This window comes from Thalassospira tepidiphila MCCC 1A03514, from assembly GCF_001662875.1.
GTDB classification, from domain to species: domain Bacteria; phylum Pseudomonadota; class Alphaproteobacteria; order Rhodospirillales; family Thalassospiraceae; genus Thalassospira; species Thalassospira tepidiphila.
This window is the reverse complement of record NZ_JPVZ01000002.1, coordinates 114,881-172,551: the sequence shown is the minus strand read 5'-3', so window position 1 is coordinate 172,551 and position 57,671 is coordinate 114,881. Positions and strand designations below refer to the sequence as shown.

Here is a 57,671-nt window from a genome sequence, read left to right as displayed (position 1 = left end):
AAGCTGTTCATTGACGGCAAACTGACCCCGGATTCAGAAATTGCCCAGGGTACCGCGCCGCATACGGTTGGCTTCGTTGAAGGTGCCGACAGTGTCGAATTTGCATCTGCACCGACCCAGTGGATGACCCTGATCCCGACCATTTATAACGCAGATACCCTTGGTATTCGCCCCGACCTGATTGATCGCGAAATCACCAGCTGGGCCGATCTGCTTGATCCGGCATTCAAGGGCAAGGCATCGATCCTGAACATTCCGTCGATCGGTATCATGGATGCGGCGATGGTGTGCGAAGCCATGGGCGAAGTCACCTATGGCGATAAGGGCAACATGACCCAGGAAGAAATCGACAAGACCATCGCGGTCATGATCGATGCCAAGAAAGCCGGCCAGTTCCGCGCCTTCTGGAAGAGCTTCGATGAGTCGGTCAACCTGATGGCATCTGGCGAAGTTGTCATTCAGTCCATGTGGTCGCCGGCCGTTGCCGCAGTTCGTTCCAAAGGCATCGCCTGCAAATACCAGCCGCTTAAGGAAGGGTATCGTGCATGGGGTGGCGGCATCGGTCTTGCCAAGCACCTTTCGGGTCTCGAGCTTGAAGCAGCGTACGAATATATCGACTGGTACCTGTCGGGCTGGGTTGGTGCGTATCTTAACCGTCAGGGTTACTACAGCGCAGCACCGGAAACCGCGAAGAAGTTCATGTCCGAAGACGAGTGGGGCTTCTGGATGGAAGGCAAAGCCGCCGAAGGCGACATCCTTTCCCCGGATGGCAAGGTCATGGAAAAAGCAGGTGCTGTTCGCGATGGCGGTTCCTACGAAGAGCGTATGGGCTCGGTCGCGTGCTGGAACTCCGTCATGGACGAGAACAAGCACATGGTCCGCAAGTGGAACGAATTCATCGCAGCATAATCTGCGACAGATATCTGGTGGGCGCGGCTTTGGTCGCGCCCGTCACCCCGACTTTCTGATTTTACATTTTCAATTTTCCGACAGCATGTCGGGCCCATTTATTCGTTTTTACTTTTTGGTTTTCTGGCAGGGTTTCAAGGACAGAGCATGGCTTCTGATACGTCAAAAAGATCGTCCTATTTCCTGATCTCGCCGATGGCGCTGATCTTTGCGGTGTTTCTTGTCATCCCGCTTCTGACCATTGTTGTGGTCAGTTTCTGGGACTATGACGAATATCGTATCCTGCCGGACTTCATTTTAGAGAACTACAAGTACCTGCTGGGCTCCTCGGTAACCTGGAGCATCTATCTCAATACCCTGAAATATGCCGTTCTGACCTGGGTCTTTACCCTGCTGATCGGGTTTACCGTCGCATATTTCCTGGCGTTTCATGTGCGCAGCCTGACCTGGCAGATCGTTTTGTTCATGCTGTGCACCATTCCGTTCTGGACCTCGAACATCATTCGCATGATTTCGTGGATCCCGTTTCTTGGGCGTAACGGGCTTTTGAATTCTGCCCTGATCAATCTGGGGATTGTCGATCAGCCGCTTGAATTCCTTCTGTTTTCCGATTTCGCAGTCGTTTTGGCAGATGTCCACCTTTACACCCTGTTCATGGTGGTGCCGATCTTCAATTCCATGATGCGCATTGACCGGTCCTTGATCGAGGCGGCGCGCGATGCCGGGGCCAGCGGGTTCGAAACCTTGAAATCCGTCATTGTCCCGCTGTCCAAGCCCGGCATTGCCATCGGGTCGATCTTTGTCATCACGGTGGTGATGGGTGATTTCATCACGGTCCGTCTGATGAGTGGCGGGCAAAGTGCCTCGGTCGGTTTGCAGATTTCCAATGAAATCGGACTTCTGCAATATCCGGCCGCAGCCGCCAGTGCGGTGGTTTTGCTGATCACGGTTTTGCTGATCGTGACCGCGTTGTTGCGTCTTGTTGATATCCGCAAGGAGCTGTGATCATGGCATTACTCACCAAAACCCGTGAACGCCGCCCGACCAGCTTCTATTTCCTTGCGGCCTTCTTTGCGCTGTTCGTGCTGTTTCTGTATGGCCCGATGCTGACGATTTTCATTCTGTCCTTTCAGGGGGAAAATGGCGGTCTGACCTTCCCGATGAACGGGTTCTCGTTCCACTGGTTTGGCAATCTGTTTGAACAACAGGCCGTTGGTGACTTTGGTGGATCGTTCAGCAGATCGCTTAAACTTGGCCTGATTGTCATGGTGGTGACGGTTGTCGTGTCCTTCATGGCCGGTCTTGCGTTCCGCAAGCGGTTCCGGGGCGACAGCGTGATTTTTTATCTTGCGATTGCCAGCCTGATTGTACCGTCGATCCTGATTTCGCTGGGCATCGGTTTGCTGTTCAATATCGTTGAATGGCAGCCACAATGGTTTACCTCGGCCCTTGGTGCGCATCTGACATGGACGTTCCCGTTCGGTCTTCTGATCATGTTTGCGGTGTTTAACCGGTTTGATCCGTCTTATGAGGAAGCTGCGCGCGATTTGGGCGCAAGCAACTGGCAAACCATTCAATATGTTGTTTTGCCGATGGTGGGGCCAAGCCTGATCGGGGTTGCGATGTTCTCGTTCACCCTGTCCTACGATGAATTTGCCCGCACCCTGATGACGGCTGGCGCGCTCAATACCCTGCCGCTTGAGATCTATGGCATGACGACCAACGTCACCACACCGGTGCTTTATGCGCTGGGCACGGTAACCACCGGGTTCTCGTTCCTGGTGATCGCACTGGCATTGGGCGCGGTTGCCATCATGCGCCGCCGCAAAGGACAAAAAGCATGAGCCGCATTGCCGTTATCAATCCCAATATGTCGACCGGCTTCACCAAAAAGGTGGGTGAACAGGCACAAAGGATTGTTGGGCCAACAACGCAGGTTTTGGCACTCAACCCGACTTTCGGGCCGGATAGTATTGAGGGTTATTATGACGAGGCCTTTGCCAGTGTCGGATTGCTCTCGGTCATTCGCGAACTCGAAGCCGCACCCGAACAGGAATCTGATCCAATCGGCGGCTATGTGGTTGCGTGCTTTGATGATACCGGGGTTGATGCTGCGCGCTGTCTGACCGGTGCGCCGGTGCTGGGGCTGTGCGAGGCGGCCCTGCGTATGGCGGCGGCCGTGTCATCGCGCTTTGCGATTGTCACCCCGATGCCGGTTTCGGTCCGGCCGCTTGAGCATCTGGTTTCGAAATACGGGGCGTCATCGCAATGTGTCGTCCGGGCCGCCGGTGTGCGGACGCTGGACTTCGAAGGGGCCAATGCCAAGGCGGCATATACTGCGCTTAAAAAGCAGGCGGAGATTTGCCTTGCTGATGATTATGCCGAGGCGATTGTTCTGGGCTGTGCGGGAATGACCGATATTGCCGATCGCCTGACCGAGGAGCTTGGCGTACCGGTGATTGACGGGGTCAGTGCGGCGGTCAAGATGATCGAGGCCATGGCGTTTCTGGGACTTCGCACAAGCAAGGCAGGTGCCTATGCCAAGCCGCCGTTTAAGGCCTATCACGGGATGTTTGCGGACTTTGCCCCGCAGGGCTAACGGCAGGAGATCGTGATCCGATCAGGTTTGTTTGAGTGCGTGTTCCACCTCGGACAGGTGGCGGCGCATGGCGTCTTCGGCGCGCTTGGGGTCACGTTGCTCAATCGCGTTGATGATGTCGCGATGCTGATTGCTTAATTCTTCGATCAATGTGTCTGAATGGCTGCTTTCGCGCAGGCGTGCCCATGCCGCTTCGCGGCGGACCGCATTGACCGCCTCAAACACCGCCAGAAACAGCGTGTTCTTGACCGATTCGGCCAGGCGCTGATGAAACGCGGCATCCCATTTTTCGTATTCGGCCTGTGTTGTTGCGCGGGCGGCCTTTTCGACCATGCTGCGCATGGCGTCAATATCGCCTTGTGATGCGCGAAGGGCTGCGAACCGGGCCATCGATGGTTCGATTTCCTGACGGACTTCCATGATTTCAAACGGGCTGGTTTTGGTGGCCAGTCCTTCAAGTTTGCGCAGGCGCGGGGTTGGCGGGGTGCCAACAAAGGTGCCCTGACCCTGGCGCCGCCAGATCAGGCCTTCGGATTCAAGCTGATCAAGCGCCTTGCGAAGCGCCCGGCGACCGACATCAAGCTGTTCGGCAAGGGTGCGTTCGGCGATCACGCGCCCGTCCTTGACAAAGTCCCCCTGTGCAAAGCCGGTCTTGAGCTTTTCTGCCAGCGCCTGGGTCGCGAATTCAGTCATGGTCTTTGGTCATTTTTTATGGCGTTTCTATCGACGTTTCCAAATGCGTTTCTATTGGCGAACCAATGCGCACCTATCATTGTAAGCCAGTGGTTTATCTAAGAACAAGCATATACAATTCCTGTTTGTTCCCAGATGTTTGCAAGGATGCCTAGCTCAGAAGGTCATAGAACATCCGCGCAGACGTGATCGCCAGAAACAGGCCAAAGCACATGCGCAATGCCCGGCGTGGAATGGTGTGGGCAATACGTGCCCCGATTGGTGCACACAGTACCGTCATCGGAATAAGCAGGGCCGCCGCCAGAACATTGACATAGCCGATTGAAAATGGCGGGCGACCATCGACACCAATGCCGGACATCGCATAGCCGATGGTACCGGGAAGAGCGATGATAAGGCCAATCGCGGCCGAAGTGCCAACTGCGCGGCGGATGTCGTAGCCAAGGAAATTCAGGACCGGCACGCAAATGGTGCCGCCGCCGATTCCCATCATGGCCGAAAGGCTTCCGGCAATCACCCCAAGTACCGCCCAGACGGATTTTGGCGGGTTTTTGGTTTCGTTGGTTTCGCGGTCTTTCACAAGGATCATGTTGCCAGCCACGATCAGGGCGACAACGGCAAACACGATGGTCAGAACCCGGCCATCGGCCAGTCCGCCAATCGCAGTACCAAGGATCACGCCGACGATGATCGCCGGGCCCCAATGTTTGAGAAGCGCAATATCGACCGAGCCCTTTTTATAGTGGCTGCGCGTTGATGAGATTGCCGTGGCAATGATTGTGGTCAGCGATGTGGCAACAGCGACCTGCATGCGAAGGCTTTCATCGACACCCATGGTGGTCAGAAAATGATAAAGCACCGGGACAATCACAATCCCGCCGCCAACACCGAGAAGCCCGGCCATGATCCCGCCAAGGACGCCAGCAAACAGCATGGCCGCGCCCCAGACGAGATAGAGGCTCATGGCGCCATCCATTTCAAACATTCGAACCAATCCGTACCAATTATGATATCAATTAATAAGTGGTACTATCCATCTTTGGTAAAAATCTGCAAGATAATCCTTGTTTAAAGCCAAATATTATTTTTGCGCTTGCGAAATTGGTTTGTTGCTGCCAACAATGTCCTGACAAAGAGATTGAACCAAAGTAGTAATGGTTCACGCATTTCAGGCGAGATATCAGGAGGCAAGATACATGTTCCGCAAGATTGCAGTCGCTGCCGGTTTGTTGGCCGCAGCCATCGCAGGTCCGGCGCAGGCGCAGGACTATCCAGAAAAACCGATCGAATTCATCGTGCCTTGGGGCCCGGGTGGCGGCAGTGACACACTGATGCGCATCGTCGCCATGGGTCTGTCGGAAGTCACCGGTCAGGCCGTGCCGATCGTCAATATGCCAGGTGTCGGTGGCACCGTTGGTCTGGCCGAATTCGCCAAACGTCCGGCTGATGGCTATACCATTTCGCAGATCCACGAAGGCCTTTACACCGCCAACAAGCTTGGCATCACCGAGCTCAGCTACAAAAACTTCATTCCGGTGGCTCTGGTGACGTCGTCGCCGCAGTATCTGGTGCTGTCGAAGAATGACAACTTCTCCAACCTAGAAGAGCTCAAGGCATATGCCGCAGCAAACCCGGGTGCCGTACGCGCCGGTGTGACCCTTGGTGGTGTTCCGCATCTTCACATGGCAATGATCGAAGAAGCTCTTGGCGTTCAGTTCAGCTATGTCGGTTTCCGCGACACTGGCGAGCGTATCCGTGCGGCTGTTGGCGGCAATGTTGACATCGTGATCGGTGACGTTGCATCGGCCAGCGAGTTTGTGAAAAACGGCGACCTGATCTTTGCCGGTGTCGGCACCGAAGAACGTACTTCCGAAGAGCCGGATGTCCCGACCATGGCCGAACAGGGTTATGATCTTTCGATGGCGGTGACCCGTGGTGTTGTTCTTCCGGCCGGCACCCCGGACGAGATCGTCGAGGCTCTTGATGCTGCGCTTGAAAAGGCAATGTCCCTGCCTGATATCCGCGAAAAGATGACCAATGCCGGTTCGGCTGACATCTATCTCGGTCACGAGGCATACAAAGCCTATCTCGATAAACTTGACGGTGAAGTCGACAAAGTTGTCGGCAAACTTCAGGGATGAGTCAGACGACTGCGAAAGCAGCAGCAGCGGACGCAGGTGCGTCCGCTGCTCTTCGTGCAAGAACTGAAGTCGCACGGCTGATTTCCTATATCGTTATCGGTTTGGGTGCTGCGTTTCTGAGCCTGCGGGCCAGCACGTTGCCGACCTCGCGCTGGGAGCCGCTTGGGGCGGGTTCCTTCCCGGAGCTGGTTTTCGGGGTGCTTGCGGTTTTATGCCTGATCGCAGCGGTGCGTGCGGTGATTGATATCCGCAAGGCCGGCGGTGCAAACCGTCTTGGGGCATCATTGGGTGCATGGCTTGTTGCCCGGCGCTATTCCTTTGCGCTGTTCGGGCTTCTGGTGGTCTATCTGCTGTTGCTGCCGCTTGGTGGCTTTTCGCTGACCACCTTTGTGTTTCTGCTGATCGCGCAATTGATGATCGCAGGTATTTCCAAAAAGACCCTCTTCCAGTCGCTGATCGCCGCCGTGATTTTCTCGGTCGGCTTGAACATGCTGTTTGCAGAAGTCTTTAACGTGTTCCTCCCGCGCGGCGTGCTGTTTGCGGGCTAGATAAAGTTTTACGATGATGTTGGATGCATTTCTTGCCGGTGCACATCAGGTTTTCGCATTCGATACCCTGATTTACATGCTGATCGGTTCCGTTGCCGGGATCGTCGCAGCCGCAATTCCGGGCTTCACCGTGACCATGGCGATCATTCTGACCTTGCCGCTGACCTTTACGATGGGTCCGTTGCAGGGCGTTTCGGTGATGCTGTCGGTTTATGTCGGTGGTTACACCGGTGGCCTGATCAGTGCCGCCCTTCTGGGGATTCCGGGTACACCAAGTTCAGTCGCAACCACCTTTGATGCCTACCCGATGGCGCGCGGTGGTGAACCGGGACGCGCCCTTTCGCTTGGTGTCTGGTCGTCCTTCTTCGGGACTGTTATTTCGACCATCGTTCTGATCATTGCGGCCCCGCCGCTTGCGATGATTGCGGTCAAGCTTGGCCCTTGGGAATATTTCTCGCTGATCGTCTTTGCGCTGACCATTGTCGCAAGCCTTGTGGGCAATTCGTTGATGCGCGGTCTGATTGCCGGGGTGATTGGCCTTGGTCTTGCGACCATTGGCCCCGACCCGATGATGGGCCAGCCGCGTCTGACGTTTGAGTCGTCGATCCTGATGCCGGGTCTGCCGTTCCTTGTGGTTTTGATCGGGATCTTTGCCATCAGTCAGCTGATGGGCGAGCTTGAGGATCATGGCAAAGGCCCAAGCAGTGATGCGCTTATTCCCGATGTCATCGAATTCAAGACCTGGGCGGTCATGCGTGAAGTTCTGATGCATCCGGTCAATCTGGTGCGCTCCTCGCTTATTGGTGTGTTTATCGGCGCACTTCCGGGTGCCGGTGGCTCGATCGCGAACCTTCTGGCCTATGATCAGGCCAAGCGCAGTTCCAAAAATCCCGATGAATTTGGCAAGGGCAACCCCGATGGCGTGATTGCGTCCGAGGCCGGGAACTCTGCCACGGCCGGTGGTGGCCTTATTCCGATGATTGCACTGGGTATTCCGGGATCGGCAGTCGATGCCATCCTGATGGCGGCTTTGATGGTGCATGGCATTTCGGTTGGCCCGCGCCTGATCATGGACAATGCCGATCTGGCCTATGGCATGTTCGTTGCCATGGTTGTGGCGTCGCTCATGATGCTGGTGGTCTGTGTGTTGTCGATGCGCCTGTTCCTGCGCGTGACCGACATTCCCAAACAGTTCATCGTGCCGACTGTCATGATTTGTTGTGTGATCGGGGCCTTTGCGCTCAATAACCGGGTGACGGATCTTTATCTGCTCGGTGCGATTGGACTTGTCGGCTATGGATTGAAGTCGCTTGATTACCCGCTGGCACCGCTGGTGCTGGGCGTCATTTTGGGGCCAATTGCCGAAACCAACCTGCGCCGCGCGCTGATGAGTGACGGTGACTGGACGGTGTTCTTTACCCGTCCGATTTCCGCCGTTTTGCTGGCGGCTGCCCTTCTTTCAGTCATCTTCAGTATCCGTTCGGTGCTGAAGATGCGCAAAAAAGACCGTCCTGCCACCGATGAACAAGACGGCGATTAAGGATTAGGAGACTTCCATGAAACTTCGTCACGACGCGCTTTATGCCTCACGCCGGTCCCCGGTGCTGGCGCGCAATATGGTTTCAACATCCCAGCCGCTTGCAGCCCAGGCCGGTTTGCGGATGCTGTGGGCCGGTGGTAATGCCGCCGATGCTGCACTTGCATCTGCGATTGCGCTTACCGTGGTTGAACCGACCGGTAACGGTCTTGGATCGGATGCCTATGCCATCATTTGGGATGGCAAGGAACTGCATGGTCTGAATGCATCTGGCCGTGCGCCTGCGGCTTGGAACCCGGAACGCTTTGCCGGTTCTGACACCATGCCACAGCGCGGTTGGGAATCGGTCACCACACCGGGTGCGGTATCGTCTTGGCGTGAGATTTCTGAAAAGTTCGGCAAGTTGCCGTTCGAAAAACTGTTCGAACCGGCCATCGAATATGCGACCCGCGGTTTTGCCGTATCACCAATCATCGCCACCCTTTGGGAAAAGGGCGGTGATTTGCTTGGCAAACAGCCGGGCTTTGCCGAGGCGTTCCTGCCGGGCGGAAAGGCCCCCAAGGCGGGCGAGCTGTTTGTCAACAAGGCAGCGGCCGAAAGCCTGATTGATATCGCTGAAACCAAGGGCGAGAGTTTCTATCGCGGCAAACTGGCCAGCAAGATTGCCGCCTTTGCCAAGGATCATGGTGCGGCCCTATCGGAAGAAGACCTTGGCAATCACAAGGCCGATTGGGTCGGCACCATTTCGCAAAGCTTTGGTAATGTGAAGCTGCATGAAATTCCGCCAAACGGGCAGGGGATTTCGGCCCTGATCGCGCTGGGCATTTTGCGCCATACCAACATTACCGATTATGAACCGGACTCGGTCGAGGCACTTCATCTTGAGATCGAGGCCATGAAACTGGCCTTTGCCGATATGCAAGCCTATGTCGCCGATCTGGATTATATGACCGATGTCACGGTCGAACATCTTTTGTCTGATGATTACCTGAAATCGCGGGCGGCATTGATTGATGCCAACAAGGCACAGGATTTCAAGGCCGGTGCGCCCAAACATGGTGGCACGGTTTATGTCAGTACGGCTGATGAAAACGGCATGATGGTGTCGTTCATCCAGTCGAACTATATGGGCTTTGGGTCTGGTGTTGTTGTACCGGGCACCTCAATCAGTCTGCAGAACCGTGGTCACGGCTTTAGCCTGAAAGATGGTCATCCCAATCTGGTCAAGGGCGGTAAACGTCCGTTCCAGACGATCATTCCGGCCTTCCTGATGGGCCTTGATGGCAACCCGGTCATGAGCTTTGGCGTCATGGGCGGCCCGATGCAGGCACAGGGCCATTTGCAGATGACGCTCCGTACCCAGCTTTGGGGACAAGATCCGCAAACCGCGGCCGATGCGCCGCGTTGGCAGGCGCTTTCGGGGCTGAATGTTGCGGTGGAAACATCGGTGGGGGCGGATGTGATCGACGCACTCAAGGCCAAAGGCCATGTGATCAAGGTCGAAACACCTGACAGCACCAACTTCGGATTTGGCGGCGCACAGCTGATTGCCAAAACCGATGCCGGGTACGTTGCCGGCTCGGACCCGCGCAAGGATGGTTGTGCTGTCGGATACTGATCGCGGCTTTCACAGATCAAAAAAACAAATGGCCGGCCCGTTCATTCGGGCCGGCCATTGTCATACCGGGCAACAGGGAGCCAGGGAGGAACCCGGATCATGGCATTCCGCGCCCGGGATTATTGTGCGCCGATGGTCAGGCCTTTGGGGGCCATTTTCTCATCAGCCAGCTTGGCGTCTTCGATCGTTTCGATGATTTCCCAGTTGTGATCAGCACCGCGAATGAAGCCGGGGATATCGGCAACCCAGCGCTGCTGGATTTCCTTGTTCAGGTTCAGATACAGCTTGTCGTCAACGATGCGCCATGCCTGCGGATCTGCACCGAATTTACGGCCCATTGCCGCACCAAAGGCGCAGAACCCGCCATACTGCGGTGCGTATTTTTCCGGGTTTGCGTTGAACAGGTCACGGTTTTCTGCACTGGCAAAGCGATAGGTCGCACCACCATGCTCGGCCTTGAACTCGGAGTTGCCCGGGGTCGGGGCACCGACGGTGAAATAGGCAACCGGGTCAAAACCCTGCAGGGCGTAGCCTTCAACAATATGGACTTCCTGTGCGGCTGACGCCGGTGCGCTGATGGCGACAATGCTGCCAACTGCGGAAATACCCAAGGCGGCGGCGAGGGCTGCGGAACGCACGAAACTGGAACGCTTGGTCATTTTTCATCTCCTTCACGGGGTGATCACCGGGTCTTTACTGGCAGGCGATCACGGAACTGGTTCATCAAGAGGGCGTCTTGAAATCTGAAAACAGCCTATCGTCGGAGAAGTGACTTGTTGTCTGAGGAAGCACGCAATTCGTCTGAGAAGGATGTCCTGTCCGATCTTTTTGCCGGACATCACCCGCGCGGTGATGTGATTTTTGCCGGAACCCATTGCGGCAGTAGCCATCACCAAGGACGAATGGATCTGCCATCGCAACAGCAAGGCATGCTGCATGTTTTGCAAAATGGCACGATGCGGGTCCTTTTTGACGGGCGCGAAAAGGCGATACTGGATCGCCCCGGCGTGGTTCTTTTCGGATATCCGGTGCCCCACGATATCGAGACGCCCACAGGTGGCGCGGCAATGGTCTGTGCCAATCTTGATTTCCCCGATATTGGTCTAAGCCCGGCTAAACTGGGCTTGCCGGAATATCTGGTCTTGCCCTTTGACGAGCTCCCCGGGCTTGAGGCCATCACCAATCAGCTGTTTTCGGAATCACAGGGCGGGCAGCCCGGGCAACGCACGGCAATCAATCTTCTGGTTGATCTGCTGTTGCTGATGGTGTTGCGCCATTGTCAGGCCAAGAACCTTGTCCGTCCGGGCATTCTGGCCGCCATGCGTGATCCGCGGATTGCGCGCGTGGTGGGTGAACTTCATCAGAAACCCGGCGAAAACTGGTCGATTGAACGACAGGCGGAAATTGCCGGTATGTCGCGGGCGAGCTTTGCAGCCCGGTTTCGCGATTTGCTGGGCACATCGCCCGGTGATTTCTTGCAAACCATTCGTCTTGATCTGGCGTTTGGGTTGTTGCGCGATGGCAAAAGGCTGCAAGCGGTGGCGGGGCAAGTCGGTTATCGCAGCACAACGGCACTGGCACGGGCTATCCAGCAGCGTCACAACATGTCCCCGCGTGAATTGCACGCCGATTCCAGCGCGGAAAGCGGCGCGTTTCAATCAGCGGTTTGACAAACGGTTTTGCGTTTCCGTCAAGCGGTTCTTTGCAGCGTTTTTCCGTTGCTGCCCATGCAAAAATGACGCTTTGCCAATGACATGTCCGGGATTAAAGCAATCCTTTCGGGCAACTGATCGGTGGTGGCTTTGCGGATTCTTACCCTGATGACGACACATTCCTGCCCTGTTTTCTGTGCACAACAGCAACCAATAAATTCGGAAAAATCCAACGGTTGGTAGCATATAAGAGCATGACGCAACATTTTCAGCAGCATAGCAAGCTGCCCCTCAGACGTGTTCTTTTGGGTGCTGCCGCGTCCGCGTTGATCATGATCGGCGGGCCTGCGGCCATCCATGCACAGGAAAGTGATCCGGCACCTGTCCCACAGAGTGCCGAGGGAAATGCGTCTGCACCAGTTTCAGCGCCGGTTCCAGCGTCTGGGCAAACCGCACCGGCCGAACAGACGGCCGATACTGCAGCATCGCCGGAAGACACGGTTGAAAATGCCGTGTCTGATGCCGAAAAACAGCCAAACGTCTCCAAACCGGTGATGTTCGATCCGGCAATGGTGACCAACCTTGCGCGTAACCTTGCCAAACAGCCGTTCGTTAATCCGCATCGCGAACTGCCCGAGGCACTTTCAGCCCTGAGCGCAGAAGATTACGCACAGATCCGCTTCAAGTCGCAGCGTGCCTTCTTTAATCCGGCCGAGACCGATTTCAGTCTGGAGCTGTTTCATCCGGGCACCATGTACGACGTGCCGGTAACCATCAATCTGGTGCGCGGCGGCGAAGTTCAGGTCATTCCGTACTCTGCCGGACTGTTTGATTTCGGCAAGACCGGCCTGTCGGGGAATGATTTTTCGACGCAAAACTATGCCGGGTTCCGCCTGCGCTATCCGCTTTCTGATGTCACCAGCAATGATGAGCTGACCCGTTTTCTCGGCGCATCCTATTTCCGCCTTCAGGGTCAGGGCCAATCAATCGGCCAGATGGCGCGGGGCCTTGCCGTGGATCTTGCCGGTCCAACCGGCGAGGAAATCCCGGTCTTTCGTGAATTCTGGATTGTCGAGCCAAAGGATGGCGCAAATACCATCACGGTGTTCGCGTTGCTCGACAGTGAACGGATAACCGGTGCCTATCAGTTTGATATTACGCCCGGCAACCGGAGCCAGGCCGACATCAAGGCCCATCTGTTCTTCCGCGACGGGGTGGAGAAGATCGGCATTGCGCCGCTAAATGGCATGTTCCTGTTTGGCGAACAGCGCCGTCGGTTCTTTGATGATTATCGCGGTGAAGTCCATTCAAGCGACGGTCTTCTGATCAATAATGGACGCGGTGAATGGTTATGGCGTCCGCTGGATAATCCCCAGCACCTGCAGATGAGCTCGTTCCTGGATGAAAACCCCATCGGCTTCGGCCTTTTGCAGCGTGACCGCAATTTCGATCACTATCAGGATCTGGAAAAACGCTTTGACCAGCAGCCGGGCTACTGGGTAACGCCGAAGGGCAAATGGGGCAAGGGCCATATCGAACTGGTCGAAATCCCGAGCCCGTCGGAAACCAACGACAATATCGTTGCTTATTGGGTGCCGGAAACCAAGCCGACCGCCGGCGGTGAAATGCAGGTCGAATACAGTGTTACCGCGACCCGCGATGGCACAGGTTTGCATGGCATGGCGCAAGCAACCGATACCCGTATCCAGCGTTTGGCCAGCCAAGGTGATGAAGATCGGTCCGGCACGCGCTTTGTGCTGAACTTCGCCGGTGGTGATCTGGACTATTTCATCAAGGATGCCAATAACTTGCGGGCTGATATCAGCGCATCAAAGGGCGAAGTCCGTAACATCCGCATTCTGCCCGATCCGGAAAATGGTGGCGTACGTGTGTTCTTTGACCTGGTTAATACCGGCGATGCGACATCAAGCAATCTCAGGGTCTTCTTGTTGTATCAGAACAAGGTCCTGAGCGAGACCTGGACCATGCCGTGGGCCTTCTGATCCTGCGGGATCAAGCGCCTCAATTGCCAGAAACAGATAACCCCAGAAGAGCCAGATGACAGAAGCCGCCAATACACCCGCAAAAGGGACCATACCCGCAGGGCGATCAGAGGATGCATCTTGTGATCCGACGGTCAAACTGCGCGGCCCCGGTGTCGGATCGCGGCGGATTTTCCTGTTTGGGGCATCGATTGCGGCGACTGCCTATGCGGCCTGGTTGATGACCGATGTTCTGGGTGCGGATCAGCTGACCATCATGGAGATGGTGGTTGTGGCGTTCTTTACTATCAACTTTGCCTGGATTTCGTTGTCGTTCTTTACCGGCATTGTCGGGCTGGTTTTGCGTGGTCTGAAACTTGATGCGATCACGCTCAAACGCCTGAAGCCAATTGCGCGCAAAGGGCGCCTGCGATCCAAGAATGTGGTGGTGATCCCGGTTTATAACGAAGATCCCAACCGCGTCTTTGCCGGATTGCGCGCGAGCTATGAAAGTCTGGCTGCGACCGGCGAACTTGATGCGTTTCATTTCTTTCTGCTGTCTGATACCCGCGATCCCGATATCTGGATTGCCGAGGAAATGGCGTGGGCCAAGGCCTGCTCGGATCTGAATGCACGTGGCAAGATTTTCTTCCGCCGCCGCGCAGAGAACACTGAACGCAAATCAGGCAACCTTAAGGAATTCTGCGAGACCTATGCCGCCAATTACGATCACATGATCGTCTTTGACGCCGATAGCGTCATGTCTGGCGAGGCCATGGTCAATATGGCCTATCTGATGGAAAACAACCCGGATGCCGGGATCATTCAAAGCCCGCCGCAGCCCACCGGTCGCCAGACCCTGTTTGCCCGCATCCTGCAATTCATTTCGCGCGTGCATGGCCCGACCATGTCGGCGGGTCTGTCATTCTGGTGCATGGGCAGTTCGAACTATTGGGGCCACAACGCGATCATTCGCACAAAGGCGTTTATCGAATGCTGTGGCCTGCCAGTGCTGTCGGGCAAACCGCCGATGGGTGGTCATATCCTCAGTCACGATTTCGTTGAAGCCGCCTTTATGCGCAAGGCAGGCTGGCGCTGCTGGCTGATCCCGCAGCTTGAAGGCAGTTGGGAAGAATTGCCGCCCAACCTGATTGATTTTGCCATCCGTGACCGGCGCTGGTGTCAGGGCAACATGCAGCATGCGCGCCTGATGGTGGCACCGGGATTTAAACCGCTCAGCCGTCTGCATTTCTTTATGGGGGTGATGAGCTTTGTATCATCGCCGCTGTGGCTTTTGCTGTTGCTGAGCTCGACAATTGCGACCCTTCAGAACACCCAGCTGACCTATAGCTTCTTCCCCGGTCAGTTCACCATGTTTCCGCAATGGCCGGTGGATCGGTCGTTTGAAATGCTAGTGTTGCTGATCTTTACCATCGGCATGCTGGTGCTGCCCAAGATCATCTCGATCCTGATGGTCTGTCTTGGTCGTGATCGCAAACAGTATGGCGGGGTAATGGTATTGGCCAGTGGCCTGCTTGAAACCCTGTATTCGGCCTTGCAGGCGCCGATCATGATGATGCTCCATTCCCAATTCGTGTTTTCGGTCCTGACCGGTAATCAGGTGGGCTGGGACGCACAGGAACGTGACGATGCCGGGGTACCGTTCAAGGCCGCCCTTAAAACCCATCGCACCATTATCGTGATTGGTGTGGTCTGGGGCGCGATTGCTGTCTTTGTGGATACGGCATTCTTCTGGTGGTTGTCGCCCATTCTGGCCGGTTTGGTGCTTTCGCCGTGGCTGACCCATTATTCCAGCAGCCTTGCCATCGGAAAGGCTGCGCGCCGGATGAAGCTTTTTGTGACCCCTGAGGAATATGACAGCCCCGAAGAGCTTCGCGCGTTGGCGCGGATTAATGCCGAAAGTGGTGAGGACGATGTCAAAGACGGGTTGCTGCGCCTGATCGAAGATCCTTACGCCAATGCGCTGCATTCGGCTTTGTTGCCGGTGCGCAAGCCGGATGCGCGTACCGCGATCGAAATCGGGATCATCTATGAAAAGCTTGCGCGGCTTGGCGTTGAAAGCCTGACGCGCGATGAAAAGCTTCTGATTCTGTCCTGGCCGGTCAAGCCGCTTGATCAGATCATGGCAGGGCGGGATCACATCACGGCCGAAGGTCCGAAGCCAGCAAGCTAGTGGTTTGTTTTCAAAAGATTCTCGACGCCACAAAAACGCCCAGATTAGAGCAAATTATCCCGCGTTTTTTCAGCGATATTCATTCTTAACGAAGCGTTAAGTCCCGCTGATTGTTCACCGCCCGGAGGGCCAGACGAATGACTGACATGACCATTGCATCAAAGGGTTTCACCTATGCCGCGTTTGAATCGGCAGCGATGACGCGTTTGATCGAAGACACGGCACGTGCGTGGTTGCGTTCATTCAGTGTCAACTCTCCGCAGGCCAGTCAGCGCATGATCAACGCCCTTCGCGATGCGCTGGCCGAAGACAGCATTGCAGCCAGTGACCGGGCCAGCATGCAGGACATCCTTGATCAGGCTGCCCATGATGCAATTGCCGGCTGGCTTGCACAGGTGACTGGCGAGCATAACTGCCATGGATCAAGCCGTTTTTCGATGCTGCGTTGTGCGTTTCTGTCAGCCAACCGTGACGGCATCTGGTCGGAACACTTCCTTGATACCAAACGCGATCACCGCGACCTTGGCATGGCTCTCTCGGTACAGATGATGTTGCCGACGCCAGGTCTTGTTGCTTGTGAAATGCCGCGTCAGTCACTGGAACGCCGCGCTTCCTGAACCTTATAACCACTCCTTCGCTTCACGCTTTTTCATCATATCCCTCAACGTCTAGCGTTTAATGCGAAGGCGGCACCGCCATTCTCCCCGTGGCGGTGCCTTTATGTGCGCAACTTGTATGGTGTTTGCGCAAAAAAGAACCCGCCACAAAGGGCGGGTTTAGTTCAGCGGGCGAGAGAGCCCGATTTCCAGTGCAGATCATCCACAGCCGTAAAATCAGGCCCCTACGAGACGCCGAGGCACACACTTCCCCGGCGCCATGACGGTCAGGCTGCTTTGTGAAAGCGGCCCAGTTTCGTAAGAAGTTTTGCAACCTGCGGGTCGTTCCTGCCGTTGCGATCAAGCTCCAGGAAGAAGTCCGGATAGGGCGGCTTGCCGGGGGTCAGGTTGTATTGTTCGAAATCGGTGACACCGATGGCCTCAAGCACACTTTCATCGGTAAAGAAGCCCCCGGTAATTTCGCGCGATGGCGCGGTCAAGATGGCATGCGCCGCATCGGCCAGAATTTGCGGTGTGCGTGCACGGCCCTGCTCAAGACCGGGGATCATGTTTAGTGCCGCGGTCTCAATCACCGTGACCGGCCAAAGCGAATTGACGGCCACCCCTTCATCGGCAAACTCGGCTGCCAGACCAAGCGTGATCAGGCTCATGCCGTATTTTGAAATCGTATAGGCCGTATGATTGGCAAACCATTGCGCAGAAAGATTGGGCGGTGGTGACATGGTCAGGATATGTGGGTTGTCCGACTTCAGAAGATGCGGCAGGCAGGCCTGGGCACAGGCAAAGCTCGCACGCGTATTGACCTGATGCATCAGGTCAAACCGCTTCATCGGGGTTTGCAACGTTGGGGTCAGATTGATTGCGCTGGCATTGTTGATCAGGATGTCGATCCCGCCAAAGGTTTTGACCGTCTTTGCGACCGCCTCGGCAATCTGGTCTTCATCGCGAATATCGGTCTTAAGGGCCAGTGCCTTGCCACCAACTTCCTCGATCTCGGCAGCCGCACTATGGATGGTGCCGGGCAGTTTCGGGTGCGGTTCATCGGTTTTGGCAATGATCGCAACATTGGCCCCATCGCGCGCCGCACGCAGGGCAATTTCCTTGCCGATGCCGCGCGATGCGCCGGTGATGAACAGTGTTTTGCCTTTAAGACTCGTCATCAAATTCTTCCCTGAATTCTTCTTATGATTTGCCAAAACGCGGCGTGCGTTTTTCCACAAAGGCCGTGACGCCTTCGCGGAAATCGGCACTTGCGGCGCAATCAGCGAATGATTTGGCCTCGGCCTTCAGCTGTGTTTGCAGATCGGCCTCGGGGGCTGCATTCAGCAACGCCTTGGTGCGGGCAATCGCATCGCGCGGTCCGGCGGACAAACGGGTGGCGTATTTTGCCGTGGCGGATGCCAGCAGATCTGCCGGGACGACCTTGTTGATCAGGCCGCAATCATGGGCTTCATCGGCCCCTAACCGATCGCCAAGCAGCGCGATTTCCTTGGCCTTTTTCATGCCGACCAACCGGGTCAGCGAATGGGTTGCACCACCATCGGGCGAGGTGCCGATATGGATATAGGCCAGGGTGAAAACGGTTTCCTCAGCCGCGATTGCAAGGTCGCAGGCATTCATCAGACTAATGCCAAATCCGGCAACAGCCCCTTCAAGCTTGGCGATCACCGGGCGGGGCAGGGCATTGATGCGCAAAACAATTTCGTGAACCCGATCAATCAATGCTTCGATTGAGGAGCGGGTGTCTTCGACCGGGCTTTTTGACACCTGATGGAAGAACTTCACATCGCCGCCGGCCATGAAAGTACCGCCCGATCCTTCGATGATGACAGCGCCGATATCGGGAAGGTTGGCTTCGATCTTGTCCATGGCAGCTGCCAAGCCACTGACCATCGCCTGATCAAGGGCATTCATGCGGTCCGGGCGGTTCAGCGTAATCGTTGCGACCGCATCAGTGATGTTGAGCAATACGGCGTCATCGGATGCCATGATGTTTCCTCCTGCGCGGTGTTTTTCCGCAATTCTCCCGGTTTTCCGGTTGTTCGTGTGTGTTAAATCGCCAGTCGTGCTTCGATTGCGGTTTCCATATCGGGCCACCCAGAGAGCCAGTCGGGCATGGAAGGGGATGTTTCATCGGCACCGACCATCCGACAGATAACCTCGGGCGCAACAATGCCATCCGGGCCGACAAAAACCGCCTTTACGACGCCAAGGGCCAGCGTCTTGCCTTTGGCCACAAAGCGTTGCTCGAGATAGAAGCCCTTTTCATCCCAATACAAAGCCTGCGTTTCGAGCGCGAATTTCTGAAACGGTTTGATCGCGCGTTTGAACCGCATGGTCGATCCTGACACCACCGGCTGCCATTTGCGTTTCAGCATCTGCTTGGCAATGCCATTGCGCATGATCAGTTCGGTTCGGCCCAGATCCATCAGCGCGAAATAGCGTGAATTGGTCATGTGCACATTGATATCAATATCCAGCGGCCATGCCCGGAAATGCAGGGTCGATGGATCAAGCGGGTGCAGGCGGGGCCGCAACAAGGACAGGATCACCACACGGATCAGTCGGAAAATCAGGTTCACGACAAGGCTCCGTGTCCGGGTGACAGGTCTTTATGCATGCGGCCCACAGCCATGATCAGAACAGCTCCTCGTCAAGTGCCATCATGGTCGTGGAACCAGACATGATCTGGCTGAACATGGCACCGGACTGAGGAAGGATACGTTCCATATAGAACTTCGCTGTGATCAGCTTGCCCTTATAGAACCCGTCTTCGTCATCGTCCTGTTTGGCGAGTGCGATTTCCGCCATGCGGGCCCACATGAAGCCGACAGCAACCAGACCGAACAGACGCAGGAATTCGGTTGCGGCAGCACCGGCTTCATCCGGGTTTTTCATGCCGCGCTGGGCAAGTTCGCCGGTAGCCTGTTGCAGGCGCATGAAGGCCTTGGCCAGTGGCTGAACATATTCACCAAGGTCGCCGTTCGAGACATTGGCTTCGATATATTCCTGAACCGGGTGGAAGAAACGACGCAGGAAACGACCAGCCTTGGTCGGCATCTTACGGCCAACAAGGTCAAGCGCCTGAATACCGTTCGTACCTTCATAAATCTGGGCGATACGGGCGTCACGAACATACTGTTCCATGCCCCATTCACGGATATAGCCGTGACCACCAAAGACCTGAACACCAAGGTTGGTGTTGTCAAAGCCCCAGTCGGTGAACAGCGCCTTGACGATCGGGGTCATCAGTTGAACGAACTCGTCAGCCTCTTCGCGTTTGACCGGATCTTCGTGGTGTTTGGCGGTATCAAGTGCGCGTGCCACCCACATGCCCATCGCCCGGCAACCTTCATTGGTGGCCTTCGCGGTCAGCAGCATGCGCCGCACATCAGGATGCACGATGATGGAATCTGCGGGCTGGTTCGGGGATTTCGCACCGGTCAGGGCGCGCCCCTGCAGGCGATCCTTGGCATAGGCCCGCGCACCCTGATAGGCCGCTTCGCCAAGGCCAAGACCCTGAATGCCAACCGAAAGGCGTTCCTGGTTCATCATGGTGAACATGGCGGGCATGCCCTGATGGGGTTCACCCACCAGATAACCGACCGCGCCATCAAAGTTCATGACACAGGTCGATGATGCCTTGATGCCCATCTTGTGTTCGATGGAACCGCATTTGACCGCGTTGCGATCGCCAAGTGATCCGTCATCACCGACCATGAATTTCGGGACAAGGAACAGCGAAATGCCCTTGGTGCCGCTTGGGGCGTCAGGCAGCTTGGCCAGAACCAGATGGATGATGTTTTCCGTCAGGTCATGTTCCCCGGCGGAGATAAAGATCTTGGTGCCGGAAATCGCATAGGACCCGTCATCAAGGGGTTCTGCCTTGGTCTTGATGATGCCAAGATCTGTACCGCAATGCGGTTCGGTAAGGCACATGGTCCCCGACCAGGTGCCTTCGACCATCTTGGGCAGGAATTTGTCCTTGAGTTCGTCCGATGCGTGGCTGTGTAGCGCCGCATAGGCGCCAAAGGACAGACCCGGATACATGCCAAAGGACAGGTTGGTCGAACAAATCATTTCCTCGACCAGGGCATTGATGGATTTCGGCGCGCCCTGACCGCCATATTTCGGGTCACAGGCAATCCCGGTCCAGCCGCCTTCGGCAAAGGTCTGGTAGGCTTCCTTGAAACCTTTGGGGGTTGTGACGACGCCGTCATCCCAAGCGCAGCCTTCCTCGTCGCCCGACCGGTTGATCGGGAACAGGACTTCTTCGCAGACTTTGGCGGCCTCTTCGAGAACCGCATCGACCACATCGGGTGTAAAATCCTCGCAACCGGGCATCTGATTGATATCGTTGAAATCAAACAGCTCGGTCAGGACGAAGCGCATGTCGCGCAGGGGTGCTTTATATTCAGCCATTTTACTTTTCCTCCCGGACCGGTCAGTTGCGCAGCGGCTTGCCGGTCAGCAGCATATGCTCAACCCGGGCCATGGTGCCTTCATTGCGGACCAGACGCATGAAGCCTTCGCGTTCCAGTTCAAGAATATCGTCTTCGGAAAGTTCCTCGGTCACGTCTGTATCGCCACCGGCCAGAACATTTGCCAATTCACCGGCGACCACCCGGTCGTAATCGGTGGCCTTGCCAAGACGGTGGAATCCATCGACCGCCATTTCAAAGGCAACCCGGGCGGCTTCGCCCGGCAGGCGATAGGTAAATTCTTCGGGTGCTTCGTAACCATCGACCATCGAAAGTGCGCGTTCCTTTGCATCGGCCAGCAAACGGTTGCGGTTCATGGTGATGCCGTCAGTTTCGCGGAAGAACAGGTTTTCCTTTGCCTCCATCGCCGATTTGGCAACGGTCGCGACCGAGATGATCTCAAACGCCTTGGCGCTTGGGGCCATCGGGCCTTTGACGAATTTGGGATTTTCCGCCCAGCGACGGATCATTTCCTTACACCCACCCCAGGCCGGGATCAGACCCACACCGGGTTCAACAAGCCCAATATAGGTTTCCCCGTGCGCCTGAACCGCATCACAATGCAGCAGAACTTCACAACCGCCACCAAGGGCGAGGCCACTTGGGGCACCGACGACCGGGAACGGCGAGTATTTAAGCGCCTTGTAGGTTTCCTGACCGGTTTCAACGAGGTTTTCGATCTCTGGCCAGGCAGCGATATTGGCGGCAAACAGCGCCAGACCGAGGTTTGCCCCGGCTGAGAAGTTGCTTGCTTCGTTATAGATCACCATCGCCTTGAACTGCTTTTTGACAGTCCGGATGGATGTCTTGATCGCGCCAAGCACATCGGCATCAAGCGCATTCATCTTGGTATGGAATTCAAGGCAGGCAACGCCATCACCGATATCCCAAAGCGATGCGGCGCGGTTGCCGGCAACCCGTTCGGATTTGCGTTTGATATCTTCAAGCAGGATGACGCCATCCGGGCGGGTGACCTTGGCATATTCGCCATCAAAGCCAAGGTAATAAAGATCACCATCCTTGACCTTGTAGAACGACTTGCCTGCGGCCTTTTTCAGCAATGCCGGGACTTCAACGCCGTCTTCTTCAAGCATCGAAATCAGGGCATCAACGCCAATGGCATCAATCAACTCAAACGGCCCAGTTTTCCAAGCATAACCCAGCTTCATCGCATCATCGACATCGACGATGGAATTCGCCGCCGCCTCGGCAATAAAGGCAGCATAGGCCAGCGTCTTGCCCATGACAGCGCGGCCATATTCGCCACCCTTGTCAGATGCTTCCATCATTTTGCGCGGATCTTTGCCAGCGGCCCGGACACTGCCCAAACGCGCCTTTTCGGATTTGGCGAATTCACCGGTTTGCAGATCCACCGATTCCTTGACCTTCTGACCACCTTCGCGGTTCAGGCGGTAAAAACCACCCTTGCCCTTGCGCCCGGTATAACCATCGGCAATCAGTTTGCTGACCAGCTTGCTTTCGCGATAGATCGCGTGGAACGGATCGGATTTATCAAGGAGTCCAGCCATGCTTGATTGCACATGGGGCATCAGATCAAGACCCACCAGATCCATCAGGCCAAAGACGCCGGTTTTGGGAATACCAAACGGACGGCCAATGACGCTGTCGGCTTCTTCGACCGTCAGTTTGCGGTCCATGGCCTCAACCATGGCGGCCTGAATCCAGTAGACGCCCAAACGGTTGGCGATAAAGCCCGGTTCGTCATGGCAGGTGACACAGGTTTTGCCCAGTTTGCGATCAGCAAAATCGGCAACTGCATCAATCACACCATCGCGGGTGACACCCGATCCAACCAGCTCCAGCAGGCGCATATAGCGCGGCGGGTTGAAGAAGTGGGTAATGATGAAGTCCTGTGCGAAGCTTTCATCCATCCCGTCAATCAGGGTGGCGAGCGGAATGGTCGAAGTGTTTGATGACACCACCGATCCCTTGGCACGGACCGCATCAATCTTGCGATACAGGTCCTGTTTGATATCAAGACGTTCAATGACGGCCTCGATCACCCAGTCACATTTGGCGATTTTATCAAGGTCATCCTCGATATTGCCGCACGTAATCAGCTTGGTGACCCGTTTGGACATGAACGGTGCAGGGTCGGTTTTCAGCATTTTGGCAACCGCGCCCTCGGCAACCGCATTACGGTTTTTGGCACCTTCGGGCACGATATCAAGCAGCAGGACGGGTGTCCCTGAGTTGGCGATATGGGCAGCGATCGCAGCCCCCATAACACCGGCGCCAATAACGGCGACCTGTTTAATGGTGGTCATTACATCGCCTCCAGAATGGTCGCGATCCCCTGACCCCCGCCAATGCACTGGGATGCCAGCGCATATTTGCCGCCATCACGTTTCAGGATGCTTGCGGCCTTGCCAACGATACGCGCCCCGGTCGCACCCAGCGGGTGACCAATCGCCAAGGCACCACCATCAATATTGACCTTGGCACCATCCAGACCCAGATCGGAAATGCTTGCCATGGCCTGGGACGAAAAGGCTTCGTTGAGCTCGGTCACATCAATATCGGCCGAGGTCAGGCCCGCCCGCGAAAGCGCCTTTTTCGATGCGCCAATCGGGCCAATGCCCATGATTTCCGGAAGACAGCCATCAACTGCAACCGACTTGATACGTGCAATCGGTGTCAGGCCGTTTTTAGCGGCATAGTCTTCGGAGCAGACCAGAACAGCCGACGCACCATCGGTCAGCGGGGAAGAGGTCCCCGCGGTAACAACACCGTCCGCCTTGAAGGCTGGTTTGAGGTCAGCCAAGCCTTCGGCGGTTGTTTCTGCGCGGATGCAGCCATCTTCGGAAACAACACCATCCTTGGTCTGGATCGGGATGATTTCATCCGTGAATTTGCCAACAGCCTGCGCTGCGGCGGCACGCTTGTGACTTTCAACTGCAAAAGCTTCCTGATCGGCACGGGTCAGGCTGTATTTGGCAGCAACATTTTCGGCCGTATCGCCCATGCCCATATAGGCTTCGGGCATGGATTTATAAAGCTCCGGATTGGGCAGGGGGTTAAAGCCCATCATCGGAACCCGGGTCATGCTTTCGACACCGGCACAGATAAAGACATCACCGGCACCGATCGCGATTGCACCAGCCGCCTGATGGATCGACTGCATGGACGATCCGCAGAAACGGTTGACCGTTACACCACCAACAGAACGCGGCAGACCGGCGATAAAGGTGATCAAGCGGGCAACATTCAGGCCCTGTTCGCCTTCCGGGAAGGCACAACCAAGGATCAGGTCCTCGATCGCGTTGGGATCAATGCCGGTCTTTTCGACCAGACCTTTGACGACCTGCGCCGCAAGGTCGTCTGCACGGACCTTTGCAAGGGCCCCTTTACGGGCCGGGGTAAAGGGTGACCGGACATATCCGGCAATTACGGCGTTGGTCATGGCTTTGTCTTCCTTCCTGAGCTGTCCTCTGATCCGGGCAACTTGTTACGATGCCGGATCGAGTCCCTTTTCTTTAAGTGCATCAACCGATTGCTGTTCGATATCACGCAGTTCATCCAAAGTGACGTCCAGTGCCTGACGCTGTTCTTCCAGGTCAGTAATCCGTTCCCGAACGCGTTCCAGAAGCATCTTGATCTGCTCTGCCTGGGTTGGGTCTGCGCCGTAAAGATCAAGGTAGTCCGCGATCTCTCTTAAGCTGAAGCCCAGTCGCTTGCCCCGCAAAATGAGGAGCAGTTTGGCGCGATCCTGTCGGGTATAGACCCGGGTGGTGCCGGCACGTTGCGGGTTTAAAAGCCCCTTTTGCTCGTAAAACCGGATGGTGCGCGGCGTAATGCCAAGATCGTCGGCCAGTTCGGGAACGGTATAAAACCGTTCGTCAATTTTTGTCATTGTTCGCCCCTTATGGTATCTATTTTTCAGTATACGTCAATTAGTTTACGTTAACGTCACTTAAGTTTTTTCAGTGTGTGTATGGTGACGCCAACGCATTGTAACTAAACCGTATTTCCTTCTCTCTTTTGTCGTTCTTCTTCGACCAGCTCCTTTTTCGACAGCTTGCCGACCATGGTTTTGGGAAGTTCTTCGCGAATTTCGATTTCGCGCGGCATTTCGATTCTTGAAATCTTGTCATCAAGAAATGCCCGCAGATCTTCGGCGGTCACATCGGTGACACCGTCTTTCAGGCGAACAAACGCCTTTGGCGCCTGACCACGATATTGATCGGGGATCCCGATGCAGGTGACCTCGGCAACCTTGTCATGCAGATAAAGTGCCTCTTCGATGGCACGCGGATAAACGTTGTAACCACTGCACAGGATGACATCCTTAAGACGATCAACCAGGAAGGTGTAGCCATCCTCATCCTGATAACCGACATCACCGGTCCGCAACCAACCATCGACAAATGTCTCGTTGGTGGCCGTTTCGTTTTGCCAGTAGCAAGGCATGACTTGCGGGCCACGAATACAGACCTCACCCTTTTCGCCAAGCGCTACGACCGTATCCGGCCGATCAAGAGACCTGATTTCGATCTTGGTTCCGGGCAACGGCCGCCCGATCGAGCCTTCCTTGTTCTCACCCTTAAGCGGGTTGCAAGTACAGACCGGGCTGGCCTCTGACAGGCCATATCCCTCAACCACCTTGGAGCCGGTAATCTCTTCGAACCGGTGTTTGACTTCAACCGGCAGCGGCGCACCGCCCGAAATGCAGCAACGGATGTGTGACAGGTCGTATTTGAGTGTTTCCGGCGAATTGTTGATCGCCGTATAGATCGTCGGAACACCCGGGAAGATGGTGGCCTTTTTCTTGTCCAGCGCCTTGATCAGGGAACCTAACTCAAAGCGGGGCTGCAACACCATTTCCGCACCAAGGTTGACCGATGTGTTGAGCGCCACGGTCATCGCAAAAACATGGAAGAATGGCAAAACGCACAGGGTCACTTCGTGGCCCGGTTTGGCGTCTGGCATCCAGCGGGTTAGCTGATCAACGTTTGCACTCAGATTGGCATGGGTCAGCATCGCACCCTTCGGGCGCCCGGTCGTGCCGCCGGTATATTGCAGAACCGCCAGATCGTTCACGTCGATATCCAGCACGCGATCAATCGGTTTGCATCCGATGACGCGGGAATAGGGGATGTGACGCAGATCTGTTGGCACATCGGCCAGTTCGCTGCGCTTGAACAGCGAAAACAGAACACTTTTAACCGGCGGCAAGATGCCGCTCATTTCGCAGACCACGATCCGCTTGAGGCAGGTTTCATCAAGGCATGCTGCCACCTTGGGATAGATCTGTTTGAGGTTCAGCGTCACCATCAGGCGACAGCCTGAATCTTCGATCTGATAGGCGATCTCGCGCTTGGCGTAGAGTGGATTGAAATTTACGACCACGCCGCCACATTTCAGGATCGCGTAATAGCAAACCACGTAATAGGGCGTATTGGGCAGACACAGCCCGACCTTGTCACCCTTGCGCACGCCAAGCTGTTTAAAGCCTTCGGCAGCACGGTCGATTTGCTCGGAAATGGTCTTGTAATCATAGACCCGACCGAGGAAATCCAGACAGGGGCGCAACGGAAACCGTGCCGCCGCTTTGTCGAAAATCTCATGGACCGGGCAGGTTCTTACCGGCGAGCTGATATCAACGCCATCGCGCAGGATCGGGGATTCTTGGACGTTTACTTTGTTCACTTGCGTTAACTCCATTACGTTAACGTCACTTTGCGGGCAAAAAAGGGAGCCCGATGCGGTGCGCCATAGCACCTCGCATCGGACAGTATAGCAAATCAGAACTTGAAATTCGCCTGCAACGCGATGATGTCGACTTTGGCTTCGTAGTCGGCAGCATAATTACCAACGAGCGAAGACGCGTGATCTACGCGTGCTTCATCAGCAAAGATATGAGTATAACCCAGTGTCACATCAGCCCAATCAGCAGCCTTGTATGTTGCGCCAAATGAGACCCAGTATCGGTCTGAATCCGGCAAGCGCACATTGCGGTTACGGGTTTGGATCGGGGTCTCATCATAGGCCACGCCACCGGTAAACGACCATTTTTCGTCATACTGGTAACGTGCACCGAGGGCACCAAACCACGACGTTCCCCACTGATAATTTTCAGTTGTACTACCAGTGGCAGTCGAGGCGGAGTTAATCAGGCCGCTGTAGTTAAAGACTAGATCGCCAACTGAGTTCCAGTTGGTCCATTGCACGTCACCCATGACAGTCCACTTATCAGACAGGTCGTGAGAAATACCGAAAGCAATAGACTCCGGCGTGGTGATCTTGGCATTTGCATCTCGGTCCGTGTAGGGCGTGGCCAAGTTTTTTGCGGCATTGTCGAAGGTGATATCGCCTTTGAGTTTATGTTCAACCTCGGAGATATAAGAAAGACCAACACGGGTGGTTTTCGTGACTTCCCAGTTCATCCCGGCTGTCCAGCCGTAGCCGATGTCGTCGCCTTCAATCGTAGAGTTACCCTCTGCAACGGCGCCACCAAGCGACGGAACGGCTTTACTAAGGGCGGCCTCGAATCTTTGAACCTGCGGTCCCGCACCAATGCTCAGCCCATTGTCGAAACGATAGGCAACAACTGGTTTGATATTTACTGTCTTGATTTTTGATGTCGTACCAAAAAAGCGTCCGGCGAAATCTGAATCGTTGTCGGTCACGAGACCCCAAGGTGCCGTAATCGAAACACCGAGATTGATCTGATCGTTTAGCTTCCAGACAGCATGTGCGTTTGGTACCGCAGCATCCTGTGCCATATCCTTGTAGCCACCGCCGGTTTGTGCGATCACCGTTCGTGCGCCATTGGTTGCAACGGTGTTGGTCGCTTTCGCCACCGGGCGAATGACCGTAATACCTGCGCTATAGCTGGTTTCTTTGTACTGCCCAACTGTGCCTGGGTTGTAGGACATCGTCGATGCGTCGGTTGACAGTGTGGTCATGCCGGCAAAGCTTGAACCCTGAAGGGTGCCGCTGGTTTCACGGACTTGAAAACCGGACGCTTGCGCGGTGCCAACACTAGCGAGTGCGCATAGAAGTGCAGTACCCGAAGCTGCACCCCAAAGGCAGCTCTTCTTGAAGTAGGACATCTGTTTCTCCCTAATCTTTAAACGTTTCAAATCTTTGATTTAAAACGCCCGCTTTTATTGCTGAGGGTTTATCGCATCGACCCTGATAAAATCGATGTCGTAACCCTTCCTTTTAAAACTCGTTTTGAGTAGTTTGCCGTCGGTGCCGTACCAGAGGTGCCGTTCGACATCGCCAGACATTTCGTAATGGACTGCCGGCGTTTCCCGGCTTTCGACCATGACGCTTTCTTCGCCAACCCTTTGCGTGTGCACAGTGTAGGGTTCGGCATTGATGACACTAAAGAGATCGGTTTTACCCGTGACATCCTCATGCCACAGGGTCAGCGGCCAGGCCGCATCACAGGCGTCGCGTTTCCCGACACCTTTGCCCGCCAGCGCATAACAATCTTCGTCATAGCTGGCCTGCCAGGTGTAGTGTGTGCCGTCATCATTGGTGGTGGTTTCGACCGAGACCAGCTTTCCGTCCTGCCATTGTTCGGTACGCTGATGGTCGTAATGGAACTTCAAAAACAAAACTCGCAAATCGGTCAGCGTTTTGATCGTCACGGTTTGACCGTTTGCTGTTGGCGCAATTTCGACGGTTTCATAACCTATCGGTTCCCCGTCCTTGAGGACGCGGAAATTGAGCATTTCCGATCCGGATGCCAGCGACGCGGTGGCATATTGAATCGTAAAGCCGGCAATCAGGGCCGATATGCTGCCTTTTGCGATGCGATTACGCATGTTTCCCTCGTCAAACAGACCATACCGACAAAGCTAGTCGAGCATCGATGACAGCTTTGCTGCCACACCCATGGAGCCCTTGATCTTCAGTTTGCCCATGGTAAAGGCAAGCATCGGGTCAAGCTTTCCGGCGATCAGCTTTTCGAGGTTGGCTTTCTTGATCTTGAGAATGCAATCGGCATCGGACGGATCATCATCACTGATTTCCGGCTCGTCGCCGGTGGCATCAATTACGATATGTCCATCATCGCCACAGTCGAAGGCGACGACAGCATTCAGACCGCGCAGTTGCGGCAGTTTTTCTTTTACGGTTTCGAGGATGTTATCCACGAACGCCTCCCTCAGTCAGCAGGTATTTTTGTTTTGATTATGACAGGACTGTAACGCAAAGTGACGTTAACGTAAAACAAATAACGGATGCGAGAGTATGGCCACCTTTAAGGCATTGAATTGAAATAATTTAAGATGCGCTACGTATCAGATAACGTACAAAAAAAAGCCCGGCATTGCCGGGCTTTTTGCGGGGCATGGCCCCAGATTGAAATATGCTTGGCGCGTTTTGGTTCTCAGGACACGATCTGCCAGGAACCATCAGGTTGACGGCATGCCGTACCAAAGGTTTTGTGCAGTTTTCCACCAATATTGGCGGTTGCACTATATTCACGGCAATAGCGTCCCTGGGCATTTTGCCAGCTACTGGTCGGAACAACATTATAGTTGCGGCCCGAATCGGGGTTCTGCCACCGGACGGCCTGCCCATCAGGGGCGCGCTGCAAGGCATAGCCGGTACAAGCCAGATCACCCTGATCAAGGCTCTGGCCAATCGAGTAGCCACTGAGCATGCCAAGAATGGCACCACCAATCATGGCCGCATCCCGGCCGCTTCCCTTGCCGATGGTTGAACCAAGAACCGCGCCTGTGCCACCACCAATGATGGCACCAACCACATCACGGTTACAGCGCAGGAAACCACCGTCGGCGACAAAAAGCTCGTTACCGTGGGGGCTATAATTGCGTTTGTGCCCTTTGTGCTGCTTGGCACGATAGCCATGGGCAGGTGCCCATGACGGCGGATCGGCCTTAACGGGCGCAGGTGCAGCGAAAGGCAGGGTCAGGCCAAATGCAGCGACCAGAAGAATGATCCGTTTCATCATTTCCGGGCCTTCTCATTCTCGTGCATGATATAGCCCGCACCGGTACCCACCGCGCCGCCAATTACCGCGCCACAGGTAACACAGCCACCGGTGATCACGGTGCCAACAGCACCCACACCGGCGCCAATCGCGCCGCCACTCAGCATTTTCTGGTCCCGGTCATTCAATCCGCTACAAGCCGAAAGCCCCAATGCGCTTGCAACGGCCAAAATCATGGCTGTCTGTCGCATCTCTCGTGTCCTTTCCAAGGTTTTTGGGCACAAGTCATTCATGGACCTGTGTCTGATCGCAAAGCTTGCCGGGGAAATAGGCACGAGGTTTGGCCGCATTGGGGGCTATTTGGGGCAGATATGACGACAAAAAGGCACCAAATCCGCAAATTATTGGTTTCTGGTGCCTTTTTACCTGCCGTAATCCGGTCCAAAGACCAAATTAATCCTCAAAAGTACCGCGGAGCAGTCGTTCCTTGGCAATCATGGCCGGTTTTCCGCGTGCAATGACGCTATCGGGGGTTGAAGCATCATCGAAAACCAGGATATCGGCATCATAACCGACCTTGAGCTGGCCTTTATGTGCCGCAAGGCCCAGCATGCGTGCCGGATTGATCGTAATCGGGGCCAAGGCGGTCGGGATATCAAGCTTTTCGACTTCGACCAGATCGGCAAATTCGCGCGGTACGGTTTCAAAGCCAGCCACTGAAAGCCCGATCATATTGCCATCAGTATCAAAATCCGGCAGTGACCCGTTGCCATCCGATGTCATTGAAATGCGATCCAGCGGAACGCCATCAGCCAGGCATTCGGCAATACTGGTCGATGTTTTGGTCGCCCCCTTGGGATCGGCTTCGGCGTCAATCCCAGTGGTGAAATCGATATTGCCGCCACGCTTTGCCCAGAGTTTGGCCGCATCAAGCAAGGCGCGCTTGCGGTTGACGTGGGTCGGGATGAACTGGCCGATCGGGATTTCGGTCTGCTCGATCACAGCAATCAGGGGATCAAAGTGCCCGTCACCATCGCCCAGATGCACGACAACCGATCCGGCCTTGCCCGATGTTATACCTCCAATGCGCGATTGGGATGCGATGCGGGCGAGCTCCTCAACCGTGCTTTGGCTGCTGCGGTGATCTGAAATCGCTGTTTTCAAACCGATACAGGCATCCAGAAACGTCACGTCATCACCGATATTACCGGTCAGGGTTGGTGACGGCACGCGATAACCACCTGTGAAGAACCAGGCAGAAATGCCTTCTGTTCGAAGCGCCTTGGTCTTGGCATACAGCGATGCGATGTGGCGGGTGGCGGCATCTGTGCCCAACAATCCACAAACAGATGTGATGCCGGCTTCGATCAGTTTGCCAACCGCAACTTCGGGCGTACGCGTGGCAAATCCGCCTTCGCCACCGCCCCCGATCAGATGGACATGTCCGTCGATAAAGCCTGGTACAGTCATCTTGCCGCCAAGGTCGACCGTCTTGAATTCGGCCGGAACAGAAACCACCAGATCCGGGGCAATGGCGACGATTTTTTCGTCACAGATCAGGATATCATTGATGCCAAGTGGCGTCGGGGCGAAGACGTTGGCATTCTTGAGCAACAGAAACATGTTTTAAAACCGTATTTTACGAAATGCTGTGTTCAGGTGGCAGGCTGGCGCGAATGCGCATCATAGCGACAGTTCATTTCCGTTGAAACGGTTCTGGCAAGCAGATAGCTTTCGATAAAATCAAGCGGGAATAAACCTGCGTCACCCAAAGGAAACGTTATGAGCTTCGCCGCCTGGTTGTCGGTTGCAACCATCTGTGTTCTGGGCGCAATGACACCGGGTCCAAGTCTGGCCGTTGTGTTGCGCTATTCTGTTGGTCATTCCCGCCAGGCCGGATTTGCCTGCGCCTTGGCGCATGCACTGGGTATCGGCTTTTATGCCGTGATCACCATGACCGGACTTGGCATCCTGTTTCAGACGGTGCCGGTCTTTCACAATGCGGTCAGTATCCTGGGCGCGCTTTATCTGATCTGGCTTGCAATCAAGGCGTGGCGTGGTGCCAAGGCGGGTGCGAAGTTTGATGTGGATAGTGCGGGCAAGGTATCAGGATCGATCCTGCAGGCTGCCCGCGACGGGTTCATGATTGCGTTTCTCAATCCCAAGATCGCGTTGTTTTTCCTGGCCCTTTTCAGCCAGTTTGTTTCGCCGGAGTTTGAATGGGGCGGCAAGTTCCTTCTGGCGTTTACCGCTGCAGTAATCGACGGGGCGTGGTATTGCCTTGTCGCCGTCGGATTGTCGCACGGGGCGGTGTTGCCGTGGTTGCGCGATCACGCTGGCTGGATTGAGCGGATCATTGCCGTTCTGTTTGTGCTGGTTGGGCTCCGGGTATTGTGGGGTGTTGTTGCGGCCTGAAAGCCCGCATTTTGAATTTATGCTCACCTAAATTTCTGTCCGCGCCACCATCGCGACATAACATGGATCATCCAGATGACTGACAAGACGGCCCCAAACGCCAATCCTTCCGAGACGCCAACGCCGGGAAAGGATGCCGCATCGAATGACGGGCGTGGCTTCCATCATTTGGGGTCGCATATCGGATTTCTGCTGGCGATCCTGCTTTTGGCGGCGAACATGCGGGGCAGCATTGTCGGTTTGGGGCCGTTGGCGGAAATCATTGGCACAGACTTGTCGCTTTCAGGCACTCAGCTCGGATTGCTCACAACGCTGCCGGTGCTGAGCTTTGGCGTGCTTTCAATGTTTGCGCCACGTCTGGGGCAGAAATTCGGTCTCGAAGCAACCCTTCTGACCATGTTGCTGTTTATCGCCATCGGGCAGGGGCTTCGCGCCAGCGGGGCCTATGACATCATGGTGGTCGGGACCATCATTTTGGGGGCGGCAATTGCGGTTCTGAATGTTTTGACCCCGTCACTGGTAAGGCGCAGCTTCCCGACCCATGTGGCACTGGTGACTGCCCTTTACACCTTCACCATGTCCAGTGGTGCGACGATCGCGGCATTTGTTTCGATCCCGATCCGAAATGCGGCGGATGGTGATTGGCGCTGGTCGCTTGGTGTTTGGGCGGTGTTTGCCGCGATTGCCTTTGTCTGCTGGCTACCGATGTTACGCTATCGCCATGTCGGGGCAGCCCCGGCACCGGTTACGCGTATTTCGCTTTGGAAAAACGTCGAAGCTTGGTGGCTTGCACTGTTCTTTGGTTGTCAGTCGCTGATGTTCTATACCGGCACCGCCTGGGTTGCCAAAGTGTTCATTGATCACGGCATTTCCGAGGCCGAAGCCGCCACGCTTCTGACCCTGTTTAACGTATTTGGCATTCCGGCCGCCTTTGGTGCGCCGCTGATTTATTCGAGGATTGCCAACAAGAAACTGGCGATGCTGGTGCTGCATATTCCGTTGATCATCGCCATTCCGGGCTTTGTCTTTGCCACCACCGAATTACCGTATGTCTGGGCTGTATGCATGGGGCTTGGACAAGGCAGCATGATCAGTATTGCCCTGACCCTTGTCGGCATGCGGGGAGCAGATCCGCAAACGTCGGCACGACTGTCAGGCATGGCGCAATCAGTGGGTTATCTGTTTGCTGCCATTGGGCCAGTTTTGTTTGGGGCCTTGCATGACCTTCTGGGCGACTGGCAGGTGGCACTTTACTTCCTGTTTGTGGTTGTCGCCGTGCAACTTTGTGCGGCGATGCGTGCAGGATCGTCCGCAAAGATTGGTGCGGACTAGATCAGCAACTGCTCAACTCAATTTGGCCAGTTCTCAGGAGGCGGTGCCCGACGGGATGGCGCGGTCATCCTGTTCGGTGCGACAGGTCGCAATCAGCCAGTCGCGAAATGCGCGGACTGCAAAGTTGTTTTCCTTTTCCTTGGGATAAACCACGTAATAGGCGTGCTGGTTGGGGATGGAGACATCAAAGGGTGCGACCAGACGCCCGTTTTCAAGTTCTTCACGCACCAGAAATTCCGGCAAAAGCGCCAGCCCAAGTCCCGCCACAGCGGCCTGAATGACCATGTGGAAATGCTCAAACCGGGGGCCAGCCAGTTCATCGACCACGGCAACGCCGGTGGCCGCAAGCCAGTCCTGCCAGGCGCGTGGGCGGGTGGAATGCTGCAACAAAGTACAGTTGCGCACCCGTTCGCGCGCAATCGGCAGATCGTCATTTTCCTTAAGCAGCTTGGGCGCACAGACTGCAATCAGGGTTTCCCCCATCAAACGGTGCGTCACACAGCCGGGCAGGTTGTCTTCACCAAAATGAATGGCGATATCGATACCCTCGCGATCAAAATTAAACTCCCGGGTCTGGGTAATGAGATTAAGCTGAATGTCAGGCCAGGTTGCCTTGAAATCACCAAGCCGTGGCACAAGCCAGCGTGCGCCAAAGGTCGGCAGGGTCCCGACATTCAACATCCCGCCCGCATCGGAATAGGCCATGACCTGAAGCGTGGCGGCCTCTGCCCGATCCAGAAGGTCACGCACCTGTGCGGCATAGGCTTCGCCGGCCGCGGTCAGTTTCAGGCGTTTCTTCACACGGCGAAACAGATCACGTCCCAGATATTCCTCAAGCGCACGGATCTGACGGCTGATTGCGCTTTGTGTCACGTTGAGTTCCTCTGCCGCGCGGGTGAAAGACAGATGACGGGCCGAACTTTCAAAGAATTGCAGGGCAGTAAGGGATGGCAAGACGCGGCGCATGGTAAAACCAGTTCATAACAAAACGGAATGATATGGTGCGAATATATCGTTTGTTTGCTTTGCAGCCAAGGCGTACGGTTTTAAACGGTTCATAGCCTCCTCGCGCCACCCCAAGAAGCGTTTGGGCTGACAGCCAACCGCGCTGGAATGCTGTTACTTTGGAATGTTTTGGAAGGATGGCTCCCCCTTCATTCGGATAACGGGTTCCAGCGCACCATCGCAAAATGCCGGTTCATCAATGGCCGGAAAGCAACAATTTGCATCGGGTAGAAGGCAAGAATGGGTTCTGTTGACGAAAATTATGATGTGATCATCGTCGGTGGTGCGGTTATCGGCAGTTCCATCGCATGGCATCTGACCGGTCGGGATGATTTCAAGGGCCGGGTTCTGGTGATTGAAAAGGACTCGACCTATGAATTCTGTTCGACGGCCCTTTCAGCTGCGTCGATCCGACAGCAATTCTCGACCCCGATCAATATTGAAATGTCGGCCTATGGCATTCAGTTCCTGCGTAATCTGAACCGCGACCTTGACCCGGAAGTCGACATTGCCCTGCATGAAAAGGGCTATCTCATTCTTGCCACCGATCAGGGCCGCGATATCCTGCGTCAGAACCATGCGACGCAAACCGAATTTGGCGGCGACATCATCTGGATGGAGCCCGATGACTTGGCCCAGAAATACCCATGGATGAATACATCCGATCTGGCGGCTGGTTGCTGGGGACGCACGGGCGAAGGCTGGTTTGATGCCTATTGCCTGATGCAGTCATTTCGCAAACAGGCACGTCGCCGTGGTGCTGATTACATTGACGGTGAAGTCGTCGAGGTACTGCGTGATGGTGATCAGGTTACGGGTGTGGTTCTTAAGGACGGTCGTCGTTTTGGCTGTGGCCAGCTTGTCAATGCGGCGGGCACCGGCGGATCAAAGGTCGCCCGGATGGCAGGTCTTGAAATTCCGGTCGAGCCGCGCAAACGCTGCATCTTTGTGTTCAATTGCCGGGACGCGGAAGACATCAGCGCATCCTGCCCGATGCTGATTGATCCAAGCGGCCTTTATGTCCGTCCGGAAGGCGAGTTCTTTATTACGGGTATCGCACCGCCCAAGGATCGTGATCCGGAATGCTGGGATTTCGACGTTGATCATAGCCTGTTTGACGACATCATCTGGCCGGGCCTTTATGAACGCTGTGAGCGGTTCGAGGCCATCAAGGTCGTCAATGCCTGGGCGGGTCACTATTCCTATAATCTGCTGGATCAGAACGCGATTCTGGGCCGTCACACGGACGTTAAGAACTTTATCTTTGCCAACGGGTTCTCGGGCCATGGCCTGCAACAAAGCCCGGCGGTTGGCCGTGGCATTGCCGAACTGATTGCAACAAACGGCTATGAAACCCTTGATCTGTCGGTGTTTGGCTATGAACGCATTCGCGACAACGCGCCGGTGCTTGAACTGAACGTCATTTAAATCATTAACAAGAAGGTCGGAGCAGCCCCACATGCCCCGTGACGAAAACACCAAACCAGCCCAAGACAGCACGCAGATGCGCGAGCGCGCAATCGCGTCGGTATCGGCCGGCGTGCGCAATGTGCATCCGGTCTATCTGGATCGTGCGCTCAATGCCGAGGCATGGGATGTCGAAGGCAAACGTTATATCGATTTCATTGGCGGGATCGGGGTTTTGACTGTCGGGCATCGCAACCCGGTGGTGATGGAACGTGTTGCCGCCCAGTGCGAACGCTTTACCCACAGCTGCTATAACGCGCTGCCCCACGAACCCTATGTCGCGGTGACCGAATGGCTGGCAGCAAATTGCCCGATTGAAGGTCCCGCAAAATCAATGCTGACCAATTCCGGGGCAGAGGCAATGGAAAACGCGCTGAAGCTTGCGCGCGCCTTTACCGGCCGCACCGGGGTGATCGCCTTTGAGGGCGGCTTCCATGGCAGGACGCTTGCGACCCTTGCGCTGACGGGTAAAACCAAACCCTATAAGACCGGGCTGGGTCCATTGCCGGGGCCGGTATGGCATCTGCCATATCCTTGCCCCGAAACCGGTGTATCTGATGATGATGCGATGGCCGCCATCGCCAAGCTGTTTGCCGTTTCCGCCGATCCGGCATCGGTCGGGGCGGTGGTGATCGAACCCGTTCAGGGCGAAGGCGGTTTTCGTGCCGCGGATGGCGCGTTTCTTGTCGCCTTGCGTCGCCTGTGTGATGAAAACGGCATGGTTCTGATTGCCGATGAGATCCAGTCGGGCTTCGCCCGGACGGGTAAGATGTTTGCCATTGAGCATGCCGGTGTTGCGCCCGATATCCTTGTCATGGGCAAGGGCATTGGCGGGGGCTTTCCGCTGGCCGCAATCACCGGTGCCGAGGATGTCATGAATGCGCTGGCCCCGGGGGGGCTTGGTGGTACTTATTCCGGCAATCCGGTGGCCTGTGCCGCGGCAACCGGCGTGTTTGAGGTGCTCGAGGCCGACAAGCTCACCGCCCGTGCCAAGCAGCTTGGTGAAAAATACGCCACCCATATCGCATGGTTGCGCGATCTGCCCGGTGGGCATGTGATCGGCAACATGCGCGGCATCGGGGCGATGCGCGCCTTTGAATTGATTGCAGATGACGGCAAACCGTCACCCGAACGTCTGCAATGCTTGTTGCAACTGGCCCGTGATAACGGGCTATTGTTAATGCCAAGTGGTGAACACGCCAATGTGGTGCGCCTGCTGGCACCTTTGACCATTCCGTTTGATCAGGTTGATGAGGCCTTTGCCATCATCGCCAAACAGCTGCCCAAGGTGGCGGATATCAGGGATTGAACAGAGATCGAATTTGCCGGTGATCCGCGCCGGAAAGTTTAAAACGAAGGGAGTTTTACTGTGAGCTACAAATCCATTCTGACCGAACTTGGTCTGTCCGAAGCAGAGATTGCCAATGGCACCCTCAGTGTCCAGACCCCGGTTGACGGTTCGGAATTCGCAAGTGTCACCGAAACCACCCCGGCCGAGATGACCGATGTTATCGGCAACGCCAAAAAGGCATTTGGCGCATGGCGTCAGGTTCCCGGTCCGCGTCGTGGCGAACTGGTCCGTCTTCTGGGTGAAGAATTGCGCGCAGCCAAGGAACCGCTGGGCCGTCTGGTATCACTTGAATGCGGCAAGATCTATCAGGAAGGTCTTGGTGAAGTTCAGGAAATGATCGACATCTGCGACTTCGCAGTCGGTCTGTCGCGCCAGCTTTATGGTCTGACCATCGCGTCCGAACGTCCGGGCCACAAGATGATGGAAAACTGGCATCCGCTGGGTGTTGTTGGCCTGATCACCGCCTTTAACTTCCCGGTCGCGCCGTGGGCATGGAACACTGCGCTTGCACTGGCTTGCGGCAACGCTGTGATTTGGAAACCGTCGGAAAAAACGCCGGTTACTGCCCTTGCCTGCCAGAAGATCCTAGAAAAGGCGATTGCCAAATTCGGTGATGCACCGGCCAATCTGCATCAGGTTGTTGTCGGTGATCGTGAAATCGGTGAAATCATGACCGACAGCCGCGACGTCGCGCTGATTTCAGCCACCGGTTCTACCCGCATGGGCCGCGAAGTTGCCCCGCGTGTTGCGCAGCGCTTTGGCCGTACCATTCTTGAGCTTGGCGGCAACAACGCCATGATCGTGACCCCGTCGGCGGATCTGGATATGACCGTGCGTGCTATTGTGTTCTCCGCTGTTGGTACCTGTGGTCAGCGTTGCACGTCGCTTCGTCGCCTGATCGTGCATAAGGACGTCAAGGATCAGCTGCTACCGAAAATCATTGCGGCTTACAAGTCGGTGAAAATTGGCGATCCGCTGGCCGATGGTGTTCTGGTTGGTCCGCTGATCGACGAGGAAGCCTTTAACAACATGCAGACTGCGCTTGCCAATGCCAAGAAAGACGGCGGCACCGTGCATGGTGGCGAACGTACCCTGGAATCGGAATATCCGAACGCGTTCTATGTCACCCCGTCGGTGGTTGAAATGCCGGGCCAGACCGAGACCGTGCGTCACGAGACCTTCGCACCGATCCTCTATGTCATGACCTACGAGACGCTTGAAGAAGCCATCGCGCTTCAGAATGACGTGCCGCAGGGCCTGTCGTCATGCATCTTCTCGACAGATCTGCGCGAAACCGAACTGTTCCTGTCCTCGGTCGGTTCCGATTGCGGTATCGCCAACGTCAATATCGGTCCGTCCGGTGCTGAAATCGGTGGTGCCTTCGGTGGTGAAAAAGAAACCGGTGGCGGTCGTGAATCCGGTTCGGATGCGTGGAAAGGCTATATGCGCCGTGCAACCAACACCATCAACTATTCCCGCGAGCTGCCGCTGGCTCAGGGCATCAAATTCGATATCTGATTACGCACCTGATCATGTTAGATCCAAACCCCGCCGGTTTGCCGGCGGGGTTTTTCATTGTTTGTGTTGCGCAAACAAAAAAAGCGGCCCCCGAAGGAGCCGCTTTTCGTAATTCAGTCTCAAAGAGTTGGCTGATTAGCCAGCTTTGGAGAAGCGCTCTGCTACATATTCCCAGTTTACCAGGTCGTTCAGGAACGCCTTGATGTAGTCCGGGCGACGGTTGCGGTAATCGATGTAGTAGGAGTGTTCCCAAACATCGCAACCCAGAAGCGGGGTCATGCCGTGAACCAGCGGGTTTTCGGCGTTCGGGGTGCCCGAAACAACCAGTTTGCCCGACTTGTTCATCGACAGCCATGCCCAACCGGAGCCGAACTGGCCAACACCAGCGGTGGTGAACGCTTCTTTGAAAGCATCAACCGAGCCGAAGTCTTCGACGATTTTCTTTTCGAGTTCGCCCGGGATGTTGCCACCGCCATTCGGCTTCATCATGTTCCAGAACTCGATGTGGTTCCAGTGCTGACCGACCTGGTTGAACAGCTTGGCCTTGTCCTTGTCGCCATAGGTCGCAACGACGAGTTCCTCAAGCGACTTGCCTTCAAGACCGCTGCCTTCGAGCAGTTTGTTGCCGGTTTCGACATAAGCATTGTGGTGCTTGTCGTGGTGGAACTCGAGGGTTTCAGCCGACATATACGGGTCAAGCGCGTCGTATGCGTACGGAAGTGCTGGGAGTTCAAGTGCCATGATACAGTTCCTCGACTTTCATTATTAATCTGTGCGGTAACGCAACATATCCCTTTTTGCGCCGTCGATAAAAGTGAAAATCCCGTGCAACATCTTGGAAACCTTTGTTGCAGGGCCGACTGGCGCATCCGGGTCGTTACCCGTGCTACTTTATCTAGCACGCACGAGCGTTTATGCAACGCATCGCCACATTACCTTTGAATGGTTCGATATATGATGAACATTCAGGCCATCAAAACGTTCCCGGATTTTCCGGAAAAATTTGAACGGTTTGGGTCGTGGCGCAGGCGGGATGCCTACTCTTTGTAGAGTCCTACCATCTTCTGGCTTTCGTCGCCATTTGTCAGTGTGACATCGTAGTCCCCGCGTTTAAGCGACGAGATGTCAATCTTGCACGGGAACCGGACGCAATCACGCCTGATGGCGATGGTGCCATCCGGGTGGCGCAACGTTACTTCACCGCGAACCATTTCGGAATGGATGGTAACGCTGTCGGTGGTCGGTTTGGGTGCGACCTTGATTGCAGCCAGCCCGGCTGTCGTGATCGTCATAAGCCCAATCAGGGCAATGGCAACCGGCTTACTACGCAGAGATCTCAGCATGGCTTCCTCGCGCGGTTGTTCTTGGTTGATGTCTGATAACTTGCGCTACGAAGCCGAAAAATTAACGGCGCAAATGGGGCATTTCCGTGCCGGTCATTGTTATTTGGGCGCAACAGCCATGCGTTTTGCGCCCTATAACAGCCCTGATCATTGCAGATCGGAACCGCGAAAGCCCAAGGTTACTGCGACAGATAGGTCCGCGCTGATTTGAGTTTTTTAGCGATATATGCGGTGGCCTGTTCGGGATCAGTCTGACCACAAATCGCCGAGACAACGGCAATGCCGTCAGCACCGCTTTCAAGTGCCGGCAGGGCGTGTTCACCCTTAAGCCCGCCAATCGCAACCGATGGCAGGCCGACCATCCGCACCAGTTTTTCAAGCCCGTCAAAGCCGATCGCCGGTTTATGGTCGGGCTTGGTTGCGGTGGCAAATATCGGGCCGATGCCGACATAATCGACAATCGTGCTGTCCACCTTTTGCGCGACATCTTCGCCTTCAATCGAAAGGCCGATAATCTTGTCCGGGCCAAGGCGGTCGCGGGCAATCTGCGAAGGCAGATCATCCTGACCGACATGCAGGCCATGTGCACCAATGGCAATGGTGGCATCAATATCGTCATTCACGATCAGTGGCACGTTTGTGCCTTCCATCGCCTTCATCAATTCCCGACCAACGCGAATGAGGCCCTCGGTCCCGGCCTTTTTATCGCGCAGCTGAATGAGGGTGGCACCGCCTGCAATCGCGGCCATCGTGGTTTCCACCATCGAATGGTCGCGACACAGATCGGGATCAAGCACGAGATAAAGCGACAGATCAAACGACTTCATAGAACATTGATCCGAAGGTTCTTGGCATAAGTCGCGCCATCAAGGCGATGCAGGCCATCGATAAAGGCTGTCATGAAGGATGCCGGGCCGTTTGCCGTATTGGCGGCGATTTCGCCCGCCACGGCAAAATTGCCAAGGGCGGCAACGGTGGCTTCAAACGCCTGATCGGGTGCAATCGCAAGATAGGCGCCAACAAGCGCCGTCAGCGAACAGCCTGTGGCGGTGACTTTCGGCATCAGGTCCGATCCACCGGCAATGCGCACGGATCGTTTGCCATCGGTGACAAAATCAACCTCGCCCGTAACAGCAACAATGGCACCTTGTGCGATGGCAAGGCCGCGTGCGGCTTCTTCAGCCTGTTCGACCGGATCGCCACTATCGACACCCTGACCAGCACTTTGGCCGCCGCCAAGCGCAATGATTTCCGATGCGTTGCCGCGAATGACGGTGGGTTTGAGTTTCAAAAGCTCTGCCACGGCATCGCGGCGATACCCGGTGGCAAAATGCGCCACCGGATCAAGCACCCATGGCTTGCCAGCTCTATTGGCTGCCTTGGCCGCGGCAATCATGCCTTCGACCCAGTTGGGCGAAAGGGTGCCGATATTGACCGTGAGAGCCCCGGCAATCGCAGCAAATTCACCGGATTCTTCTGGTGTGTGAACCATCGCGGGTGAGGCGCCAGCGGCCAGTAAAACATTGGCAGCATAGTTCATCGCAACATAGTTGGTGATGCACTGAACCAACGGATTGGTGGCACGCATGCGTTCAAAAAGATCAGTCGCGGTCTGGGAGGTTTCAGTCGTCATGTCGAGGCTCCAATGCAGAAACTTTGCGTATGGAGACCCAGTTCGAAGTCGGAAAGATGGAAAACGTCGTGATCCGCGTTCGCACCGTCCCTACGCCAGTATGAACTGGATCAGGTTCAAAGGGTCACTGCGCGGCAGTTTCTCAGCCCCCTTGTCGGGGCTCCCCTTGGTGAGTGCTCAACATGGGTTTTAAACCGTCTTCTGTCAATTCATCCAATCGGCATGATTGGGCAAAAGAAAAACGGCGGAATGGTATATGCCATCCCGCCGTTTCGAAGACTTTTTGCGACAGGTTACTTGCGACGTTCCATCGCGGCCTTGAGTGCGGCGGCCATTGCACCGCCATCACCGCCAGCGTTGCCACCGGCATTGCCACGACCTTGGCCGCCCTGATGGCGCGGGCCTGATGAATGCTGCGGACGGTTGCCGCGCGGTGCATCGCCGCGATTGTCGGCGCGCTTTTCACGTGTGGCTTCGTAATCCGGTGCGGATTTCATCGAAAGCCCGATACGTTTGCGCGGCGCATCAACTTCCATGACAGTGACCGACACAATCTGACCGGCCTTGACCACCTGACGGGGATCTTCGACGAACTTGTCAGCAAGTTGGGAAATATGGACAAGGCCATCCTGATGCACACCAATATCAACAAACGCCCCAAAGTTGGTGACGTTGGTGACCGTACCTTCAAGTTTCATGCCGGTACGTAGATCCTTGATCTCGTTGACACCTTCGGTGAATTTGGCGGTTTTGAATTCCGGCCGCGGGTCACGGCCGGGTTTGTCGAGCTCGGCAATGATGTCGCGGATGGTCGGAACACCGAATGTGTCATCGGCGAAATCTTCGGGGCGGAGTGTCTTGATAAAGGCCGAATCGCCGATCAGTTCAGCCAACGGCTTGGCGGCCTTGGTACTGATCTTTTCGACCAGCGGATAGGCTTCCGGGTGCACAGCCGATGCATCAAGCGGGTTATTCGCACCACGAATGCGCAAAAAGCCCGCACATTGCTCGAACGCCTTTGGTCCAAGACGCTCGACCTTTTTAAGATCCGCACGCGATTGGAACGCGCCATTGGAGTCGCGATACCCAACAATATTGCGCGCCAGCGTTTCGGTCAGGCCTGCCACACGGGTCAAAAGCGGGATGGAGGCGGTGTTAAGGTCAACGCCGACACCGTTCACGCAATCCTCAACCACGGCATCAAGCGACCGGGCCAGTTTGGTTTCCGATACGTCATGCTGATATTGCCCGACCCCGATGGATTTCGGCTCGATCTTCACCAGTTCTGCCAGCGGGTCTTGCAGGCGGCGTGCGATCGAGGCTGCACCACGGAGCGAAACATCAAGGTCGGGGAATTCTTCTGCGGCAAACTGCGATGCGGAATAAACAGACGCACCGGCTTCGTTGACGATCACCTTGGTGGCCTTGAGTGCTGGGAAGCGTTTAAGCATCTGACCGGCGAGTTCGTCGGTTTCACGTGAAAACGTCCCGTTACCAATCGCGATCAGTTCGATCTGATGGCGGGCCGCCAGTGCGGCCATGGTGTTGATCGCGCCTTCGACGTCATTGCGTGGCTGGAAGGGATAAACCGTTGCGGTATCGACCAGCTTGCCCGTGGCATCAACCACTGCGACCTTGACCCCGGTACGCACACCCGGATCAAGACCCATGGTGGCTTTTTGCCCGGCGGGGGCGGCGAGCAACAGGTCTTTCAGGTTGTCGGCAAAGACCTTGATGGCACCTTCCTCGGCGGAGTCACGAAGGGTGCCAAACAGATCCAGCTCAATCGACAGCGACAGTTTGACGCGCCAGGTCCAGCGCACAGTATCCATCAGCCACTTATCCGCCGCCCGACCCTTGTCGGCAATACCGACATGGGCGGCAATCATGACTTCGGCGCGGCCCGGCTGACTGCGCGGACGGTCTTCGTCTTCTTTGCCAAGGGTCAGTTTCAGTTGCAGGATATCTTCGTTGCGACCCCGGAAAAGCGCCAGTGCCCGGTGTGACGGACAGGTTTTGATTTTTTCGGAATGCTCGAAATAGTCCGAGAACTTGGCACCTTCGGCCTGTTTGCCCTCGATCACCGATGCGGTGATTTCACCTTCATTCCAGAGATGGTTACGCAGCTTGGCAACAAGGTCGGCATCCTCGGCAAAGCGTTCCATCAGGATCTGGCGCGCACCATCAAGGGCAGCCTTGGTGTCCTCAACACCTTTTTCGGCATCAACGAATTTGGCGGCTTCGGTTTCCGGATCAAGCGTCGGGTCGTTAAACAGTGCATCTGCCAGCGGCTCCAACCCGGCTTCGCGGGCAATCTGGGCCTTGGTGCGGCGCTTTTTCTTATAGGGCAGGTAAAGATCTTCAAGACGTGTCTTGGTGTCTGCCTCGTTGATCGCGGCCTCAAGTTCCGGCGTCAGCTTTTCCTGTTCGCGGATGCTTTCAAGCACGGATGCGCGACGTTCTTCAAGCTCGGTCAGATAGCGCAGGCGTTCTTCCAGCGTACGAAGTTGGGTGTCATCAAGCCCGCCGGTTTTTTCTTTACGGTAACGGGCGATGAACGGAACGGTGGAGCCTTCATTAAGCATCTCGATGGTGGCAATGACCTGTTCCGGACGAACCGAAAGTTCTTCGGCGATACGCTGTGGAATTGGACGCATGGTTTCTCCTTGTTTTGCTCGTACGCTTGGAATAGCGGCTTTGAGCGCGCCGGGAAAGAGTCTGTTTTCCCCAAATTTTTGTCCGCATCCACATCAGGATTCCCTGTTTGATTCCAAAGGCCTGAAATCATGTGGGTTTGTGCATGTCATACTGATCTGCTTGAAGCTTGCCGATTTCGCATCGGGGCGCTATTCCTGTGCTTTGAACTAAGGCTAAAAATCAGGTGAACAGTTAATGTCGGGCGCTGAGAACTACAAAAACGTATATGACGATGATTTTTTCGCCTATACATCGGGGATCTCATGGAAATCAGCACAAAAGGTTGTGCCGGTTTTCAGAGAACTTCTGCCGTTTTGTAAAAGTGTTGCCGATTTTGGCTGTGCTGAGGGCGTTTGGTTGAAGTGCTGGTTACTAAATGGTGTTGAAGATGTTGTCGGTGTTGATGGTGATTACGTCAATACTGATGCTCTTCACATTTCCAAAGAGGCGTTTTTTGCACGCAATCTGGATGAAGCAGTTGATCTTGGGCGCCGTTTCGACGTGGCGTGTAGCCTGGAGGTTGCTGAGCATCTCAGCCCTGAGAGCTCTCGCCAATTCGTGCAATCCCTCACCCGCCACTCCGATGTTGTGATTTTCTCGGCCGCTCCTCCTGGGCAGGGAGGGGAGTTTCATATGAACGAGCGGGAGTACGACGAGTGGCGCTCGTTCTTCCGTGACGAAGGCTATGAAGCATATGATTGTATCCGCCCGAAATTGAAGGGCTTTCACGATGTTTCATTTTGGTATCGCTACAACATTGTTCTATATGTGAAGCAGACAGTTGCTAACAAATTGCCGGAAGCGATCAAGGCAACCAAGGTCGATGCGAATGCTAAAATTCCGGATATTGCACCTCCGATCTTCAAGCTCCGGAAGTCTATCGTGAAATTGCTTCCGTATGGTCTGCAGAACAGACTGGCTGCACTAAACTCCAAACTCAGAAGCATTTCAGGATAAGGAAAGATGGCTGGAAAATTCCGTGAAACCGTCATCCACGAAGTACCCAAGGAAAAGGCAGAGCCGCAGGCCGATACAAATCCGGCACCTGATGAGATTGCGGGGGCGGAAGCCGCACCACAACTGTCTCAGGATGCAATCAATGCGCTTGCCGAAGCCAAGGCCGCCAAGGAAGCCGCCGCCAAGGCCCGCGAGATTGGCGGACCCAAAGGTCCGGAGCCGACCCGCTTTGGCGATTGGGAAAACAAGGGCCGCTGCATAGATTTCTGATCTGAACGCGCTTAAAGCAGACACGAAAAAGGCCGGAGCATTGTGCCCCGGCCTTTTTTTGTTTTTGCGATCAGCAAGGCAGCGAGTTACGCGCCGCGGATAGCCTTGATGTTGTTGGCATATTCAGACGGGCCGCCTTTGAAGGTGGCGGAACCAGCCACCAGAACATTGGCGCCAGCTTCGATAACCTTGGGCGCGATTTCCGGGTTTACGCCACCATCGACTTCAAGGTCGATATCGCGGCCGGTGGCATCAATCATCTTGCGGATGCGTTTGATTTTCTCAAGTTGGCTCGGAATGAATTTCTGGCCACCAAAGCCCGGGTTTACGGTCATAACCAGAACCAGATCGACCATGTCCATGACATATTCAATCACGCTTTCCGGGGTCGACGGGTTGAGCGAGACACCAGCCTTTTTGCCCAGTGACTTGATCAGCTGCAGCGAGCGATGCAGGTGCGGGCCAGCTTCGGCGTGGATCGTGATGATGTCAGAACCGGCATTGGCAAATGCCTCGATATAGGGGTCGACAGGCGCGATCATCAGATGCACATCAAACACCTTGTCGCTGTGTGGGCGCAGCGCCTTGACCACGTCCGGGCCAATCGTGATGTTCGGTACATAGTGACCATCCATCACATCGATATGGATATAGTCAGCACCGGCTTCGTCAACAGCGCGGACGTCAACGCCAAGCTGGGCGAAATCCGCCGAAAGGATCGAAGGTGCGATTTTAATATTTGACGTGGTCATGCGTCACAGGTCCTGAAGCAATGCGGGATATGGGAAATGCGCGGCCTTCATACCCCAGATTGCCCCTTATGTCACCCGAATGGGACTCATGGCTGCCTTGTGTGCGTCAAACCGTGATCTTGTGTTGGAAAATCAGGACTTTTTGACAAGGCGGGCACAGAAAAAGCCATCCATGCCGCCAAAATCGGTCATATGGATTGGAAGAATGCGCAATTCACCTGCATCGTTGATCGCCTCATCCCAACCACCCAGTTCGTCGGCGGTGATGGCTTTGCGTTCATAGTTCGGATGATCCGCCAGGAACGATTTGACCTGATATTCGCCTTCTTCGGGTTGCAGCGAACAGGTGCAGTAGATCAGCTCACCACCGACATTCAAAAGCTTGTCCGCCTGATTAAGCAGCTTGGTCTGAATGGGAAGAAGCGATTGCATCAGCTTGTCATTCTGACGCAGCAGAATGTCCGGATGGCGGCGAATGGTGCCGGTCGCAGAACAGGGTGCGTCCAATAGAACCGCATCGGCACGTGGCGTATCAGGCGCAAGATCGGTGGCATCGCCGGTGACAATAGCCGCACCAAGCGATACACGCTCTAGGTTTTCAAACACGCGTTTCAGGCGACCTTCGGATTTATCGACCGCAATTGCACTCGCCCCAAGGGATGCAATCTGCATGGTCTTGCCGCCCGGTGCGGCGCAAAGGTCATAGATGGTTTTGTCCTTGTAGGCCGAAAACAGGGTTGCCGGAATGGCGGCGGCTGCGTCCTGCACCCACCAGTCGCCATCCTTGTAACCCGGCAGATCGCGGATACGACGACCCGGTTCAAGCCGCACCGACCCGGTCGGCAGGACAATGCCATCCATCTTCTCCGCCCACTCGGCGGTCTGGCTGCGATCCTTGATCGACAGATCCAGCATCGCGTGGCCAAGGCTTGCTTCGGCGATGCCCTGGGCGATCTCGGCGCCATAGGCCTTTTTCCAGGATCCGCGCAGCCATGCCGGGATGTTGAGCTGCCAATCTTCAACGCCTTCCGGCCATTCAAAGCCGTCACGCTGCAGCCCACGCAGAACGGCATTGATCAGTTTGGTGTATTTATGCAAACCCGCATCACGCGCCAGATTGACCGTACTGTCGACCGCACCGTAGTCAGACGTATCCATAAAGAACAATTGCGCCGCACCAAGCCGCAGGATGTTGGTCAAGCGTGCTGCGACCCGGTCCTGTGGTGGTTGATAACGCGGGGCAAGCACCGCATCAATTTCGCCCAGATGGCGGAGCGTGGTGCCAAGCAATTGACGCAGGAAATTGCGATCAAGCGACGGCAGGCCATAGCCATGCTTTGACAGAAGTTCGTCCAACGTCACTTCACCGCCGCGCAGTTCCTGCAGGGTTTTAAGCGCAAGCATGCGCGGATCGGGTGCCTCTACCGCCTGTTTGCGGGGGGCATTGCGCGGGGATGGACGTGAACGACGTTCTGCCAAAGGGATATCTCCGGTTTTAGTTTATGTGCTGTAGTTAAGCGCAGCATGGCAAACTGTAAAGCATCAACCATGGTTTTGCGTGGCATGGCTGCTCTGTGCGGCTGTGTCGGGAATGTTGGCAGGATGGTGGGGCTGGCAGGGTGAAAAGCCTTGCGATAGGGAATGGGTCCGGCTAATCCAGGTGGATCAATCTGATGGGGACAAGGGCGATCCAACGATGACTTTTGCCGGACTTGCGACCTTTGCAAGCATCTTTCTGATCGGCTCGATGTTGCTGACGTGGGTGGTTCTGAACTATCTGCGGCGCAAGGCGATCCTTGATATGCCAAATCACCGTTCCAGTCACGCTGTACCGACCCCGCGTGGCGGCGGGCTTGCGGTGACGCCGCTTTTGATTGTGCTGGTTGCGGTCGTTTTTGCCTTTACCGGTGTTTCGGCTATTGGTGAATGGCTGATGCTGGGGGCCTGTGCCGGGCTCGCGTTGCTCAGTTGGCTTGATGATCGTCATGACCTCTCCGCGGCCAAGCGTTTTGCTGTGCAATTTATTGCGGTGATCATTGGCATATTGGCCCTTGATAAGCCGGTTCTGGGTGGACTGGTGCCGATCTGGCTGGATCACGTGTTGGTGGTGTTGGCTTGGGTGTGGTTCATTAATCTGTTCAATTTCATGGACGGGATTGACGGGATTACCGGGGTCGAGGCCGGGTCAATCGGCCTTGGGATTTTTGTGCTCGCGCTTTTTGTGCCGTTGCCGCAATTCATCGGGCTTGGCTATATCGGGCTTGGCATTCTTGCGATCATGATCGGGTTCCTGATCTGGAACTGGCATCCGGCGAAGCTGTTTCTCGGAGATGTCGGATCAATCCCGCTTGGCTTTATTCTGGGATGGCTGTTGTTAAAGGTCGCCTCCGAAGGGGCATGGGCCATCGCACTGATCTTGCCATCCTATTATCTGTTTGATGCAACATTTACCCTGATCAAACGCGCCTTGCGGCGCGAGAAAATCTGGCAAGCGCATCGCGAACATTTCTATCAGAAAGCCACCCAGCGTGGGTTTTCGCATGCCCGGGTGTCGATCATGATCCTTGCCAGCAACCTTATTCTGATTGCTGTTTGCTTTGCCCAAAGTGATACGCCGGACTGGATGCGGGTGATTGCAGCACTGATCGTTGTGTTGGGGCTTGTCGGTATGATGGTGAGAATGCCGGTTCGCGAAACACCCGGCACCTGATCGATCAGACTATTACGTGCATTGCTTGACTTGATGTGAGCAGAGCGCGAAAAGAAACCCTTATCCGTCTGTCGCCAAGCGGGTATATCCTTATAAAAACAGAAATCTGCCGGTAAGGGACCGCATGCTGCGATTATTTCAGCGAAGCCATATTGCCTTTGTCCATGACATCATCATGGCGGCACTTTCCTTCCCGTTGGCGCTCTATCTTCGGGTGGGGGACGGTGTGGTCTACTATGCGACGCAAAATATTCTGTTTTCGTCTGGCATTTTCACGCTGATCGCAGCCGTGTCCTTCTGGTATTTCGGTCTGTATCGTGGCATTTGGCGCTATGCATCGCTCAACGATGTGATCCGTATTGCCAAGGCCGTATCGGTTGCTGTCGCGGTTCTTTTTATTGTTCTGTTTCTGACCACACGTCTGGACTGGATGCCACGTTCGGCGCCAATCATTCAGTGGTTCCTTCTGATGGCCTTGCTTGGCGGGGCACGCCTGACCTATCGGATTACCAAGGACAAATCGACCGCACGCGCACTGGTGCGTCAGGGAACAGCACGTGTTTCGGTCTTGTTGATCGGCGCGGGCGATGAGGCAGAAGCCTTCATCCGTGAAACCGAACGATCTGCTAATACTCCGTTCAAGGTCATTGGTATCGTTTCGCTGACTCAGGGCCGGGTTGGTCGCAACATGCATGGTGTTGACGTTCTGGCGACTGTCGATCAGCTTGAAGATGTCATTCAGAAATTACAAAAGGGCAGGCATGGCTTGCCGCGCCGATTGGTGCTGAGTGGTGATGCACTGCGTCATGAAGACAATGCCAAGTGGGTCGAGATTGCTGATCGCTATGGCATGACTCTGGCCCGTTTGCCCAAGCTGGGCGATCTGCGTGAAGGCTTGGCCGATCCGCTGCAAATCCGCCCGGTGGCGATTGAAGATTTGCTCGGTCGCCCGCAGGCGCGACTGGATCGCGATCGTGTGCGAGAAATGATTGCTGGTAAGCGGGTATTGGTGACTGGTGCCGGCGGATCAATTGGTTCGGAACTGGTGCGTCAGATCGCATCTTATGGCCCGGACAGCCTGACCTTATTGGATGCCGGGGAATTCCAGCTTTACGCCATCGATATGGAAATGGCGGAAAAATATCCGGATTTGCCGCGTGAGAGCATCCTAGGGGATGTCCGCGATCAAACCCGCATCGGTCAGGTTTTTGATCTCTACAAGCCCGAAATAGTGTTCCATGCGGCGGCTTACAAGCATGTGCCGCTGGTCGAACACAACCCCAATGAAGGCATTCTGACCAACACGCTGGGCACGCGTAATGTGGCTGAGGCCTGTCGTGCCGCCGGTGTGGGCACAATGGTTCTGATTTCAACCGACAAGGCGGTGAACCCCGCCAATGTCATGGGCGCATCAAAGCGGCTGGCGGAATGTTATTGTCAGGCGCTGGAGACCCTGCCGCTTGATCAGCGCGGGTCGACCCGGTTTGTCACCGTGCGCTTTGGCAACGTTCTGGGTTCTACCGGGTCTGTGGTGCCCCTGTTCAAGCGCCAGCTTGAGGCGGGTGGGCCGCTGACTGTCACGCATGAAGGCATCACCCGATACTTCATGACCATTGCCGAGGCGGTGGAACTTGTTTTGCAATCAGCTGAACTTGGGCGCCACGGGGTGACCGAGGGCGGGAAGATCTTCGTCCTTGATATGGGCCGCCCGGTCAAAATCATCGATCTGGCGCGACAGATGATCCTGCTGTCTGGCTTACAGCCGGACAAGGACGTGGAAATCAAGGTCACCGGTTTGCGCCCGGGTGAGAAGCTTTATGAAGAGCTTTTCCACGATTCCGAACCGCCTGTCCAGACCGAGACCGATGGGGTGCTTTTGGCTGCCCCGCGTGTGGTGGATTATGGCCTGATCAAGCAGGTCTTTGATGCTTTGGAAGACAGTGCCACCAACCGCAACACTTCCAAAACGCTGGAGCTGATCAGCCAATTGGTGCCGGAATTCCAGCCGCCCGAGATCGGTGTGAAGTCGATCTTTGCAGGTAGCAACGGCAGTGAAACCGAGGCAGCCTCTTAAAAGCTGCTTCTCACTGCATTTCCAATTGTTGTTTCAATGATCTGCACGTTCATTCTTTGATGGAATGAATTCGTGCCAAATTGTCGTTTGTCATGCCCGAAACCGGATCATATTTTGCCATCCTGATGATGAATGGGAATGATTTTGCCGAGTAAGGCCATTCCACAGGTTCAATGTGATTCCGTCTTTTGGAGGCCCCATGTCGACAGACGCCTTTGTCCATCCCGATGAAATCCGTTCGATGTTTTCAAGCGCGATGTCCGACATGTATCGCAGTGAAGTGCCACAATACGGCACCCTGATGGAGCTGGTTTACGAGATCAATCAGAACAAACTGGAAGCCAATCCCAAACTTGCCGACAGCCTTGAATATAATGGCGAGCTTGAGCGTATCGACCTTGAACGCCACGGCGCGATCCGGCTCGGCAAACCAGAAGAGCTTTTTAATATGCGCCGCCTGTTTGCGGTCATGGGCATGCATCCGGTGGGCTATTATGATCTGTCTGTTGCCGGTGTGCCGGTACATTCAACGGCCTTCCGCCCGATAGACGAGGAAGCGCTTAAACGCAATCCGTTCCGTGTCTTTACCTCGCTCCTGCGTCTTGAATTGATCGAGGACGAGGATTTGCGTCATCAAGCCGAAAGCATCCTTGCCAAGCGCAACATCTTTACCGCGGATGCCACTAAGCTGATTTATCTGGCAGAGAAAAACGGCGGCCTGACCCGTATACAGGCCGAACAGTTCGTTGCCGAGGCACTGGAAACTTTCCGTTGGCATAGCGATGCGACCGTCACGCTTGAAACCTACCAGAAGCTTCATGACGCCCATCGCCTGATTGCCGATGTGGTCTGCTTCAAGGGGCCGCATATCAATCACCTGACGCCGCGCACCCTGGATATCGATGCGGTGCAGCAAGACATGCCCAAACGCGGCATCACGCCAAAGGCAATTGTCGAAGGCCCGCCCGCACGGTCTTGCCCGATCCTGCTGCGCCAGACCAGCTTCAAGGCGCTTGAAGAACGGGTGAACTTTATCGGTGATCGTCGTGATGAAACACTGGGCACCCATACCGCCCGCTTTGGTGAGATCGAGCAGCGCGGCATTGCCCTGACCGCCGAGGGTCGCAAGCTTTATGACACGCTTCTGGCCGCGACCCGTCATGCGGTGCAGATCAATGCCGGTGGATCCAACGCACGTGATTACGAAACAGAACTGGCGGATCGTTTCCGCGCCTTTCCGGATGATTATGAGACCTTGCGCGTCGAAAAGCTGGCCTTCTTCCGCTATAGCCCGACCAAGGCGGGTCTAAGTGCCGCCAAGAAAGGCGATCTTGATCCGGCAACTCCGGTCAATGAACTGGTCGATCAGGGCTATCTGCGCGCCGACCCGATCATTTACGAGGATTTCCTGCCAGTCAGTGCGGCCGGGATTTTCCAATCGAATCTTGGTAGTGACGAGCAGAAAAACTATTCAGAACAATCCAACCAGGACGTGTTCGAACAATGCCTTGGTGCGCCGGTTAGCGACGAACTTGCGCTTTATGCCGGGCTTGAGCACGCCTCACTTGCTGATGCGCTCAAAACACTGGGTGTGCGTAAAAACGTTGCCTGATCCAACACTTGGTAAAACCGGAACGGGGCGGCAGCGATGCCGTCCCGTTTTTTGCTGGTCGATAAGGTTTGCTGGCCTGATTGTTAAAACCCGCCATGCAAGAATTCGGGGTCCACATTTTGCGTCGCACATGCTAAAGCTCCGCGCGAAACATGGTTCGGACTCATTGATCATGTGTCGGCTCGGATTGGATAAACCTTTTTCCGATCCCTTTTGAAGGCCGGTTTGCCCGCACACTTTCATTTCGCATGCACGAGCAGCCATGCGCATTCCTGATTTTGTGGGCCGATATATCATCAATGGGTCCGCAACCTTCATCACATTGATGCATGAAAGCGAACCCAATGACTGCTCGTATTGCGCGCGCGCTTATTTCCGTTTCCGACAAGACCGGTCTGGTCGAATTCGCCAAATCCCTCCACGCACAGGGCGTTGAAATCCTGTCAACCGGTGGCTCTGCCAACGCGATTGAAGCCGCTGGCGTGCCGGTCAAGGAAGTTGCCGATCACACCGGTTTTCCCGAAATCATGGACGGTCGTGTCAAGACTCTTCATCCGAAGATTCACGGCGGCCTTCTGGGCCGCCGTTCTCTTTCCAGCCATATGCAGGCAATGGAAGATAACGACATTTCCCCGATCGATCTGGTTTGTGTGAACCTTTATCCGTTTGAAGAAACCGTTGCCAAGGGTGCCGATTTCGACACCTGCATCGAAAACATCGATATCGGCGGCCCAAGCATGATCCGCTCTGCGGCCAAGAACCACGAGTCCGTAACTGTGGTTGTTGATCCGTCCGATTATGACCGCGTCGTTGCCGAGATGAATGATAATGGTGGTGCCACCACGGCTGAAACCCGTCGCGTTCTGGCCGCCAAGGCCTTTGCGCGCACCGGTGCATATGACTCGGCGATTTCAAGCTGGTTTGCAGGTGAACTTGGTGAAACCTTCCCGCAGCGTCTGAATGTCTCTGCCGAACTGAAACAGACGCTGCGTTATGGCGAAAACCCGCATCAACAGGCCGCGTTCTACACCAACGGCAAAAACCGCCCGGGTGTGGCGACCGCGACCCAGCTTCAGGGCAAGGAACTGTCGTTTAACAACCTGAACGACACCGACGCCGCGTTCGAACTGGTATCCGAATTCGATGAAAAGCCGGCTGTTGCGATCATCAAGCATGCCAACCCGTGCGGCGTTGCCGAGGGTGACAGCCTGATTGATGCCTATCACAAGGCGCTGTCCTGTGATCCGGTATCGGCCTTTGGCGGCATCATTGCGCTCAACCGTACCCTTGATAAACAGACGGCCGAAGAAATCGCCAAACTGTTTGCCGAAGTCGTGATTTGCCCGGATGCCGATGACGCGGCCAAGGAAGTTCTGGCAGCGAAGAAAAACCTGCGTCTTCTGGTCACAGGTGGCATGGCCGATCCGGAAGGTGAAGACATGACCCTGCGTTCGCTGGCAGGCGGTTACCTGCTTCAGAACCGCGATGCGGGTCGTGTGAAACGCGAAGAGCTTAAGGTCGTGACCAAGCGCAAGCCGTCCGAGGCAGAGCTTGATGACCTTCTGTTTGCCTTCCGCGTTGGCAAGCACGTCAAATCAAACGCCATCGTCTATGTCAAAGACGGAAAGACGGTCGGTATCGGTGCTGGTCAGATGAGCCGTGTCGACAGCTCGCGCATTGCCGCATGGAAAGCGGAAGAAGCTGGCAAGAATGCTGGCGAAAGCGATCTGCGCACGCAAGGGTCGGTGGTTTCGTCGGACGCGTTCTTCCCATTCGCCGACGGCCTTTTGGCAGCAGTCAAGGCAGGTGCGACCGCTGTGATCCAGCCAGGCGGCTCGATGCGTGACGAAGAAGTCATCGCCGCAGCCGATGAAAATGACATTGCCATGGTCTTTACCGGCATGCGTCATTTCCGCCACTAGGCGTTTCGGACTTTAAAAGCAAAACCCCGCAAGGCAGCCTTGCGGGGTTTTGTGTTGATTGCATCAGAACGAAACATCAGGCTTGGACGGTTGCCTTGCCATCTTTGGCGCCATCCGAATCTGTATCCTGATCAATCAGGACGCCAGTCTGTGTAATCGCAGACGGTTTTGCGGTTTCCGGTTCTGCGTTTTCCTTGGCGGCGTCATCCTGATGAACACGAAGCGGTGCGCGCCAGTCGACACTGCCAAATGAATGACAGGACGGGCAGGAAACAACCCAGCGGTCAGTTTCGGCCCCGCAGGCCCCGCAACGCCAATCCGGATCCGGGTTGGCATGGCTTGCCTTGATCAGCAATTCACGGGCCTTCGCGCCATCCTGATTTTCACGCAGTTCAAGATCGGCCAACAGCCGGTAATGCCGGGCTTCTGCCTTGGTGGCCATGGCCTTTTCAAGGTTGCCGCGCGCAATTCCCCAAAGATCGGCTTCAAGCGCTGCTTCGGCCAGAACAATCTGGCTTTCGACATGACTAGGGTTGGTCGCGACAAGTTTTTCGACCGTTTTGACTTTTGCCAATGGATCGCCGGTCAGCGTTTCGCGGAAAATCGCACCCAATGCTGCCGACGGCGCCGTGCCCCAGCTTTGCATTACGACGTCGCGTGCCTTGTTATCCTGTTTCAGATCACGATAGAGCCCGGCCAGAAGCACAGCTGCACCGGTGAAATCGGGTGCAGAATTCAGCGCCTTGCGCAAAAGCTTGGTGGCTTCTGCGTTTTCGCCTTCGGCAATCGCGCCTTCTGCCTTGGCCGTGATCAAAAGTGCACGGCGATGTGTCAGTTCGTTTTCGCTAAAGACGGCGGCCTTTTCTGCATCAACCAACAGGCTAAGCGCCCGGTCCCAGCGTCTTGAGGTCAGCAGCAAGTCAAACAGTGTAACGATGACCGCCGGATTGCGTGGACGCAGACGGTGTGCCCGTTCCGCATAATCAAGGGCGGCTTCGCGGTCATTGGCCTTCAACGCCAATTGCAAAAGGCCCCGCAGCCCAAAGAATGCGGAGTCGGGTTTTTCCAGCATGGCCTCGAACTGGCGCTTGGCGGCGTCATTATTGCCGTCCAATTCTGCCGCCTGTGCTGTCAGAAGCCGGGTCAGGGTATCGTCTTCAAGATACCGGTCGACCGCACGGGTATGTTTCAGCGCCTGGCGCACATCGCCTGACGCCAGTTCCAGCAATCCCATGGTCAGGGCTTGCTGGCCTTTCTTGCGACGACGGCTGCCCAGCAGACGGCCAAGCCAGCCCGGCGAATTGGCAATGATTGTCCAGCCGCGCCACAGTAGAACGAGCACGGCGGTTAGCGCCAAAAGGCCCAGCGCGACCATGCCAATCGATCCGTCAAAGCGATATCCCAGCCAGACAATCGTCATGCGGCCCGGATTATCGGCAAACCAGACGGTGCAGAAAACCAGCGCTGCTGTAATAAGGATAAATATCAGAAGGCGGATCATTGACTGCCCTCCGAACTGGTACTGGTCAGAATGGTAATCGCATGAGAACTCAGCGTCGCAATTGCCTGATTAAGGGTCCGACGGTTTTCGGCAGCCTCAAGCCAGTCACTTACCGCAGCCGCGGCATGGTCACCTTCGACCCCCTGAAGGGCGGCAACGGCGGCATCAAGATCATCCTGCGCCAACGCGTTTTCCGCCAGAACCAGACGACCTTCAAGCGACTCTTCGCCTGCGGCATCAACGCGCCGGATCGGAACCAGCTTCTTGATGTTGGCCCAAGTCGCATCAAGGACACTGCCCGAATGATCATCTGTGGCAGCTGCAACTGCTTCCTGTGCCATCGCCGGGAAAGATTGACGCAGTTTTTCAAGGGTCGGCGCGCCTTGATCTGCCAACGGTTTCAGGGTTGCGATCTGTTCTTCAATGACTTCGTCATCGCCTGCACTGCGTTCAAGCTGGTTCAGGGCAATCACGAACGGTCCACCACGTTGAAGGGCATCGCGCAGGATGGTCACGGCCATGGCAATAGCCTGACCACGGCTTTCAACCCGCAGACCGCTGGTCGCACGGATTTCTTCCTCCATGGTTGACAGGCGAGCAGACAGCTCGCGCATTTCATTGGCGACACCAGCCAGTTCGCTTTCGACCCGTGCCAGTTCCTCGATCGGGGCGGTACGGGTTTCGATCTCTGCCATGCGGCGCGCAACCGTGTTGTTCAGCGTATCGCCACGTTCATTGTTCAGACGTTCGCGAAGCGCATCAATCGTGCCTTCCAGACGCGAAAGGCGTTCGGTCAGGTCCGGGTCAATGACAACAGATCCATCCGGGATGGGGTTTGAGTTCGCTGTAGAGGCGCTTTCATCCGTAACAGTTGGAAGCATCCCCTCGGTTGCCAACACGCCGTCATCCTTTTCGGCCATGGCGGCATCTTCGTTGGGGGCAGGAGGCGTTGCACCATCAGATGAACCATTGTCTGACGGGGTGTTGGTGACTGTAATCTCGCTGCCATTGGTCGCATCCGGGCCGTAGCCCTCAGGTGCGATTTCGGCAAGAATGTCGCTTGGTACATACTGGGTCAGAACCGGTTCTGCATCGCGCCACCAGATTGCGCGTGTCAGCCAGCCTGCGGCCAGGGCACCGACGATAATGATCACAAACAAAAACAGCGCTTTGCCACCGCCGCTTTTCTGTTTTGCGGGCGCGCTTGAT

Annotated in this window: 50 protein-coding genes and 1 riboswitch (2 of these 51 running past the window's edge); of the genes, 23 read left to right on the top strand and 27 right to left on the bottom strand. The window is 55.5% G+C overall.

Annotated elements, in window-relative coordinates; all coding sequences use genetic code 11:
• The 4 genes from TH4_RS04760 to TH4_RS04745 form a co-directional block, all read left to right on the top strand.
• Positions 1–909: the 3' portion of an ABC transporter substrate-binding protein gene (locus TH4_RS04760; RefSeq protein WP_064780152.1), read on the top strand. The gene continues 408 nt to the left of window position 1, outside the view; the window shows 909 of its 1,317 coding nt (coding positions 409–1,317); its start codon lies beyond the left edge, outside the window; it ends in the stop codon at positions 907–909.
• Between the two features lie 147 nt (positions 910–1,056).
• Positions 1,057–1,914 carry an ABC transporter permease gene (locus TH4_RS04755; protein ID WP_008888643.1) on the top strand — a complete coding sequence of 286 codons (858 nt, stop codon included), beginning with the start codon at positions 1,057–1,059 and terminating at the stop codon, positions 1,912–1,914.
• A 2-nt stretch (positions 1,915–1,916) separates the two neighbouring features.
• The gene (locus TH4_RS04750) at positions 1,917–2,753 is read left to right on the top strand and encodes an ABC transporter permease (protein ID WP_064780151.1); all 837 of its coding nucleotides are present in this window, start codon (positions 1,917–1,919) and stop codon (positions 2,751–2,753) included.
• Complete coding sequence (locus TH4_RS04745; protein ID WP_064780150.1) at positions 2,750–3,508, top strand: aspartate/glutamate racemase family protein; 759 nt, start codon at positions 2,750–2,752, stop codon at positions 3,506–3,508. Before TH4_RS04750 ends, TH4_RS04745 begins: the two co-directional genes overlap by 4 nt.
• 21 nt (positions 3,509–3,529) lie before the next feature.
• Here the strand turns inward: TH4_RS04745 and TH4_RS04740 are convergent, their stop codons facing one another.
• On the bottom strand, positions 3,530–4,201 hold the full coding sequence (locus TH4_RS04740; RefSeq protein WP_064780149.1) for a FadR/GntR family transcriptional regulator: 672 nt from the start codon (positions 4,199–4,201) through the stop codon (positions 3,530–3,532).
• Between the two features lie 151 nt (positions 4,202–4,352).
• On the bottom strand, positions 4,353–5,186 hold the full coding sequence (locus TH4_RS04735; protein WP_063086478.1) for a sulfite exporter TauE/SafE family protein: 834 nt from the start codon (positions 5,184–5,186) through the stop codon (positions 4,353–4,355).
• 211 nt (positions 5,187–5,397) lie between these two features.
• Between TH4_RS04735 and TH4_RS04730 the strand changes: the two genes are divergently transcribed.
• Genes TH4_RS04730 through TH4_RS04715 form a run of 4 tightly spaced genes read left to right on the top strand, consistent with a single transcriptional unit; the run spans position 5,398 to position 10,045 of the window.
• Positions 5,398–6,342: a tripartite tricarboxylate transporter substrate binding protein gene (locus TH4_RS04730; RefSeq protein WP_064780148.1), complete on the top strand. Its 945-nt coding sequence runs from the start codon at positions 5,398–5,400 to the stop codon at positions 6,340–6,342.
• Positions 6,339–6,890 carry a tripartite tricarboxylate transporter TctB family protein gene (locus tag TH4_RS04725; RefSeq protein WP_064780147.1) on the top strand — a complete coding sequence of 184 codons (552 nt, stop codon included), beginning with the start codon at positions 6,339–6,341 and terminating at the stop codon, positions 6,888–6,890. The genes TH4_RS04730 and TH4_RS04725 overlap by 4 nt, the downstream gene beginning before the upstream one ends.
• A gap of 13 nt (positions 6,891–6,903) precedes the next feature.
• On the top strand, positions 6,904–8,430 hold the full coding sequence (locus TH4_RS04720; protein WP_083996975.1) for a tripartite tricarboxylate transporter permease: 1,527 nt from the start codon (positions 6,904–6,906) through the stop codon (positions 8,428–8,430).
• Between the two features lie 16 nt (positions 8,431–8,446).
• Positions 8,447–10,045, top strand: a complete 1,599-nt coding sequence (locus tag TH4_RS04715; RefSeq protein ID WP_064780146.1) for a gamma-glutamyltransferase family protein — start codon at positions 8,447–8,449, stop codon at positions 10,043–10,045.
• Between the two features lie 119 nt (positions 10,046–10,164).
• Here TH4_RS04715 and TH4_RS04710 read toward each other — a convergent pair whose 3' ends face one another.
• On the bottom strand, positions 10,165–10,704 hold the full coding sequence (locus TH4_RS04710) for a YHS domain-containing (seleno)protein (RefSeq protein WP_064780145.1): 540 nt from the start codon (positions 10,702–10,704) through the stop codon (positions 10,165–10,167).
• 117 nt (positions 10,705–10,821) lie between these two features.
• Here TH4_RS04710 and TH4_RS04705 point away from each other — a divergent pair, with 117 nt between their 5' ends.
• The 4 genes from TH4_RS04705 (at position 10,822) to TH4_RS04690 (ending at position 16,490) form a co-directional block, all read left to right on the top strand.
• Positions 10,822–11,715 carry a cupin domain-containing protein gene (locus TH4_RS04705; RefSeq protein WP_064780457.1) on the top strand — a complete coding sequence of 298 codons (894 nt, stop codon included), beginning with the start codon at positions 10,822–10,824 and terminating at the stop codon, positions 11,713–11,715.
• A gap of 236 nt (positions 11,716–11,951) precedes the next feature.
• Positions 11,952–13,700, top strand: coding sequence for an OpgD/OpgG family glucan biosynthesis protein (locus tag TH4_RS04700; protein ID WP_064780144.1), 1,749 nt, complete (start codon positions 11,952–11,954; stop codon positions 13,698–13,700).
• 55 nt (positions 13,701–13,755) lie between these two features.
• The gene (gene mdoH / locus TH4_RS04695; RefSeq protein ID WP_064780143.1) at positions 13,756–15,873 is read left to right on the top strand and encodes a glucans biosynthesis glucosyltransferase MdoH; all 2,118 of its coding nucleotides are present in this window, start codon (positions 13,756–13,758) and stop codon (positions 15,871–15,873) included.
• A 137-nt stretch (positions 15,874–16,010) separates the two neighbouring features.
• Entirely contained in the window at positions 16,011–16,490 is a 480-nt protein-coding gene (locus tag TH4_RS04690) for a hypothetical protein (protein ID WP_064780142.1), read from the top strand.
• 266 nt (positions 16,491–16,756) lie between these two features.
• Here TH4_RS04690 and TH4_RS04685 read toward each other — a convergent pair whose 3' ends face one another.
• From TH4_RS04685 to iadA, 14 genes are all read right to left on the bottom strand, one after another.
• A complete protein-coding gene (locus tag TH4_RS04685) occupies positions 16,757–17,650 on the bottom strand; it encodes an SDR family oxidoreductase (RefSeq protein WP_064780141.1) in 894 nt (297 codons plus the stop codon).
• 22 nt (positions 17,651–17,672) lie between these two features.
• The gene (locus TH4_RS04680) at positions 17,673–18,479 is read right to left on the bottom strand and encodes an enoyl-CoA hydratase/isomerase family protein (protein ID WP_064780140.1); all 807 of its coding nucleotides are present in this window, start codon (positions 18,477–18,479) and stop codon (positions 17,673–17,675) included.
• Positions 18,480–18,541: 62 nt separating this feature from the next.
• Entirely contained in the window at positions 18,542–19,072 is a 531-nt protein-coding gene (locus TH4_RS04675) for an acyl-CoA thioesterase (protein ID WP_064780139.1), read from the bottom strand.
• 55 nt (positions 19,073–19,127) lie between these two features.
• Positions 19,128–20,912, bottom strand: a complete 1,785-nt coding sequence (locus TH4_RS04670) for an acyl-CoA dehydrogenase C-terminal domain-containing protein (protein ID WP_064780138.1) — start codon at positions 20,910–20,912, stop codon at positions 19,128–19,130.
• 22 nt (positions 20,913–20,934) lie between these two features.
• Positions 20,935–23,259 carry a 3-hydroxyacyl-CoA dehydrogenase/enoyl-CoA hydratase family protein gene (locus tag TH4_RS04665; protein ID WP_064780137.1) on the bottom strand — a complete coding sequence of 775 codons (2,325 nt, stop codon included), beginning with the start codon at positions 23,257–23,259 and terminating at the stop codon, positions 20,935–20,937.
• A complete protein-coding gene (locus TH4_RS04660) occupies positions 23,259–24,395 on the bottom strand; it encodes a thiolase family protein (protein ID WP_064780136.1) in 1,137 nt (378 codons plus the stop codon). Before TH4_RS04660 ends, TH4_RS04665 begins: the two co-directional genes overlap by 1 nt.
• A gap of 45 nt (positions 24,396–24,440) precedes the next feature.
• Entirely contained in the window at positions 24,441–24,845 is a 405-nt protein-coding gene (locus TH4_RS04655; RefSeq protein WP_064780135.1) for a MerR family transcriptional regulator, read from the bottom strand.
• Between the two features lie 104 nt (positions 24,846–24,949).
• Positions 24,950–26,641 (bottom strand): long-chain-fatty-acid--CoA ligase, encoded by a 1,692-nt coding sequence (locus TH4_RS04650; RefSeq protein WP_064780456.1) that lies wholly within the window; start codon positions 26,639–26,641, stop codon positions 24,950–24,952.
• Positions 26,642–26,736: 95 nt separating this feature from the next.
• Positions 26,737–28,047, bottom strand: a complete 1,311-nt coding sequence (locus TH4_RS04645; RefSeq protein WP_063086512.1) for an OmpP1/FadL family transporter — start codon at positions 28,045–28,047, stop codon at positions 26,737–26,739.
• A 54-nt stretch (positions 28,048–28,101) separates the two neighbouring features.
• Positions 28,102–28,770, bottom strand: a complete 669-nt coding sequence (locus TH4_RS04640) for a DUF6134 family protein (protein ID WP_064780134.1) — start codon at positions 28,768–28,770, stop codon at positions 28,102–28,104.
• Positions 28,771–28,803: 33 nt separating this feature from the next.
• On the bottom strand, positions 28,804–29,100 hold the full coding sequence (locus TH4_RS04635) for an SCP2 sterol-binding domain-containing protein (RefSeq protein WP_064780133.1): 297 nt from the start codon (positions 29,098–29,100) through the stop codon (positions 28,804–28,806).
• Between the two features lie 236 nt (positions 29,101–29,336).
• Positions 29,337–29,924 carry an RT0821/Lpp0805 family surface protein gene (locus tag TH4_RS04630; RefSeq protein WP_064780132.1) on the bottom strand — a complete coding sequence of 196 codons (588 nt, stop codon included), beginning with the start codon at positions 29,922–29,924 and terminating at the stop codon, positions 29,337–29,339.
• On the bottom strand, positions 29,921–30,154 hold the full coding sequence (locus TH4_RS04625) for a hypothetical protein (protein ID WP_008888617.1): 234 nt from the start codon (positions 30,152–30,154) through the stop codon (positions 29,921–29,923). Before TH4_RS04625 ends, TH4_RS04630 begins: the two co-directional genes overlap by 4 nt.
• 202 nt (positions 30,155–30,356) lie before the next feature.
• Complete coding sequence (gene iadA / locus TH4_RS04620) at positions 30,357–31,526, bottom strand: beta-aspartyl-peptidase (protein ID WP_064780131.1); 1,170 nt, start codon at positions 31,524–31,526, stop codon at positions 30,357–30,359.
• A 159-nt stretch (positions 31,527–31,685) separates the two neighbouring features.
• Here iadA and TH4_RS04615 point away from each other — a divergent pair, with 159 nt between their 5' ends.
• Both TH4_RS04615 and TH4_RS04610 read left to right on the top strand, forming a co-directional pair.
• Positions 31,686–32,318, top strand: coding sequence for a LysE family translocator (locus TH4_RS04615; RefSeq protein ID WP_064780130.1), 633 nt, complete (start codon positions 31,686–31,688; stop codon positions 32,316–32,318).
• A 75-nt stretch (positions 32,319–32,393) separates the two neighbouring features.
• Positions 32,394–33,650 carry a CynX/NimT family MFS transporter gene (locus TH4_RS04610; RefSeq protein WP_064780129.1) on the top strand — a complete coding sequence of 419 codons (1,257 nt, stop codon included), beginning with the start codon at positions 32,394–32,396 and terminating at the stop codon, positions 33,648–33,650.
• 33 nt (positions 33,651–33,683) lie between these two features.
• Here the strand turns inward: TH4_RS04610 and gcvA are convergent, their stop codons facing one another.
• Positions 33,684–34,604: a transcriptional regulator GcvA gene (gene gcvA / locus TH4_RS04605; RefSeq protein ID WP_245227738.1), complete on the bottom strand. Its 921-nt coding sequence runs from the start codon at positions 34,602–34,604 to the stop codon at positions 33,684–33,686.
• Between the two features lie 291 nt (positions 34,605–34,895).
• On the opposite strand from gcvA, the gene TH4_RS04600 reads away from it, so the two are divergent.
• The 3 genes from TH4_RS04600 to amaB are packed head-to-tail and all read left to right on the top strand — an operon-like array spanning position 34,896 to position 38,991.
• Complete coding sequence (locus TH4_RS04600; protein WP_064780127.1) at positions 34,896–36,083, top strand: NAD(P)/FAD-dependent oxidoreductase; 1,188 nt, start codon at positions 34,896–34,898, stop codon at positions 36,081–36,083.
• 31 nt (positions 36,084–36,114) lie between these two features.
• Positions 36,115–37,431, top strand: a complete 1,317-nt coding sequence (locus TH4_RS04595) for an aspartate aminotransferase family protein (RefSeq protein ID WP_083996974.1) — start codon at positions 36,115–36,117, stop codon at positions 37,429–37,431.
• A 60-nt stretch (positions 37,432–37,491) separates the two neighbouring features.
• Positions 37,492–38,991, top strand: coding sequence for an L-piperidine-6-carboxylate dehydrogenase (amaB, locus tag TH4_RS04590; RefSeq protein ID WP_064780126.1), 1,500 nt, complete (start codon positions 37,492–37,494; stop codon positions 38,989–38,991).
• 135 nt (positions 38,992–39,126) lie between these two features.
• Here amaB and TH4_RS04585 read toward each other — a convergent pair whose 3' ends face one another.
• The 5 genes from TH4_RS04585 to TH4_RS04565 all read right to left on the bottom strand — a co-directional run bounded on the left by TH4_RS04585 (position 39,127) and on the right by TH4_RS04565 (position 44,624).
• Positions 39,127–39,732, bottom strand: coding sequence for a superoxide dismutase (locus tag TH4_RS04585; RefSeq protein WP_064780125.1), 606 nt, complete (start codon positions 39,730–39,732; stop codon positions 39,127–39,129).
• A gap of 296 nt (positions 39,733–40,028) precedes the next feature.
• Positions 40,029–40,334, bottom strand: a complete 306-nt coding sequence (locus TH4_RS04580) for a hypothetical protein (RefSeq protein ID WP_064780124.1) — start codon at positions 40,332–40,334, stop codon at positions 40,029–40,031.
• 179 nt (positions 40,335–40,513) lie between these two features.
• On the bottom strand, positions 40,514–41,161 hold the full coding sequence (gene thiE, locus TH4_RS04575) for a thiamine phosphate synthase (protein WP_064780123.1): 648 nt from the start codon (positions 41,159–41,161) through the stop codon (positions 40,514–40,516).
• The gene (gene thiM / locus TH4_RS04570) at positions 41,158–41,967 is read right to left on the bottom strand and encodes a hydroxyethylthiazole kinase (protein WP_064780122.1); all 810 of its coding nucleotides are present in this window, start codon (positions 41,965–41,967) and stop codon (positions 41,158–41,160) included. The genes thiE and thiM overlap by 4 nt, the downstream gene beginning before the upstream one ends.
• Positions 41,968–42,037: 70 nt before the next feature.
• Positions 42,038–42,144: riboswitch (TPP riboswitch) on the bottom strand.
• A gap of 116 nt (positions 42,145–42,260) precedes the next feature.
• Positions 42,261–44,624 (bottom strand): Tex family protein, encoded by a 2,364-nt coding sequence (locus TH4_RS04565; RefSeq protein ID WP_064780121.1) that lies wholly within the window; start codon positions 44,622–44,624, stop codon positions 42,261–42,263.
• Positions 44,625–44,859: 235 nt separating this feature from the next.
• On the opposite strand from TH4_RS04565, the gene TH4_RS04560 reads away from it, so the two are divergent.
• Both TH4_RS04560 and TH4_RS20445 read left to right on the top strand, forming a co-directional pair.
• The gene (locus TH4_RS04560; RefSeq protein WP_064780120.1) at positions 44,860–45,621 is read left to right on the top strand and encodes a methyltransferase domain-containing protein; all 762 of its coding nucleotides are present in this window, start codon (positions 44,860–44,862) and stop codon (positions 45,619–45,621) included.
• A 6-nt stretch (positions 45,622–45,627) separates the two neighbouring features.
• Positions 45,628–45,891, top strand: a complete 264-nt coding sequence (locus TH4_RS20445) for a DUF1674 domain-containing protein (RefSeq protein WP_064780119.1) — start codon at positions 45,628–45,630, stop codon at positions 45,889–45,891.
• Between the two features lie 86 nt (positions 45,892–45,977).
• Here the strand turns inward: TH4_RS20445 and rpe are convergent, their stop codons facing one another.
• Positions 45,978–46,643 (bottom strand): ribulose-phosphate 3-epimerase, encoded by a 666-nt coding sequence (gene rpe / locus TH4_RS04550; protein ID WP_064780118.1) that lies wholly within the window; start codon positions 46,641–46,643, stop codon positions 45,978–45,980.
• Positions 46,644–46,775: 132 nt separating this feature from the next.
• On the bottom strand, positions 46,776–48,122 hold the full coding sequence (locus TH4_RS04545; protein WP_064780117.1) for an RsmB/NOP family class I SAM-dependent RNA methyltransferase: 1,347 nt from the start codon (positions 48,120–48,122) through the stop codon (positions 46,776–46,778).
• 217 nt (positions 48,123–48,339) lie between these two features.
• On the opposite strand from TH4_RS04545, the gene TH4_RS04540 reads away from it, so the two are divergent.
• From TH4_RS04540 to purH, 4 genes are all read left to right on the top strand, one after another.
• Positions 48,340–49,353, top strand: a complete 1,014-nt coding sequence (locus TH4_RS04540) for an MraY family glycosyltransferase (RefSeq protein ID WP_064780116.1) — start codon at positions 48,340–48,342, stop codon at positions 49,351–49,353.
• Between the two features lie 124 nt (positions 49,354–49,477).
• The gene (locus tag TH4_RS04535) at positions 49,478–51,427 is read left to right on the top strand and encodes a polysaccharide biosynthesis protein (protein ID WP_064780115.1); all 1,950 of its coding nucleotides are present in this window, start codon (positions 49,478–49,480) and stop codon (positions 51,425–51,427) included.
• A 199-nt stretch (positions 51,428–51,626) separates the two neighbouring features.
• Positions 51,627–53,039, top strand: a complete 1,413-nt coding sequence (gene hglS / locus TH4_RS04530; RefSeq protein WP_064780114.1) for a 2-oxoadipate dioxygenase/decarboxylase HglS — start codon at positions 51,627–51,629, stop codon at positions 53,037–53,039.
• A gap of 344 nt (positions 53,040–53,383) precedes the next feature.
• On the top strand, positions 53,384–54,961 hold the full coding sequence (purH, locus tag TH4_RS04525) for a bifunctional phosphoribosylaminoimidazolecarboxamide formyltransferase/IMP cyclohydrolase (RefSeq protein ID WP_064780454.1): 1,578 nt from the start codon (positions 53,384–53,386) through the stop codon (positions 54,959–54,961).
• A gap of 76 nt (positions 54,962–55,037) precedes the next feature.
• Here purH and TH4_RS04520 read toward each other — a convergent pair whose 3' ends face one another.
• Positions 55,038–56,462 (bottom strand): heme biosynthesis protein HemY, encoded by a 1,425-nt coding sequence (locus TH4_RS04520; protein ID WP_064780113.1) that lies wholly within the window; start codon positions 56,460–56,462, stop codon positions 55,038–55,040.
• Positions 56,459–57,671 carry the 3' portion of a COG4223 family protein gene (locus tag TH4_RS04515; protein ID WP_064780112.1) on the bottom strand. 302 nt of this gene lie beyond the right edge of the window, so 1,213 of the gene's 1,515 nt are visible here — the last part of the coding sequence; the start codon falls outside the window, past its right edge; it ends in the stop codon at positions 56,459–56,461. Before TH4_RS04515 ends, TH4_RS04520 begins: the two co-directional genes overlap by 4 nt.

Coding starts and splice junctions, on each gene's coding strand:
- thiE (WP_064780123.1), bottom strand. CDS start 41,161: ATGAAGTCGTTTGATCTGTCGCTTTATCTCGTGCTTGATCCCGATCTG.
- purH (WP_064780454.1), top strand. CDS start 53,384: ATGACTGCTCGTATTGCGCGCGCGCTTATTTCCGTTTCCGACAAGACC.
- TH4_RS04725 (WP_064780147.1), top strand. CDS start 6,339: ATGAGTCAGACGACTGCGAAAGCAGCAGCAGCGGACGCAGGTGCGTCC.
- TH4_RS04535 (WP_064780115.1), top strand. CDS start 49,478: ATGCTGCGATTATTTCAGCGAAGCCATATTGCCTTTGTCCATGACATC.
- TH4_RS04720 (WP_083996975.1), top strand. CDS start 6,904: ATGATGTTGGATGCATTTCTTGCCGGTGCACATCAGGTTTTCGCATTC.
- TH4_RS20445 (WP_064780119.1), top strand. CDS start 45,628: ATGGCTGGAAAATTCCGTGAAACCGTCATCCACGAAGTACCCAAGGAA.
- TH4_RS04750 (WP_064780151.1), top strand. CDS start 1,917: ATGGCATTACTCACCAAAACCCGTGAACGCCGCCCGACCAGCTTCTAT.
- thiM (WP_064780122.1), bottom strand. CDS start 41,967: ATGACGACTGAAACCTCCCAGACCGCGACTGATCTTTTTGAACGCATG.
- TH4_RS04640 (WP_064780134.1), bottom strand. CDS start 28,770: ATGCGTAATCGCATCGCAAAAGGCAGCATATCGGCCCTGATTGCCGGC.
- TH4_RS04630 (WP_064780132.1), bottom strand. CDS start 29,924: ATGATGAAACGGATCATTCTTCTGGTCGCTGCATTTGGCCTGACCCTG.
- TH4_RS04665 (WP_064780137.1), bottom strand. CDS start 23,259: ATGACCACCATTAAACAGGTCGCCGTTATTGGCGCCGGTGTTATGGGG.
- TH4_RS04585 (WP_064780125.1), bottom strand. CDS start 39,732: ATGGCACTTGAACTCCCAGCACTTCCGTACGCATACGACGCGCTTGAC.
- TH4_RS04715 (WP_064780146.1), top strand. CDS start 8,447: ATGAAACTTCGTCACGACGCGCTTTATGCCTCACGCCGGTCCCCGGTG.
- TH4_RS04730 (WP_064780148.1), top strand. CDS start 5,398: ATGTTCCGCAAGATTGCAGTCGCTGCCGGTTTGTTGGCCGCAGCCATC.
- hglS (WP_064780114.1), top strand. CDS start 51,627: ATGTCGACAGACGCCTTTGTCCATCCCGATGAAATCCGTTCGATGTTT.
- TH4_RS04670 (WP_064780138.1), bottom strand. CDS start 20,912: ATGGCTGAATATAAAGCACCCCTGCGCGACATGCGCTTCGTCCTGACC.
- TH4_RS04540 (WP_064780116.1), top strand. CDS start 48,340: ATGACTTTTGCCGGACTTGCGACCTTTGCAAGCATCTTTCTGATCGGC.
- TH4_RS04685 (WP_064780141.1), bottom strand. CDS start 17,650: ATGACGAGTCTTAAAGGCAAAACACTGTTCATCACCGGCGCATCGCGC.
- TH4_RS04615 (WP_064780130.1), top strand. CDS start 31,686: ATGAGCTTCGCCGCCTGGTTGTCGGTTGCAACCATCTGTGTTCTGGGC.
- TH4_RS04655 (WP_064780135.1), bottom strand. CDS start 24,845: ATGACAAAAATTGACGAACGGTTTTATACCGTTCCCGAACTGGCCGAC.
- TH4_RS04700 (WP_064780144.1), top strand. CDS start 11,952: ATGACGCAACATTTTCAGCAGCATAGCAAGCTGCCCCTCAGACGTGTT.
- TH4_RS04680 (WP_064780140.1), bottom strand. CDS start 18,479: ATGGCATCCGATGACGCCGTATTGCTCAACATCACTGATGCGGTCGCA.
- TH4_RS04660 (WP_064780136.1), bottom strand. CDS start 24,395: ATGACCAACGCCGTAATTGCCGGATATGTCCGGTCACCCTTTACCCCG.
- rpe (WP_064780118.1), bottom strand. CDS start 46,643: ATGACCACGTCAAATATTAAAATCGCACCTTCGATCCTTTCGGCGGAT.
- TH4_RS04755 (WP_008888643.1), top strand. CDS start 1,057: ATGGCTTCTGATACGTCAAAAAGATCGTCCTATTTCCTGATCTCGCCG.
- TH4_RS04710 (WP_064780145.1), bottom strand. CDS start 10,704: ATGACCAAGCGTTCCAGTTTCGTGCGTTCCGCAGCCCTCGCCGCCGCC.
- TH4_RS04735 (WP_063086478.1), bottom strand. CDS start 5,186: ATGTTTGAAATGGATGGCGCCATGAGCCTCTATCTCGTCTGGGGCGCG.
- TH4_RS04690 (WP_064780142.1), top strand. CDS start 16,011: ATGACTGACATGACCATTGCATCAAAGGGTTTCACCTATGCCGCGTTT.
- TH4_RS04610 (WP_064780129.1), top strand. CDS start 32,394: ATGACTGACAAGACGGCCCCAAACGCCAATCCTTCCGAGACGCCAACG.
- TH4_RS04520 (WP_064780113.1), bottom strand. CDS start 56,462: ATGATCCGCCTTCTGATATTTATCCTTATTACAGCAGCGCTGGTTTTC.
- TH4_RS04745 (WP_064780150.1), top strand. CDS start 2,750: ATGAGCCGCATTGCCGTTATCAATCCCAATATGTCGACCGGCTTCACC.
- TH4_RS04595 (WP_083996974.1), top strand. CDS start 36,115: ATGCCCCGTGACGAAAACACCAAACCAGCCCAAGACAGCACGCAGATG.
- TH4_RS04740 (WP_064780149.1), bottom strand. CDS start 4,201: ATGACTGAATTCGCGACCCAGGCGCTGGCAGAAAAGCTCAAGACCGGC.
- TH4_RS04565 (WP_064780121.1), bottom strand. CDS start 44,624: ATGCGTCCAATTCCACAGCGTATCGCCGAAGAACTTTCGGTTCGTCCG.
- TH4_RS04645 (WP_063086512.1), bottom strand. CDS start 28,047: ATGTCCTACTTCAAGAAGAGCTGCCTTTGGGGTGCAGCTTCGGGTACT.
- TH4_RS04560 (WP_064780120.1), top strand. CDS start 44,860: ATGTCGGGCGCTGAGAACTACAAAAACGTATATGACGATGATTTTTTC.
- mdoH (WP_064780143.1), top strand. CDS start 13,756: ATGACAGAAGCCGCCAATACACCCGCAAAAGGGACCATACCCGCAGGG.
- TH4_RS04600 (WP_064780127.1), top strand. CDS start 34,896: ATGGGTTCTGTTGACGAAAATTATGATGTGATCATCGTCGGTGGTGCG.
- TH4_RS04625 (WP_008888617.1), bottom strand. CDS start 30,154: ATGCGACAGACAGCCATGATTTTGGCCGTTGCAAGCGCATTGGGGCTT.
- TH4_RS04580 (WP_064780124.1), bottom strand. CDS start 40,334: ATGCTGAGATCTCTGCGTAGTAAGCCGGTTGCCATTGCCCTGATTGGG.
- iadA (WP_064780131.1), bottom strand. CDS start 31,526: ATGTTTCTGTTGCTCAAGAATGCCAACGTCTTCGCCCCGACGCCACTT.